The organism is Sellimonas sp., from assembly GCF_047234585.1.
GTDB lineage: Bacteria > Bacillota > Clostridia > Lachnospirales > Lachnospiraceae > Sellimonas > Sellimonas caecigallum.
The window spans coordinates 115,344-157,117 of the sequence record NZ_JBKSWG010000002.1; the positions used below are offsets into that span (position 1 = coordinate 115,344).

The 41,774-nt window shown below is 44.7% G+C and carries 42 protein-coding genes (1 of these 42 only partly in view); 37 read left to right on the forward strand and 5 right to left on the reverse strand.

Annotated elements, in window-relative coordinates; all coding sequences use genetic code 11:
* The 8 genes from cmk to ACLROL_RS01275 form a co-directional block, all read left to right on the forward strand.
* Positions 1-464 carry the 3' portion of a (d)CMP kinase gene (gene cmk, locus ACLROL_RS01240; protein WP_221919984.1) on the forward strand. It extends 190 nt beyond the left edge of the window, so the window shows 464 of its 654 coding nt (coding positions 191-654); its start codon lies beyond the left edge, outside the window; it ends in the stop codon at positions 462-464.
* Positions 465-494: 30 nt separating this feature from the next.
* Positions 495-1,940, forward strand: coding sequence for an LCP family protein (locus tag ACLROL_RS01245; RefSeq protein WP_413067181.1), 1,446 nt, complete (start codon positions 495-497; stop codon positions 1,938-1,940).
* A 48-nt stretch (positions 1,941-1,988) separates the two neighbouring features.
* Positions 1,989-2,684: a hypothetical protein gene (locus tag ACLROL_RS01250; RefSeq protein WP_413067182.1), complete on the forward strand. Its 696-nt coding sequence runs from the start codon at positions 1,989-1,991 to the stop codon at positions 2,682-2,684.
* 141 nt (positions 2,685-2,825) lie between these two features.
* Entirely contained in the window at positions 2,826-4,712 is a 1,887-nt protein-coding gene (locus tag ACLROL_RS01255) for a polysaccharide biosynthesis protein (RefSeq protein WP_413067183.1), read from the forward strand.
* A 22-nt stretch (positions 4,713-4,734) separates the two neighbouring features.
* On the forward strand, positions 4,735-4,884 hold the full coding sequence (locus ACLROL_RS01260; RefSeq protein WP_413067184.1) for a hypothetical protein: 150 nt from the start codon (positions 4,735-4,737) through the stop codon (positions 4,882-4,884).
* Positions 4,885-6,123: 1,239 nt separating this feature from the next.
* Positions 6,124-7,206 (forward strand): glycosyltransferase family 4 protein, encoded by a 1,083-nt coding sequence (locus tag ACLROL_RS01265; RefSeq protein WP_413067185.1) that lies wholly within the window; start codon positions 6,124-6,126, stop codon positions 7,204-7,206.
* A 96-nt stretch (positions 7,207-7,302) separates the two neighbouring features.
* Positions 7,303-8,403, forward strand: a complete 1,101-nt coding sequence (locus ACLROL_RS01270) for an EpsG family protein (RefSeq protein ID WP_413067186.1) — start codon at positions 7,303-7,305, stop codon at positions 8,401-8,403.
* A 12-nt stretch (positions 8,404-8,415) separates the two neighbouring features.
* Positions 8,416-9,510: a glycosyltransferase family 1 protein gene (locus ACLROL_RS01275; RefSeq protein WP_413067187.1), complete on the forward strand. Its 1,095-nt coding sequence runs from the start codon at positions 8,416-8,418 to the stop codon at positions 9,508-9,510.
* 100 nt (positions 9,511-9,610) lie between these two features.
* On the opposite strand, the gene ACLROL_RS01280 is transcribed toward ACLROL_RS01275, so the two are convergent.
* Positions 9,611-10,882 carry an IS110 family transposase gene (locus tag ACLROL_RS01280; protein ID WP_413067188.1) on the reverse strand — a complete coding sequence of 424 codons (1,272 nt, stop codon included), beginning with the start codon at positions 10,880-10,882 and terminating at the stop codon, positions 9,611-9,613.
* A gap of 349 nt (positions 10,883-11,231) precedes the next feature.
* Here ACLROL_RS01280 and ACLROL_RS01285 point away from each other — a divergent pair, with 349 nt between their 5' ends.
* The 17 genes from ACLROL_RS01285 (at position 11,232) to ACLROL_RS01365 (ending at position 24,385) form a co-directional block, all read left to right on the forward strand.
* The gene (locus ACLROL_RS01285; protein WP_318709221.1) at positions 11,232-11,648 is read left to right on the forward strand and encodes an AraC family transcriptional regulator; all 417 of its coding nucleotides are present in this window, start codon (positions 11,232-11,234) and stop codon (positions 11,646-11,648) included.
* Positions 11,645-12,235 carry an ATP-dependent Clp protease proteolytic subunit gene (locus ACLROL_RS01290; RefSeq protein WP_318709220.1) on the forward strand — a complete coding sequence of 197 codons (591 nt, stop codon included), beginning with the start codon at positions 11,645-11,647 and terminating at the stop codon, positions 12,233-12,235. Before ACLROL_RS01285 ends, ACLROL_RS01290 begins: the two co-directional genes overlap by 4 nt.
* Positions 12,236-12,462: 227 nt before the next feature.
* A complete protein-coding gene (locus ACLROL_RS01295; protein ID WP_413067189.1) occupies positions 12,463-12,882 on the forward strand; it encodes a sigma-70 family RNA polymerase sigma factor in 420 nt (139 codons plus the stop codon).
* Positions 12,875-13,072 carry a helix-turn-helix domain-containing protein gene (locus tag ACLROL_RS01300; RefSeq protein ID WP_117536057.1) on the forward strand — a complete coding sequence of 66 codons (198 nt, stop codon included), beginning with the start codon at positions 12,875-12,877 and terminating at the stop codon, positions 13,070-13,072. The genes ACLROL_RS01295 and ACLROL_RS01300 overlap by 8 nt, the downstream gene beginning before the upstream one ends.
* Positions 13,073-13,152: 80 nt before the next feature.
* On the forward strand, positions 13,153-13,350 hold the full coding sequence (locus ACLROL_RS01305; protein WP_413067190.1) for a hypothetical protein: 198 nt from the start codon (positions 13,153-13,155) through the stop codon (positions 13,348-13,350).
* A 658-nt stretch (positions 13,351-14,008) separates the two neighbouring features.
* On the forward strand, positions 14,009-14,407 hold the full coding sequence (locus tag ACLROL_RS01310; RefSeq protein WP_009259638.1) for a plasmid mobilization protein: 399 nt from the start codon (positions 14,009-14,011) through the stop codon (positions 14,405-14,407).
* Positions 14,379-15,980 carry a relaxase/mobilization nuclease domain-containing protein gene (locus ACLROL_RS01315; RefSeq protein WP_413067191.1) on the forward strand — a complete coding sequence of 534 codons (1,602 nt, stop codon included), beginning with the start codon at positions 14,379-14,381 and terminating at the stop codon, positions 15,978-15,980. Before ACLROL_RS01310 ends, ACLROL_RS01315 begins: the two co-directional genes overlap by 29 nt.
* Positions 15,970-16,356: a cysteine-rich VLP domain-containing protein gene (locus ACLROL_RS01320; protein WP_118570780.1), complete on the forward strand. Its 387-nt coding sequence runs from the start codon at positions 15,970-15,972 to the stop codon at positions 16,354-16,356. The genes ACLROL_RS01315 and ACLROL_RS01320 overlap by 11 nt, the downstream gene beginning before the upstream one ends.
* 136 nt (positions 16,357-16,492) lie before the next feature.
* Positions 16,493-17,224, forward strand: coding sequence for a replication initiator protein A (locus tag ACLROL_RS01325; protein ID WP_009259635.1), 732 nt, complete (start codon positions 16,493-16,495; stop codon positions 17,222-17,224).
* Positions 17,221-18,063, forward strand: a complete 843-nt coding sequence (locus tag ACLROL_RS01330) for an ATP-binding protein (protein ID WP_009259634.1) — start codon at positions 17,221-17,223, stop codon at positions 18,061-18,063. Before ACLROL_RS01325 ends, ACLROL_RS01330 begins: the two co-directional genes overlap by 4 nt.
* A 14-nt stretch (positions 18,064-18,077) precedes the next feature.
* Positions 18,078-18,266, forward strand: coding sequence for a transposon-encoded TnpW family protein (locus tag ACLROL_RS01335; protein ID WP_020995296.1), 189 nt, complete (start codon positions 18,078-18,080; stop codon positions 18,264-18,266).
* Positions 18,267-18,377: 111 nt separating this feature from the next.
* A complete protein-coding gene (locus ACLROL_RS01340; RefSeq protein ID WP_413067192.1) occupies positions 18,378-19,994 on the forward strand; it encodes a recombinase family protein in 1,617 nt (538 codons plus the stop codon).
* A 256-nt stretch (positions 19,995-20,250) separates the two neighbouring features.
* Positions 20,251-20,553 carry a GNAT family N-acetyltransferase gene (locus tag ACLROL_RS01345; protein WP_413067210.1) on the forward strand — a complete coding sequence of 101 codons (303 nt, stop codon included), beginning with the start codon at positions 20,251-20,253 and terminating at the stop codon, positions 20,551-20,553.
* Positions 20,554-20,801: 248 nt separating this feature from the next.
* On the forward strand, positions 20,802-22,232 hold the full coding sequence (locus ACLROL_RS01350; RefSeq protein ID WP_413067193.1) for an IS110 family transposase: 1,431 nt from the start codon (positions 20,802-20,804) through the stop codon (positions 22,230-22,232).
* A 551-nt stretch (positions 22,233-22,783) separates the two neighbouring features.
* Positions 22,784-23,206, forward strand: coding sequence for a DUF5301 domain-containing protein (locus ACLROL_RS01355; protein WP_413067194.1), 423 nt, complete (start codon positions 22,784-22,786; stop codon positions 23,204-23,206).
* Positions 23,207-23,246: 40 nt separating this feature from the next.
* Positions 23,247-23,924 (forward strand): HD domain-containing protein, encoded by a 678-nt coding sequence (locus ACLROL_RS01360; protein WP_413067195.1) that lies wholly within the window; start codon positions 23,247-23,249, stop codon positions 23,922-23,924.
* A 17-nt stretch (positions 23,925-23,941) separates the two neighbouring features.
* Positions 23,942-24,385, forward strand: coding sequence for a hypothetical protein (locus tag ACLROL_RS01365; RefSeq protein WP_413067196.1), 444 nt, complete (start codon positions 23,942-23,944; stop codon positions 24,383-24,385).
* Between the two features lie 38 nt (positions 24,386-24,423).
* On the opposite strand, the gene ACLROL_RS01370 is transcribed toward ACLROL_RS01365, so the two are convergent.
* On the reverse strand, positions 24,424-25,326 hold the full coding sequence (locus tag ACLROL_RS01370; protein ID WP_413067197.1) for a LysR family transcriptional regulator: 903 nt from the start codon (positions 25,324-25,326) through the stop codon (positions 24,424-24,426).
* A 290-nt stretch (positions 25,327-25,616) separates the two neighbouring features.
* Here ACLROL_RS01370 and ACLROL_RS01375 point away from each other — a divergent pair, with 290 nt between their 5' ends.
* Positions 25,617-26,612 carry an alpha/beta hydrolase gene (locus tag ACLROL_RS01375; protein ID WP_413067198.1) on the forward strand — a complete coding sequence of 332 codons (996 nt, stop codon included), beginning with the start codon at positions 25,617-25,619 and terminating at the stop codon, positions 26,610-26,612.
* 52 nt (positions 26,613-26,664) lie between these two features.
* Positions 26,665-27,531 (forward strand): S66 peptidase family protein, encoded by an 867-nt coding sequence (locus tag ACLROL_RS01380; RefSeq protein ID WP_413067199.1) that lies wholly within the window; start codon positions 26,665-26,667, stop codon positions 27,529-27,531.
* Between the two features lie 34 nt (positions 27,532-27,565).
* Here the strand turns inward: ACLROL_RS01380 and ACLROL_RS01385 are convergent, their stop codons facing one another.
* Positions 27,566-29,116, reverse strand: coding sequence for an L-glutamate gamma-semialdehyde dehydrogenase (locus ACLROL_RS01385; RefSeq protein ID WP_413067200.1), 1,551 nt, complete (start codon positions 29,114-29,116; stop codon positions 27,566-27,568).
* A gap of 215 nt (positions 29,117-29,331) precedes the next feature.
* On the opposite strand from ACLROL_RS01385, the gene ACLROL_RS01390 reads away from it, so the two are divergent.
* The 8 genes from ACLROL_RS01390 (at position 29,332) to ACLROL_RS01425 (ending at position 37,187) form a co-directional block, all read left to right on the forward strand.
* Positions 29,332-30,345 carry an aldo/keto reductase gene (locus ACLROL_RS01390; RefSeq protein WP_087200339.1) on the forward strand — a complete coding sequence of 338 codons (1,014 nt, stop codon included), beginning with the start codon at positions 29,332-29,334 and terminating at the stop codon, positions 30,343-30,345.
* 64 nt (positions 30,346-30,409) lie between these two features.
* Positions 30,410-31,279, forward strand: a complete 870-nt coding sequence (locus ACLROL_RS01395; RefSeq protein ID WP_413067201.1) for a hypothetical protein — start codon at positions 30,410-30,412, stop codon at positions 31,277-31,279.
* A 146-nt stretch (positions 31,280-31,425) separates the two neighbouring features.
* Entirely contained in the window at positions 31,426-31,791 is a 366-nt protein-coding gene (crcB, locus tag ACLROL_RS01400; protein ID WP_287447991.1) for a fluoride efflux transporter CrcB, read from the forward strand.
* A gap of 19 nt (positions 31,792-31,810) precedes the next feature.
* Positions 31,811-32,599, forward strand: coding sequence for an ROK family protein (locus tag ACLROL_RS01405; RefSeq protein WP_413067202.1), 789 nt, complete (start codon positions 31,811-31,813; stop codon positions 32,597-32,599).
* A gap of 35 nt (positions 32,600-32,634) precedes the next feature.
* Positions 32,635-35,289: a hypothetical protein gene (locus ACLROL_RS01410; RefSeq protein ID WP_413067203.1), complete on the forward strand. Its 2,655-nt coding sequence runs from the start codon at positions 32,635-32,637 to the stop codon at positions 35,287-35,289.
* Between the two features lie 86 nt (positions 35,290-35,375).
* A complete protein-coding gene (locus ACLROL_RS01415; RefSeq protein ID WP_413067204.1) occupies positions 35,376-35,882 on the forward strand; it encodes a DNA topology modulation protein FlaR in 507 nt (168 codons plus the stop codon).
* 17 nt (positions 35,883-35,899) lie between these two features.
* On the forward strand, positions 35,900-36,433 hold the full coding sequence (locus ACLROL_RS01420; RefSeq protein ID WP_158095383.1) for a putative ABC transporter permease: 534 nt from the start codon (positions 35,900-35,902) through the stop codon (positions 36,431-36,433).
* A 13-nt stretch (positions 36,434-36,446) separates the two neighbouring features.
* A complete protein-coding gene (locus ACLROL_RS01425; protein WP_413067205.1) occupies positions 36,447-37,187 on the forward strand; it encodes an HAD family hydrolase in 741 nt (246 codons plus the stop codon).
* 49 nt (positions 37,188-37,236) lie between these two features.
* Here the strand turns inward: ACLROL_RS01425 and ACLROL_RS01430 are convergent, their stop codons facing one another.
* Entirely contained in the window at positions 37,237-37,461 is a 225-nt protein-coding gene (locus tag ACLROL_RS01430) for a helix-turn-helix domain-containing protein (RefSeq protein WP_087200355.1), read from the reverse strand.
* 276 nt (positions 37,462-37,737) lie between these two features.
* Between ACLROL_RS01430 and ACLROL_RS01435 the strand changes: the two genes are divergently transcribed.
* Complete coding sequence (locus ACLROL_RS01435) at positions 37,738-39,954, forward strand: L,D-transpeptidase family protein (RefSeq protein ID WP_413067206.1); 2,217 nt, start codon at positions 37,738-37,740, stop codon at positions 39,952-39,954.
* 41 nt (positions 39,955-39,995) lie between these two features.
* A complete protein-coding gene (locus tag ACLROL_RS01440) occupies positions 39,996-40,598 on the forward strand; it encodes a flavin reductase (RefSeq protein WP_087212951.1) in 603 nt (200 codons plus the stop codon).
* A gap of 243 nt (positions 40,599-40,841) precedes the next feature.
* On the opposite strand, the gene ACLROL_RS01445 is transcribed toward ACLROL_RS01440, so the two are convergent.
* Positions 40,842-41,669 (reverse strand): polysaccharide deacetylase family protein, encoded by an 828-nt coding sequence (locus tag ACLROL_RS01445; protein WP_413067207.1) that lies wholly within the window; start codon positions 41,667-41,669, stop codon positions 40,842-40,844.
* Positions 41,670-41,774: the final 105 nt, after the last annotated feature.

The window sequence follows — 41,774 nt, forward strand, 5'->3', positions numbered from 1 at the left end:
CTGAAATTACCATCAAGTATCAGGACGGCAGGCAGCATATTTATCTGAACGGAGAAGATGTGACGAAAAAGCTGAGAGAAGAAGAGGTGGGAAATATGGCGTCCCTCACGTCAGGAATCCCGGCAGTAAGGGAAAAACTCCTCGATCTTCAGCGAGATTTGGCAGAAAAAGAGAATGTCGTCATGGATGGACGTGACATCGGAACGAATGTATTGCCTCACGCAAATGTCAAGATATTTCTAACCGCCAGTGTTGACACGAGAGCGAAACGCCGCTACAATGAATTGGTAGAAAATGGTAAAAAATGTAATTATGAGCAGATTGCTGCCGATATTGAAGAAAGAGACCGAAGAGATATGACAAGGGAAGTGTCTCCGCTGTGCAAAGCCGAAGACGCCTTATTGATTGACAGTTCGGACATGACCATCGAAGAAGTTGTAGAGGCAGTAGTCGGATTGATATAAGAAATACATGGCGTTATGGAGGAGATAGACGTGCCTGGAAGGAAGAAAAAACACAAAAGAAGAAGTCTGGTGGGGATTATTTTCGTACTGATTCAGCTTATCGCATCTGTCGTGGCAGCTGTCCTGATCGGAAACAGCAAGGTAATTCCTGCAAAATACTTTTTGGCAGGATGCTTTTTTCTTGCTGTACTGTTCTTGGTTGCGCTTTTGCTTCAGTTGATAAAAAGCAAAGTAGCACACGTGACGGGAATCATTTTCAGTATTTTGGTCTGCATTGCCATTTGCATTGGAGGATATTCCTTTTCCAAAGTGTACAGTGTTCTGACTGATATAGGAGGAGCCGAGTATAAAACCGACAATATGATCGTTGTTGTGCGAAAAGATGATCCGGCAGAGACGATTCTGGATGCGGCAGATTACATTTTTGCTACTCAGAGTATCTCAGATCAAGAGAACAATGAGAAAATGCTGAAGAAACTTCGCACCGTAACGGGCAAAGAACTGACGACAAGGAAGTTTGGCACCATATTTGAAGAAGCTCAGGCGCTTTTGGATGGAAAGATTGATGCGGCGATTTACAATGAAGCCTTTGATGAAGTCATTGAAGAGCAGATTTCCGGATACGGAGATCAGGTTCGCATCCTTTACCAGTACGGTGTGGATACAAAGCTGAAAACAGTCAATCAGAGTGTCAAAGAGCCATTCAATGTATACATCAGCGGTATCGATGTGTACGGACCTGTCTCAAAAACAAGCAGGAGCGACGTCAATATTATCGCAACGGTCAATCCAAATACAAAACAGGTTCTTTTGACGACGACCCCACGAGATTATTACGTGGAGATTCCAGGAGTGTCAAATGGACAGAAAGACAAGCTGACACATGCGGGTATCTACGGTGTGGATGCGTCCATGGCAACGCTTGCCAAGGTATACAACACGGAGATCAACTACTACGCGCGGGTCAACTTCACATCACTGATCAATATCGTCGACACAATAGGCGGAATTGATGTGAATTCGGAATATGCTTTTGAAGCAGGCGGATATTCTTTCGTACAAGGTGTAAATCACATGGATGGAGAGATGGCTCTGGCTTTTTCAAGAGAGCGTCACAGTTTTGCAGGCGGCGACAACCAGAGGGGGAAAAATCAGGAAGCGGTGCTGACTGCAATCATCAACAAGATGCTCGAACCGTCCATGCTCACAAAGGCGATGGATATTTTGGATACATTGGGCGAGAGTGTGCAGACGAATGTGCCGGACCGCCACCTTGCAAGCCTTGTGGAAATGCAGCTGAATTCCGGAGGAAACTGGAGTATCCTTACGATGAGCGCTGTAGGAACGGGCGATGAGCAGGCATGCTATTCTACCGGAAGCCAGCTTCTTTATGTGATGCAGCCAAATGAGGTTTCCGTAAGAAGTATTTCAGATAAAATAAACAGGATCCTCGGGGGAGAGATCCTGACACAGTAAAATACTTTTTGAACCAACGAGAAACGAAAGAAAAGGATGATGAGATTTATGAGGGATTTTGGGAAAACAATCAATTTTAATCTGGACAGCAGAAGTACAGTTCTGAACCGTGAGATGGAAGAAAAAGAGGAACGCACAGAGTCGTTTGGCGATTCCTTGCAGGATGAATTTGCAGGGGAAGATTATATGGACGATTTCAGTGAAAAACGTCAATACAATGAAAACAGAAAGAAGCTGATTGATGACAGTAATTATTTGCGCTATATTGCAGAAATGCGCAAAGCAGACAGCGATCTTGCGCTGGCAAAGGCGGAGTCTGCAGAACTGATTCTGCAGATGAATAATTTTAAAAAGCATTATGAAGAATTTGAGAAACTTACCCATAGGCTGATCCGAAAAAATCAGTCGATATTTTCCGGAGATATGAAAAATCTGATCGAATTGTCGGAAGATATCAAAAATGACAGCGAAACGTTATCGATGCGGATAGACGGAGAAATACAGAGACTTACAGATGAGCTTTCGCGTTCCATTGAAGGAAATGTCAAAGAGCTGTACACTGAGGAGTTGGAAAAGATTAACGAAGCGACAAGCGTTCTGTACGACTACAGTGAGAAAGTGAAAGGACAATATATCAGATTTCAGAAGCTGGAAAAATTGAAACTGGTTCTGTTTGTGCTGAGCAGTATTTCCTCGCCGATCGTATTGATACTGATGATTTTAGGCTATTTACATATAATTTAAAGCAAGAAGAAAGCCGGGCTGGAGTAGGGTATACTGTGAGATCGGCTTTCTTTTTCATTGCATGCATATGGCAGCACAGAAGAGATGCACTATGCAAAAGAGTAAAAGGGGAAGAATTTTCCCTGATTCGAGGTTATAAATATGAGCAGTTTCATTCAGAAGATTAATAAAAATAAAGAGGTCATTATAAGAGGAACAGGCCTTCTTTTGGTTGATGCATGTCTGATCGCTCTCTGCATGATCGGGGCTTTGTGGATCAGATTTGACTTCGACTACAAGAAGATCGAACCACTGTTTCTCCACTCTATAGAAAAGTACATGTGGATCAACATCGTATGTACGGTTATCATAAATTACATTTTCAAACTGTACGCGAGTCTGTGGAGATTTGCAAGTGTGGAGGAATTGAAGAACGTAGTCTGCGCCGTTCTGATTTCTTCTTTCCTTCAGCTTTGCGGGATGTCTATTTTCAAATACAAGACGCCAAGAAGCTACATTTTCATCTACACATTGCTGCTTGCGGTGTTTATGATCGCCCCGAGGTTTTCCTACCGGTTTCTGCGGATCTCCTACCGCAAAAAAACTGCCGAAAAAGAGAGAAAGCCCATCATCACGATGGTTGTGGGCGCAGGCGCGGCAGGGTATGTGCTTGTAAGGGAGATGAAAAACAGCAAACATCTGAGCAGGAAGATCCCTTGTATCATCGACGATGACCCGCAAAAACAGGGAACTTATCTTCAGGGGATCCCGATTGTAGGGAAAAAAGAAGATATCGAAAAAATGGCAAAAAAATACAATATCGAGGAGATCATCATAGCGATCCCGACAATCTCACAGGAGGAACGGAAAAAGCTTCTGGATATCTGCCAGAGGACGGCGTGCAAGATCAAAATGCTCCCTGGTATTTATCAGATGGTAAACGATGAGATCGACATGTCCATGCTTCAGGAAGTAAAGATCGAAGATCTGCTTGGCAGAGACTCCATCGACCTTCGCATGGACGAGATTCAGGAATACATCGAAGGCAAAGTCATCCTTGTAACCGGAGGGGGAGGTTCCATCGGAAGCGAGATTTGCCGTCAGGTAGCTCTGCACAATCCAAAACAGCTGATCATTGTAGATAATTATGAGAACAACGCATATGCGATCCAGCTTGAACTGAAAAAGAAATATCCGGACCTGAATCTGGTAACGCTGATCGCCACGGTGCGTGAACGAGGACGTGTGGAAGAAATATTTAAGCAGTACCATCCGGACATCGTCTACCATGCGGCAGCGCACAAGCATGTGCCGCTGATGGAAGACAGCCCGAACGAGGCTGTCAAAAACAATGTCCTTGGTACATACAATGTGGCCGCTGCGGCGGACAAATACCATGCCGGAAAAATGGTTCTCATCTCCACGGACAAGGCGGTGCGGCCGACCAATGTCATGGGGGCATCCAAACGGATCTGCGAACTGATCGTCGAGATGTTTTCACAGAAATCCCAGACAGAATATGCGGCGGTAAGGTTCGGAAATGTTCTTGGAAGCAACGGAAGTGTGATCCCTGTTTTCCAAAAACAAATCGAAGCAGGGGGGCCGGTTACTGTGACCCACCCGGAAATCATCCGCTATTTCATGACGATCCAGGAAGCGGTCAACCTGGTGCTGCAGTGCGGAGCCTATGCAAGCGGCGGAGAAATCTTCATACTTGACATGGGAGAACCGGTAAAAATCCTGGATATGGCAAGAAAGATGATCCGGCTTTCCGGATATGTCCCGGATCAGGACATCAAGATCGTCTTTACAGGACTTCGCCCTGGAGAAAAACTGTACGAAGAACTTCTGATCGACGAGAAAAATCTCGTGGGCACGAAAAACGACAGAATCTTCATTGCGCAGATGGATAAGACTGATCTGGAAAGTATGTCCGCGCGAATCAAGAAGATGATCGAACACGCTTACGAGGAGACAAAGGATATTCAGGCAGACATAAAAGAAATTGTCCCTGAATATAAGGAACAGAAGAAGAACACTACGACCTAGGCGGAGGGAAAAGAAGAGCAGCATGATGAAGAAGAATAAAGTGCGAAAAAGCAAAACAATTTATTATCCTGAATTTACCAGTTTTCAGAAACTCTATCTAAAACTGCAAAGAGGAGTAAGTTTTACAGCGGCGTTAGCCGGAAGTATTATCCTGATGCCGTTGTTTCCATAGATAATTTTGATTTTTAAAAGGGAAAAAACACATGTTCGTTGAACATATGTTAGATAAGCATGTGTTTGGGTATGACAATAAGACGGTGCTCCGATTAGAAGATATGAAAACTTTCTTCTCTGAAATGATCGTCAAACGGGTTATTTTCATTTAGGAAAACGGGACATGATATTCTCGTACATTTTTCCAGAGAAACACGTTTATGATTGAAATAGAGTTTTAAGAGCAGCTTTGTTGTGTCATATTTACATTTTAATGGATCATAACCAAAAGTAGAAAGGATAGCAGTACACTATTGGTTAAAATTCCTGTAATTTGATGCTTTTCCAAGATATGGAAGATTAGGCATTGGACAAATTCTATAATAGGGGCTGTTTCTTCTATATATTGATCATCCGCATGCCGGTTGTAATGCAAGGAAATAAGGTTACCGTCAAAATTGTTAATTCGCGAGGTCTTATTTATTATGGATTCTGGCTAAAATTTTGCCAATATTTAAAATGAAACTTTGGTATTGCTGATAATAGAATAGAGCTTTTTATGAATTTATTTTGTGCATAAAAATACAGCTTTTAGGGGATTTGGACGTTTGGATGGGACTTTAAAGTTGTTGCAGAAATTCGGGGTTATGATATAATTAGACATTGGATATTTCTAACTTTAGGCATAATCATTATAACTGAAAAGGTTCGGCATTTATTAGATAAACATGAAGCGCCCTTTTTACTACATCTTATGGAGAAGTAGGAAAGATTGCGTGGCCACACAAAAAACGAGGAACAAAGCGTTGGATTTTGTGAGTATGGCTTGCTGTTATTTTGACAGTAGAAAGATTTGTTATGTCTAAAATAGAACTGATTAATGGGAAGATTTTATAGGATTAAAATTTGTGATAGTTTTTATAGAAAAGATTTTAGTAAAAAGCCAAGTTTCTTCTAAATTTATGAGATACATAATGAAAAGATGAAAAATAGCTTTTAAAATATCCTCGGAAGAAAATACAATGTTCAGCAGGTAAAGCTAGGTCTTATCGATTTGGTTCAGAATTGTGGAAGAGATACTCTGGAAATTGAAGATAAAGCCAGAATGAATGCAAAATACCTGTGACATTTCGGATTTCTACAGGATATCTGGTGCTTCTTGGAAATCTTTGTAGCCGTGATCAAAGATAACAATGCGGTAGAAGAACGTACTGGGGTAATGAAAAAGAAAGAAAATGAATCGGTATAGGTGAAAAAGGTGAAGATACTAATAATAACCAATCATTCTTATATGCTCTATCAGTTCCGGAAGGAACTCATAGAGAATTTATTGAAAAAGCATGACGTGGTGCTGAGCATACCTTTTGTTGGCCACGAAGAAGACTTCCAGGCTATGGGCTGTAAATGTATCAATACAAAGATAGACCGGAGAGGAATCAATCCTTTAAAGGATTTTTACCTTGTAAAGTTTTATAGTAAACTGCTGAAAGAAGAAAAACCGGACAAGGTTATTACCTATTCCATTAAACCAAATATCTATACAGGACTTCTCTGTTCCTTGAAAAAAATCCCTTATTATGCCAATGTACAGGGATTGGGCACAGCCTTTCAGAAGCCAGTCCTGGCCCAATTTGTGACATTACTGTATAAAGTAGCTTTTATAAAAGTACAAAAGGTTTTCTTTGAAAACAAAGGCAATGCAGGTGAATTTATGAAACGCCGGATTGTGAGAAAAAAGAAAATCAAAGTACTGAACGGTGCTGGAGTCAACTTGGAGCATTACAGCTATACAGAGTATCCGGAGACAAATGTGATCCATTTCCTGTACCTGGGAAGAATTATGGAAGAAAAGGGAGTCAACGAACTTTTTTCAGCAATGAAGAAACTGAAAAAAGAGTTCGGGGACAAAGTGATCTTGGATATTGTGGGGTTCTTTGAAGAAGAATATAAAGAAATCATAGAGGATCTTGCTGAGAAAGGCATTGCCAAATTCCACGGATTCCAGAAAGACACCAGACCATGGTATAGAATGGCTCATTCTGTAGTACTTCCTTCCTATCATGAAGGAATGAGTAATGTGCTCCTGGAAGCATCAGCCATGGGACGTCCGGTAATTACCAGCAACATACCAGGCTGCAGAGAAGCTGTGGATGAAGGACAAACCGGCTTCTTATGCCAGGCAAAGAACGAAGAAAGCCTCTATGAGAAAATGAAAGAATTCCTGTTGCTGTCAGATGAAGACAAAAGGCAGATGGGATTCAACGCAAGGAAATATATGGAACTTTGCTTCGATAAGAAGAAAGTTGTAGAACAGACATTAAAGACATTAGAGTTAAAGTAGAAACTATTTTGAAATTTGATGTTTTTATAAAAGTTTTAAAGGGAAATAGCGCAATATACTATAAAAATAACTTGGATTTTATGGAGAGAATAAAGCATGATATTGACAAATTATTGGTGGTTATTAGTTTGGATATTTTTGGCTGGAGCATTTTTTTCCTTATTTCCCCGCGAGAAAATTGTGATATTTGAGAAAGAAGAATACAGGTGGAGGCTTATACCTGCTAGTTTTCTAGTGCTCCCTTATATTTTGTGGGCGGGATTTAGAACGAACTTTGGGGATTCTTTAGCATATAAAAAAATGTTTAATGATGTTCCCTCTTCATTGATGCAGATAGGAGAGTATTTTACACATAATTCTAAAGACCAAGGATTTTCAGTACTGATGGTTTTTCTCAAATCGATATTTGGAAATTCAACATTAGTGTTTTTTATGATAATTGCGATTTTCCAGATGTTATGCCTTGTTCTTACGTATAGAAAATATTCCTGTGATTATTGGATGAGTATTTTCCTATTTATTGCATCTACGGATTATTTATCATGGATGCATAATGGTATACGTCAATTTATTGCAGCAGCTGCCATTTTTGCTTGTTTTGGTATGATGGTAAGAAAAAAGTATACTCTCTTGATATGCATTATACTACTAATGGCAACAATTCATGGGTCTGCATTGATGATGATTCCTATTGCTTTTATCATTCAGGGAAAAGCATGGAATAAGAAGACGCTTATATTTATATTAGGAGTAATAGTTGCAATTTTGTTTATTGACCGACTGACTCCAATATTAAATGATGTGTTAGTTGATACACAATATAATGATTTGGTAACTAATGATTTGTGGGCAACTGATGATGGAACAAATATACTTAGAGTTCTCGTGTATTCAATGCCAGCAATTTTGTCATTAATAGGAAGAAAATATGTAAGAGAGGCAAATGATCCGGTTATAAACCTAAGCGTAAATTGTTCAATTATTACAGCAGCGATTTATGCATTATCAGCGGTGTCCTCTGGTATATATATTGGACGTTTGCCAATATATACTTCTTTAATGAATTATATTGCAATGCCTTGGTTAATTGAAAATATTTTTACAAAGGAATCTGCAAGAATTGTAAAATTGTTCTTGATTTTTGGCTATTTGGCATTTTTCTATTTTCAGATGCATTTTACATGGGCGCTATTATAATGGGAGAATACAATGATTAGAGTATTACACATTGTGACTTATATGGGAATAGGCGGTTTAGAAACTATGCTTATGAACTATTACCGTCATATAGATCGTAAAAAAATACAATTTGATTTTTTGGTACACAGAGATTTTGAGGCGGCATATGATCAGGAAATAATGGAACTTGGAGGTAGAATATACCGTCTTCCACGGTTAAATCCCATAAGCCCCTATTATAAAAAACAGCTAGATGAGTTTTTCGCTAAGCATACTGAATATAAAATAGTACATTCCCATTTGGACTGTATGTCTGCTATTCCTTTAAAATTTGCAAAAAAAAATGATATACTTGTCCGTATTGCTCATTCTCATAGTAGTAGTCAGACTAAAGATAAAAAATATTATCTCAAATTATACTATAAAAGTAAAATTAAAAAGTATGCAACTGAATTGTTTGCGTGCTCTGAGGCAGCTGGACAATGGATGTTCAATACAAATCGTTTTCATATTCTTAACAATGCGATTGACACAGATAAATATATATATGATCCAGTAGTGAGAGAATTTGAAAGAAAAAAATTAGATATATCTAAAGAAACAATAGTGATAGGACATGTGGGGCGTTTTGCACCACCAAAAAATCATAGATATCTTATTGAATTATTTGATTTAGTGAGAAAAAGAATACCGAATACAATCTTGTTGATGATAGGTAATGGAGAGCTCCGTAGTCAGGCGGAAAGTCAGGTAAAAGAATTGGGCTTAGAGGGAAAAGTAATTTTTACCGGACAACGTACAGATGTTTCGCAGTTACTCCAAGCAATGGATATATTTGTATTCCCATCTATTTATGAGGGCTTGCCTGTGTCTTTAATTGAAGCACAGGCAGCAGGACTTCCTTGTCTAATTTCAGATAAAGTGCCTATTGAATGTAAAAAGACAGACTTGGTAAAACAAATATCACTTGATGATATGAATAAATGGGTTGAACTGATTATTAGTGCGGAAAAAGTGATACGTCGAGACACCTCCGATGAAATTAGAAAAGCTGGATTTGATATAAATAGTAATGCGAAGAAACTGGAAGATTTCTATTTTAGTGCATATTTTCAAGTGATATGAAGGATAAATAAGAGTGAAAAATAAAGTAGATTTTTGGGCGCACCTATATAAGGGTTCATGAAAACCCTGATTTTAAGGCTATATAACAATAAAATAAAGATTAGTTATCGTTGCGCTTTACTAACTTGGAACTATCGTAACCAAGGCTTTCAAGGTAAGCAAAAACATTGTCCTCATTGAGGACGACTCGCTCCACATGATTACGAGGATCCATCAATTCCTCGTAGTCAGTAGGACTGAAAGGTTTCTTTTCAGATACCATGTGGTAAATACAGACCATCATCATTCTTGCAATGGCAATGATTGCTTTTTTGTGACCACGGCGTTTTTTGATCCGTCCATATTTGATTGCAAAATAAGGCTGCTTTTTGTTCTTGACCGCAGCAAGGGCACACTGTACCATCATTGGTTTCAGGTAATCGCCTGCTTTGGCAATCCGGACAGACTTTTTCTTCCCGGCAGATTCATTGTTGGCAGGCGAAAGCCCACACCAGGAACATAGATGTTTTGCATCATCAAAAATGTTCATATCAATACCTGTTTCGGCGAGAATAATGGTGGAGCTTAACTCGGTCATTCCGGGCATAGTACTGACAAATTCTACAAACTCATAATAAGGCTTGATGCGGACATAAAGTTCCACTTCGGTCTGGGTAATCATATCGTCAAGATATTCCAGATGCCCACGGGCAAGTTCAAGCTTTTTAGCCTGGTCTGTTTCAATATTGTAGCCTCTGATTGCTTCGATGATTTCATCCGACTTGGCTCTTGTCCCTTTTTTTATGAGTTTGCGGACAGCTTTTTCATCCATGGAATCAGCGGTATGTTCCAGCAGATAAGACATAATTTCAGTCGCTGTCCTGCCGAAAGGGTCAGAAAGCACACTGGCAATGCCGATATTGGAAACGGTCATACAGTTTTGGATGCGGTTCTTTTCAGAAGATTTCATGCAGACCAGTTTGAAGCGGTATCTGGCAAGTTCCCTGAGCTGGCGGAAATCCTTCGGAGGAATAAAAGAACATCTGACAAGGTCAAATTTGTAGAGGTCGGCGATCCATTTGGAATCCTTATTGTCCGTTTTCTTGCCTTTGATGGCTTTGACATATTTGGGATGTGTGAGGCAGACATCGATGTCATTTTCGAGATAATTAAAAATAGGAATCCAATACTTGCCAGTGGATTCCATACAAACATGAAAGCAATTATTCTCGATGAGCCAGTTGTGAAACTTTTGGATATCCGAGTTGATGGTTGAAAAAGATTTTTGTTTGTATTCGGATATTCCATCATTGTTAGTGATTACGATGGTTGCAACGATAACATTTTTGTGGACATCAAGTCCACAGCAGATGGAGTATTTTAACTTCATCATAAGTATCACCACCTTAAGAAAAAGGAATAGCAACAGTGACTGTCATCCTGCGACTGAATAAACATGGTTTATTACCAATGATAATGCTCATGTACGGTAAAGAAGCAAGCAACCGAAAACAACAGATAGACCGCCAGCACCACATTATTTCGAACCAAAGACCAAAAGACAAGCACCATGGGAATGTGTATAACTTGCTATTCCCACAATGCCGACGACTACGGAATCCCTTTCATTCCTCATGTCAAATAGCATAAATTTAAAAATTTGGTACCAAAATAGCATTTTTTATTAAGACAACGCATATTTAAACTTGCTATAATAAATAAGAGTGCAAGGAGGATATAGGATGAAACACCAAAAAGAAGTTGTTAAAAAAGTCATAGATTATATCGAGAAGAATTTAGAGAAAGAAATTGACTTAGATAATATATCAAAAAATGTTGGTTATTCCAAATTCTACCTTAATCGCATTTTTACAGAGTATACAGGAATTACCATGTATAAATATTTACAAAGCCGCAGGCTCACTGTCGCTGCTGAAAAACTGGTAAAAACAGATAAGCCAATAATGCAAATTGCGTATGAAGCTGGATATGATACACAACAATCATTTTCATTTGCTTTTAAACAAATATATTTATATCCACCTAAAATTTATAGGGACATGGGAATCTTTATACCAAAACAAAACAGAATTTCTTTGTGTTGTTCCTATATCTCTAGTTACAAATTTATTACACAAATTAAGGAGATTGCTGCATGAGTACGATACCTTATGTTATTGAACAGACAAGCCGTGGAGAAAGAAGTTACGATATTTTTTCACGATTACTATCCGACAGAATTGTTTTTTTGGGGGAAGAAGTAAGCGATATGTCAGCCAGTCTGATTATTGCTCAAATGTTGTTTTTAGAAGCACAAGACCCCGAAAAAGATATACAGTTATATATAAACAGTCCTGGAGGTTCTGTATCAGCCGGTTTTGCTATTTATGATACAATGCAATATATAAAATGTGATGTTTCAACTATTTGTATTGGTCTTGCCGCCAGCTTTGGAGCTTTTTTATTAGCTGGTGGAACGAAAGGAAAACGTATCGCTTTGCCAAACGCAGAAATAATGATACACCAACCAGCAATTCACGGAAATGGCATTCAGGGACAGGCAACAGATATAAAAATAACATCCGACCATATACAAAAAAGCAAAGAACGCCTAAACTCTATTTTAGCAGAGAATACTGGAAAAAGCATTGAGGAAATTGCCCTTGCAACAGAACGTGATAATTATATGTCAGCAACCGAGGCAATGGATTTTGGGTTAATTGATAAAATCATAGATAAGCGTTGAAATGTTTCATGTGAATACTTAAAAATCCAATCGCACATATGCTCAAGCTATACAAGAGCGTTGGCGCGAATTGGGGCTATTAGCAAAGCCAGCCGAGCCAGTCAACGGCAAGTAAATGGGCTACGCCCACCATTGACCGCCCCGCCTGTCTTTGCTGGTAGGCAGCTAAGGGGCGACAGCAAAAAGTGCTGCCGCCCTTTCTCATCATTCAGAAAGGGGGAACTTCCATGACCGAGTTAGAATATCAAGAATATATCCGGCATACGCACAACGCCTTTTGCAAGATTGTCATTCGTCATGCAGCCATAGATAAAATCTTGAAGCTGCGCCGGAGGTGGGAACGGGAAGTTTCCCTTGACTATCTGATGAATGAGAAGTTTGTCCAGCTTGCCGAGCCGGAGCAGCTTGAAGAATATCTTTTTACCGCCTGCGGCCAGACCGCCGTTCTGTACCATGCGGAACTTGCCGCCGCCCTTGCCCTTTTGCCGGAGCAGACACAGGAAGAAATTTTCCGTTACTATTTCCTGCGCCAGCCGCAGCGAGTGATCGGCGTACATATTGGCCGGACACGCAGCACAGCGGGGCGGCATATCCAGCTTGCCTTGCAGCGGTTACGGCGGCTCATGGAGGGAAAAGGCCATGAGTAAACTTCTTCCCTATGAAACAATCGTTAAAGCCCATGAGGGCGACCCGGACGCAATCGACACCGTTCTTTCCCACTACGCCGGATATATCCGTTACTTTTCCAAAGTACATGGGCAGGTCAACGCCGAGGTTGAGGAATATGTGAAGCAGCAGCTAATTGCCGCGCTATTCAAATTCAGATTTGACCGATAAGCATAGACCTTGCACCGTAGATATGGTAAAATCAGAGTAACCGCAAATTTGTCAGTTGCTATCTTGAAAGGAGCCACACTATGGAAGAATTAAAATCTATTATGCAAAAATTTGTTGCATCCGGTTGGGACTTAATAGCTATTCCCGCGCAACAATGGTTAGACGGAAACTCTGATAAAGAATCTTTAATATCCGCAATTAAGCAGGCTGATGAGGAATGTGGAAGTTGCGGGTGTGAATTAGACCCATTGTATAAAAGAGCGTTGGAACTGCTTTAAGACACCGCAAAATCATTTTATCACTTTCAACATCATTTGCCTGATAGCCTTTTACTAAACTGAATACCAACCGCCACCGGCGGCCAACAGAAGCAGTAAGTCTGAAAAAGATTTGCTGCTTTTTTTGTTGTCCATTTGGCAAAATCGCAAAGTCACCCGTAGTAGGTAGGTGAAGCCAGAAAAAAGCTGCCTGCCCCGTTTGGCAAATTTCAAAACGCGGTGTTGTAGGGAGTGAAGGGAAAAATTCTCTGCCCCGCCGGTTGCCAAAACCCCCGTTCCCGGATTACTAAGGCAAAAGAAATTTTGAAAAATCCCCGTTCAGCGGGTAGCTGGCGGCCTTTCAAATGTATCTTTGGCGAAAGAAAAAGGACGCGCACAGCGGGCTGAAAGCCCCGCCCTGTTCGCTCTATGTACGGAAAAACCCGGACAGGGGCAGTCTGCGGCAGTTACAGAGCAAGTTTCTACCACGGTGCCAAAATCCGCAATTCTGCGGTTTTGCCCCTCGCGGGAAACTTGTTGGGGAGTGCCTTCCCCAAACCCTGCTATGCGGCTTGCGCCGCAAAAATATTTCCGCAACGGCTACCCCAAAATTTTTAATGTGACCCCTGTTTTTTGCCCCTAAAATGTCCGTTGTAAAGTGAAGGGAGGTTTACAGACCATGCGAAAGAAATACAACACACCCCACCGCAGCCGCGTTGTGAAAACCCGGCTGTCCGAAGATGAATACGCCGACTTCACAGCGCGGCTTGCGCCCTATGGTATCAGCCAGTCGGAATTTCTCCGGCAGGCGATACGGCGCACGACCATACGCCCCGTTATCCATGTGTCGGCGGTCAATGACGAACTGCTCTCCGCTGTCGGAAAGTTGGCCGCCGAGTACGGCAGGATCGGCGGCAACCTCAATCAGATAGCCCGGTATCTGAACGAGTACGGCGCACCCTACAATGCGCTGTCCGGCGAGGTACGCGCCGCCATAGCCGACCTTGCCGCCCTCAAGTATGAAGTCCTCAAGAAAGTAGGTGACGCGGTTGGCAACACTCAAGCATATCAACTCTAAAAACGCCGACTACGGAGCCGCCGAACAATACCTGCTTTTTGAGCATGACGAGTTTACCATGAAGCCCGTCCTTGATGAAACCGGCAGGCTTATCCCCCGCGAGGACTACCGGCTGTCCACGCTGAACTGCGGCGGGGAGGATTTTGCCGTTGCGTGTATGCGGGCAAATCTCCGCTATGAGAAAAACCAGCGGCGGGAAGATGTGAAAAGCCACCACTATATCATCAGCTTTGACCCACGGGACGGGCCGGACAACGGCTTGACCGTAGACCGGGCGCAGGCATTGGGCGAGAAGTTTTGCGCAGAGCATTTCCCCGGCCACCAAGCCCTTGTATGCACCCACCCGGACGGGCATAACCACAGCGGCAACATTCATGTGCATATCGTCATTAACAGCCTGCGGATAGAGGAAGTGCCGTTCCTGCCCTACATGGACAGGCCAGCCGACACGAAAGCCGGTTGCAAGCACCGCTGTACCGACGCGGCCTTGCGCTACTTCAAGTCCGAAGTCATGGAGATGTGCCACCGGGAGGGGCTTTACCAAATCGACCTCTTGAACGGCAGCAAGAACCGCGTCACCGACCGGGAGTATTGGGCGCAGAAAAAGGGACAGGCCGCGCTGGACAAGCAGAACGCCCCCATGATTGCAGGCGGTATCACGCCCCGGCAGACCAAGTTTGAAACGAACAAGGAGAAGCTGCGGCAGACCATACGGAAAGCCCTTGCCACCGCCGCCAGCTTTGACGAGTTTTCCTCTCTGCTGCTGCGGGAGGGCGTGGCCGTCAAGGAGAGCCGGGGGCGGCTTTCCTACCTCACGCCGGACAGGACAAAGCCCATTACCGCCCGCAAGCTGGGCGACGATTTTGACCGCGCCGCTGTCCTTGCCGTTTTGGAGCAGAACGCCGCCAGAGCCGCAGAAAAGGCCGCAGCCCTGTCTATCAAAGACCAACTGCGGGCAGACAGAGCCGCCCGAACCGCCCCGAATGTGCAGCGGCTTGTGGACATTGAGCAGAAGAAAGCCGAGGGCAAAGGCCGGGGCTATGAACGCTGGGCGACCATGCACAACCTCAAACAAATGGCCGCGACGCTGAATGTGTATCAGGAATACGGCTTCACTTCCCCGGAGCAGTTAGAAGCTGCCGTTGATACCGCCTATCAGGAAATGCGCCAGACCAGCGGCGAACTGAAAACGCTGGAAACGAAGCTGCAAGGGAAAAAGGAGTTGCAGCAACAGGTACTTGCCTACGCCAAGACCAAGCCTGCCCGCGACGGGCTGAAAGCGCAGAAATCCCCCAAAGCCCGCGAAGCATACCGGCAGGCGCATGAGAGCGACTTTATCATAGCCGACGCAGCCGCCCGGTATTTCAAGGCGCATGGCATTACCAAGCTGCCCGCCCGGAAAGCGTTGCAGGACGAGATCGAGCAGCTTGTTTCCAAGAAATCCGGCCTGTATAACACCTACCACGAACAGAAGCAGCGGTATGTGGAGTTGCAGACCGTCAAGCGGAATATCGACCAGATTTTGCGCCGGAGCGAGCCGCACCGCAGAAAGGAGCAGAGCCATGAGCGATAAGCTGCCCCGCATGGACTACCGCCAGCACCGGCGGGCGCGGCGGCTGGTGCATGAGTGCTGTAACTACGACGAGGGGAACTGCCTGCTGTTAGACGACGGGGAGCCTTGCGTGTGCGTCCAGAGCATTTCCCTTTCCCTCATGTGCCGCTGGTTCCGTGTGGCTGTCCTGCCCCTTGACGGGGAACTGGCCGCAGCCCTCTTGTACCGGGGGAGCCGGAAACGGTGCGCCGTCTGCGGGGCGGCCTTTGTCCCCAAATCCAACCGGGGAAAATACTGCCCCGACTGCGCCGGACGCATGAAGAAAATCAAAGCCGCCGAGCGAAAGCGGAAACAAAGGCAGAAATGTCACGCTTTAGAGCCTTTCAAACCCGCATAAATCAAGGCTTTTTTCGTGGGTGTCAAAGGGTACGCGATACATTTATCCTTTTCCACCGGAAACGCCGTTCTAAGGCGTGACAAAACGCCAAAATCAACCCGAAACACAGGGAGGTGATACTATCGCTGATTATATCATGGCAGACACGCCGCTGCCTATCTATCTGCCCTACCCCCGTTTCCTGCTGAAAATGGAGATTTCCCAGACCGCCAAGCTGCTGTATTCGCTGCTGTTAGACCGTTCCACACTTTCCCAGAAGAACAAGTGGCAGGACGACGAGGGCAGGATATATATTATCTATCCCATCGCGGAGATAGCCGAAATACTGGATAAGGGCAGCACCACCATAAAGGGGGCGCTTAATGAACTGGACATGGCGGGGCTGCTGGAACGGGAACGGGGCGGCTTCTCCGCACCGAACCGCCTATATGTGAAAGTGCCGCGTGTGCCACAGGTACAGTTTTCCGACCAACTGATGGCCGGAAATCCGACCCTCATAGAGCCGGAAAACCGTCCTACTGATGGTCAGAAAACCGACCTTATGATGGTCGGAAAACCGTCCCCTAACCAAACTACTATAAACAACCTTACAGAGAGCCAAACAATGGGAGTGAGTGGGGAGCCGCCCGCGCCCTATGGCCGATACCAGAATATTTTTCTGTCGCAGACCGAATACGACGAGTTGCAGGCAGAGTACCCCGACAGGTTGGAACGGTTCATCGAGGAAATGAGCCGCTACCTTGCCGCCAACGGGAAAAGTTATCAGAACTATGCCGCCGCCCTGCGGATATGGGCGGGGAACGACAAAAAGAAAGCCCCGAAAAAGGGCATACCAGACTACTCATGCAAGGAGGGCGAGAGTTTATGAAGAACGAAATCAACGCTGTTTTGGAGAATATGACGGCCACCACCCCGGAGCCGGAGGACTACACCGGCGAGGACGGTTTACTGTACTGCGGCAAGTGCCGCAAGCCGAAAGAAGCCTATTTTGCGCCGGATAAGGCCGCTATCTTTGGCCGTGACCGCCACCCGGCAGAGTGCGACTGCCAGAGAGCCGCCCGCGAGGAACGGGAGGCCGCCGAGAAGCGGCGCAGGCACCTTGACACCGTGGAAGAACTGAAACGCCGGGGCTTTACCGACCCCACCATGCGGGACTGGACTTTTGAGAACGACAACGGCAGGAACCCGCAGGCCGGGATTGCCCGCCGGTATGTGGAACACTGGGAGGATATGCGAGCCGACAATATCGGCTGCCTGTTCTGGGGCGGCGTGGGAACCGGGAAAAGCTACCTTGCGGGCTGTATCGCAAACGCCCTCATGGAGAAAGAAATCCCCGTCCACATGACGAACTTTGCCCTTATCCTCAACGACCTTGCCGCCAGCTTTGAGAACCGCAACGAGTACATTTCCCGCCTTTGCCGCTATCCGCTGCTTATCCTTGACGACTTCGGCATGGAGCGCGGGACGGAATACGGGCTGGAACAGGTTTTCAATGTGATTGACAGCCGTTACCGCAGCGGCAAGCCGCTGATCGTCACGACCAACCTCACGCTGGACGACCTGCGAAACCCGGAGGACACCGCCCATTCCCGGATTTATGACCGGCTGCTTTCCATGTGCGTCCCGGTACGCTTTACCGGCGACAACTTCCGGCAGGAAACCGCGCAGCGGAAAATGGAGAGCATGAAGAAACTGATTACCGACTGAAAGGAGTATTGCCTATGGCAGATAACAAGCAGCACGACACCCGCACCGCCCGCCGCCCCGACTGCGTGACGGAAATCCGCATGGGCAATTCCGTCCTTGTCGTGTCCGGCTATTTCAAGAAAGACACCACGACCACCGCCGCCGACAAAATGGCGCGGGTACTGGAAGCGGAAGCCGCTGCTACACAAAAACCGGCGATTTGACAAGCTATAAAGAAGCAGATTTGACACTTTTGCCGCTATACAACCAGCCCTGTTCCGTGGTACAATGAAACCACGGAATAGTGGGGCTGGCTGTCGGAAACGGAGGATTTTATGTTAAGACAAGCCACCCAAAACCTCATTACCGCCCTTTATCCGAGATTGTCCCATGAGGACGAATTGCAAGGCGAGAGTAATTCCATATCGAACCAAAAAAGGATACTCGAAACCTTCGCAAAACAGAATGGCTTTACCAACCTGCGCTGGTACACCGACGACGGCTATTCCGGCGCGAACTTTCAAAGACCCGGTTTTCAAGCCATGCTTGCAGACATTGAAGCCGGGAAAGTGGGTACGGTCATAGTCAAGGACATGAGCCGGTTAGGGCGAAACTACTTGCAGGTAGGGTTTTACACGGAAATGCTGTTCCCTCAAAAGGGAGTGCGTTTTATCGCTGTCAACGACAATGTGGACAGCGCAAACGGCGGCATGGACAACGATTTTACCCCTCTGCGAAATCTGTTCAACGAATGGCTGGTGAGAGATACGAGCAAGAAAATCAAGGCAGTAAAACGAGCAAAAGGCATGAGCGGCAAGCCTGTTACCAGCAAGCCGGTCTATGGCTACCTCATGGACGAGGACGAGAACTATATCGTTGACGAGGAAACCGCGCCGGTTGTCCAGCAGATATACCAGCTTTGCCTTGCCGGGAATGGCCCGACCAAGATTGCCCGTATGCTTACGGAGCAGCAAATCCCCACGCCGGGGACGCTGGAATACCGCAGGACAGGCAGCACCCGCCGCTACCACCCCGGCTATGAGTGCAAATGGGCGACGAACACCGTCGTTCATATCCTCGAAAACCGGGAGTACACCGGCTGTCTGGTAAACTTCAAGACGGAGAAGCCCTCTTACAAGGTCAAGCACAGTGTAGAGAACCCCGTGGAGAAGCAGGCTGTTTTTGAGAACCACCATGAGCCGATTATCGACACGGAAACATGGGAGCGTGTGCAGGAGTTACGCAAGCAGCGCAAACGCCCGAACCGCTATGATGAAGTGGGGCTGTTCTCCGGTATGCTGTTCTGCGCCGACTGCGGCCATGTGATGTACCAGCAGCGGTATCAGAACAAGAACCGCAAGCAGGACTGTTACATCTGCGGCAGCTACAAGAAGCGCACCCGCGACTGTACGGCGCACTTTATCCGCACCGACCTGTTGACCGCCGGTGTCCTCTCCAATCTCCGGCAAGTAACGGAATATGCCGCCAAGCATGAGAGCCGCTTTGTGAAGCTGCTTATCCAGCAGAACGAGATCGGCGGCAAGAGAAAGACCGCCGCAGCCACCAAGCAGCTTGAACAGGCGCAGGAGCGCATTGCCGAAGTGAGCCGCATTATCAAGCGGCTGTATGAGGACAATGTAAACGGCAAAATCAGCGACGAGCGTTTCATGGAACTGTCGGCAGACTATGAGCAGGAGCAGCGGGAACTGAAAGACCGCGCCGCCGCTTTGCAGGCCGAACTGGACAAGTCGCAGGCCGCCACCGTCAACGCGGAAAAGTTTATGGGTATCGTCCGAAAGCACCTTGCCTTTGAGGAACTTACCCCCACCCTCTTGCGGGAAATGATTGAGAAAATCGTCGTGCATGAGTGCAGCTATGACGAGAACGGCACCCGCAGGCAGGACATTGAGATTTATTACAGCTTTGTCGGCAAGATTGACTTGCCCGAATAACCGCCCGACCTATCCGACACAATGGCCAAGTGCCGGATAGGAACGGCAAAATTTTTTACACTTCTATTGCTTCTTTATCGCACATCAATAAAGAGTCCGGGCTCAAAGTCCCACTTGTTTGTGCTTGAAAGGATGACGGCACATATAAATATACGGGGTCGAAATAAATTCGCCACTCCTCCTTCCGTGCTCTGTAGTATATTGCTATTCCTTATAAGAATTATAAATCAAAGAGTGGAGGGGCACAACTTTTTTCATAACTTGTTTGTGCCTTGAGCGAAGCGAAAGGAATGATAAAAAATATGAAATAGGCTTTCATTTACGTCCGAAGTTTTGGGGACAGGGATATGCAGTGGAAGCGGCAAAAGCCGTTATTGACTATGCATTTAAAATTCTGCAGGCAGAAGCATTGTTTGCGGGCCACAATCCCAACAATACGGCTTCTAAAAAGGTTTTGAGCAAATTGGGATTTCAATATATCGGAGATGAATTTTATGCACCAACAGGTCTGTACCACCCATCATATGAATTGAAGAGAAAAGTGCAAAGTACTCGGTAAGATGGAGCCGCTTCCGCATTTTTACAGTTTATTCCTGCAATCAATGATGTATAAACAATAAAACTCAAAAAACATTAAGAATTCCATAAAGACGCTTAAAGAATTTTCTTTTATCCTTTTATAAAAAAATAGAAAGCTTCCTGTATACTTTAAATCAAGGAGTTGACCAAAGAAAATACCTCAAGTAAATTTAGATTATTACTGACCTGGCGAGTTGGTAAAATCTAAAAACACAAGAGGTATCTGAAATGAATAGTAAAACAAAAAGAGCAAACAATCAAGTCAATTCTGTGATGAATATACAGGAACAGAGGGAGATGGTAGAAAAAGCAAACCGTATACTCAATGAGATGAAATCCTATACCTGGAGAGATTTTGAGACTCAGGGAAAATTCAGCAAAAATGATAAGCTCTCCTTCATCAGCGATGATATGCTGATCGTTGGATGTGATATCGGCAGCGAGACACATTATGTCAGGGCAATCGATGCAAGAGGCAGGGAGCTGAGTAAGAAGGTGCTTGCGTTTGAAAATGATGCTGAGGGATTTCGGAAAGCCCATGACTGGGCAGTACAGCTTGCAGCCGCAAACGATAAAAAACAGATTGTCTTAGGACTTGAGCCTACCGGACATTACTGGTTTTGCCTTGCGGCATGGATGGTCTCAAACGGGATCAGTGTCGTTCAGGTAAATCCTTATGCTGTGAAACAAACGAAGGAGTTGGAAGATAACAGCCAGCAGAAGGATGACAGGAAAGACCCAAAGCTGATTGCAAACCTTGTGAAGGATGGAAACTATGGTATGCCATACCTCCCGGAGAAAGTGTACGCAGAACTGCGCAGGCTATCGATGTTCCGGGAACAGCTGACAGAGGACCGGAACCGGAACATGAACCGGCTGCACAGGGAGATGAAGATCTATTTTCCGGAATATAAGGACGCATTCGGGAAGGTAGACGGGACATTCTGTATGGAAGTACTGAAAGAAGCGCCATTCCCGGAAGACATACTCCGGCTGGGGATAGAAGGGATCCGTGAGATCTGGCATAAGGCAAAGCTGAGGGGGCGCGGCTATAGCAGGGCTGCAGAAATCGTAAAGTATGCAGAAACGAGCATAGGGCTGAAAGATGGCACAGCAGCCGGGAAGGAAGCCGTACGATGGTTTGCAGAGAAGATCATGGAACTGGACGAAGAACTTGCAGGAATAGAAAATAGACTGAATGAGAAATGTAAGGAGATCCCGCATGCAGAAAACATACTGGAGATACCGGGGATCGGCGGGAAGATCCTTTCCGGGATCCTTGCGGAAATGGGAGATATTTCCCGTTTTGACGATGCAAAAGAGTTGCAGAAACTGAGCGGACTGGGGCTGGTTTCATGCAGTTCCGGAAAGCATAAAGGAGAGACCAGGATCAGCCATAGAGGACGCAAAAGGCTGAGGTACTGGCTGTTCCAGGCAGCCCGGTCAGCGGTGGCACATGGAGAAGAATATAAATGGATCCATGCCCACTATACAACGCGGGCGGGAAATGCGCTCCAGAAGATGCAGTCACTGATCGTGATCGCATGTAAGCTCCTTCGTGTGATCTATACGATGCTGAAGACAGGAAAACCGTATGATCCTGAGAAACTGTTGAAGGATATCCGGTATCCAGAGAATGTACAGACAGCAGCAGCGTAATCGAACAGATCAGAAAAGAAGAATTCCAGGATCCTGCTGAGTTGCAGAAACGTCTGGTGCTGAGTAGGGTTCTGGAAAGGGACCCGAAGGAGACGGGGAAAAGGAATCCCTGTCATCAGAAGACCGACTAAGGGGAGGCACAGCGTAGCGTCCACTGAATGAGTGCTGTACGGAACCGGTCAGGTCAGTAAATAATCAAACACAAACAAGAGCTGTAGCCGGCAGGAGTATCCTCCATAGGGCATAGACCCTGTTAGAAAGCTTAGCTGGCACTCAGTGTATGAACAGGTGGGACGAAGGAAGTTGGGACACGATCCCTGTAGACACGGAAGGTTCACCATCATAGCAAAACAGAGGGGAAATAGCCTTTATAATCGTCAATCAAAGGATGCTTTATGAAGTTTACCCATCTATAGCTATTCAGTACAAGATACTATGACTGTTCATCACTTTTGGCTCTGTTTATATGAGGTAACAAGTTAGAAAAAGCCTGAAAAATCAATGTTTTTAGGCTTGACATTATAGGAAGGAAAATTTGAAGGTTAAAATTTATGGATAGACAAAAAAGTATAAGAATAATTGCTATCATTATATTTTTGACGGTAATTGCAATGGTATTTTTTCTCTTGATGAATAAAGAAACATATTCATTAAACCTTCCGAAAACAGAAGAGGTAACACGCATAATGATCAGCACTGATACTGTGAAGAAAGAAGTCACAAGTATCGAGGAGATCAAGGATATTATTTATGTTTTGGAGGGCAACGAGAGAACAACAAAGAAGGAAAGTATAAATGATTCTCCTGTAAATGCAGAAACTCCAATAAAGATAGAGTTTCATTTTCAGCAAAGTGGAGGATCGATTTTATATATTTATACACAAAGAAATCAATATTATTTAGAACAACCATATAATGGGATTTATCGAATCAGCGGAGATGAGTATAATTCCATAGCAAAATATGTTTTATAATCACAGCTTACAATTGAATGGTACAGGAGGAAACAAATTGATGAACAAAGAGACATATTGTTTACTTGAAAAATTTATGATCTGTTGTATAGAAGATGCTGCTCATGATAAAGAGCATATATATCGTGTGTTGTATAATGCGTTAGAAATTACAAAGGAAGAGAATAATGTAAATTATGATGTCTTGATTGCAGCATGTTTATTACATGATATTGGGAGAAAAGAAGAATCGGAAAACCCTTCTTTGTGCCATGCGATTGTAGGAGGAGAAAAATCTTACAAATTTCTTTTGAGTCATGGGTTTGAGAAAGAGTATGCAGAACAAGTGAAACATTGCATTCAAACACACAGCTATAGAAAAAGCAATCCTCCTGTAAGTTTAGAAGCAAAAATCCTATTTGATGCAGATAAATTAGATGTAGCAGGAGCAATAGGGATTGCAAGAACATTACTTTACAAAGGCAGTGTTTCAGAACCATTGTATTCTGTGTTGCCAGATGGAATGATTTCGAATGGCGAAAACGATATTCTGCCATCTTTTTTTCAAGAGTATAAGCTTAAATTGGAGAATTTGTGCTCCGTTTTTTATACTGAAAAAGCAAGAGAGCTTGCAAAAGAAAGGCAACATATTGCCAGAGAATTTTATAATAGTCTGTATCAAGAGGCAAATTTATCGTATCAAAATGGGAAAAAGCAATTGGATAAAATCATTCAATAGCATAGGAGGAAACTGATATGCAGAAAAGAAAATTTGATCTGCCGGACATGTATCTGGAACTAGCTGAGGGCACGGCAGAATGGTATATGGAAACTCATTTTTTCGAAGAGGCCTGTGATCTTTATGATGCAGAAGAAATCGTAAAGCAGGGCAAAAAATTTGCTGGGAATCAGATTTACTTTATTCATTATCCGGATGGAAGTGTATATAAACCATTTGAAGGAAGAGAAAATGTTTATTACGAACGACCAGTGTGGGATAAAGACTGTTTCGGAATACTTTCCGTTGACTTTTCAGAGGGCAGGATTGATATTTACACGTACTGTCCGGGGAATGCGGCTGAAATTTTAGCAACACTGCCTCTTACGTCTGTAAAAGATTGTTACAATCTGAAAGTAGAGATGTCCCCGTGGACACTTTTTGCTGTCATTATAACGGTCGGATTCAAGGTTTTCAATTGACCTTTTTTTAAGAAAAACAGAAAAAAATTAACCGGCTGTCAATCTATAGGATGCAAGACGGCTATTTCAGATAAATTATGTTTCAGTTCTTCGATGAACCGTTCTGCAATCGGGGTAAATATCTGTCTTTTTTTCCAGATGATATACATTTTTGTTTCCAAAGCAGGAAAAAGTGGCCGGAAGACAAGACCGCTTTCTGAACTTGTATTTATCAGATGGTCAAAGGTTAAAAGATATCCAAGTCCCTCGCGGGCGAACACGGAGCCATTATAAGAGAGACGGAAAGAACCTTCTAAGTGCAGTTCATCTATACGGTTTCCACACCATCTGGGCAGATCGTATTTCCAGCCTTGTTCGGAACAAAAAAGAGGGAGACCTTGCAGATCTTCAAATTGGATCTGGTTCTTTTCAGCCAAAGCGCTGCCTGCGGGCATGATGACGCCCCAGTTGTCTCCGCCTGGCATCTGCAGAACATTATATTTTTCGTAATCTGGTGGCTGCACGATAACTGCAAAGTCCAGAATTCCCTTGTCCAGTTTTTCAGTAACCTGTTCTGTGTCGCCGCTTGTGATATGGTAGTGGAAGTCTGGGTACTGCTGCTTGAACTGTTTGATCACACGCGCCAGATGTCGTATTTGGTAAGACTCGGCACATCCGAAATAGATATTACCGCCGATGATATCATCCATTGCGGCAAACTCTTCCGAAATTTTATCTGCCATTGAAAGCAAGTCTTCCGCCCGCTTTCGCAGAAGCATACCTTCCTCTGTTAATTCAATGGAAAAACTGTGTCGGCGAAATAGTTTTTTCCCTAATTCACTTTCCAGGGCCTGCATTTGCCTGGAAAGAGTCGGTTGTGTGACATGAAGGATCTCTGCAGCGCGGGTCATATTTTCTTCTCTGGCGATCGTCATAAAATAGCGGAGTGTACGTATTTCCATTTAGATTCCTCTTTGATGATGAATAGATTTTCTATAAATTATAGCATATGAAATACGAAAAAGGAATAACACGAAATAGATGATAACCATTGGCGGGAATCAAAATCCAGACTTATAATAATTGCAGAACATCTGGAAAGTAGCTTTCTGTACTGCCAAAGGATTCCTTTGTCGTCATAGAACTGTTTACTTGAGAATCTGCATGAAAAACAGTAGCAGAGAGGTTGTCTGGATTTTATTGTGTATCAGATGGGAAAAGTGAAAAAAAGAAAAATGAAAGGATGTATGTAATGATGGAAAAACTGAAATTGACACAGGAATGGGATAAAATATTTCAGAAAAGCGACAAAGTCGATCACAGCAAGGTAACGTTTCATAATCGTTATGGTATTACCCTGGCAGGAGATCTTTATGTCCCGAAAAACACATCGGGAAAACTTGCTGCTATTGCGGTGTGCGGACCTTTTGGAGCGGTAAAAGAACAGGCGTCCGGATTTTATGCACAGACGATGGCCGAACATGGATTCCTGACCCTCGCTTTTGATCCGTCTTTTACGGGAGAGAGTGGGGGAGAACCTCGCTATATGGCGTCCCCGGACATTAACACAGAAGATTTTCAGGCAGCAGTAGACTTTTTGTGCCTGCATGAAAAAACAGATCCGGAAAAGATTGGCATTATTGGGATTTGCGGATGGGGCGGTATGGCACTGAACGCAGCTGCGCTTGATACCAGGATCAAGGCAACAGTGTCTTCCACCATGTATGATATGACAAGGGTAAATGCAAAGGGATATTTTGATGCTGAAGATTCTGCCGATGTTCGATATGCCAAAAAGCAGGCACTGAACGCCCACCGTCTGACAGACTATAGCAGTGGAAACTATACCCTGGCCGGAGGTGTCGTGGATCCTCTGCCAGATGATGCGCCTTTCTTTGTCAAGGATTATCATGACTATTATAAAACGAAACGAGGGTATCACGCACGTTCTTTGAATTCCAATGGAGGATGGAATGTGATTGGATGTATGTCTTTTATGAACCAGCCAATTTTGCAGTACAGTAACGAGATTCGTAGTGCAGTACTTATTGTGCACGGAGAAAAGGCACATTCCTGTTACTTTAGCCGGGACGCCTACGCGAAGATGATAAACGGCAACCCTTGTGTGGATAACAAAGAACTGCTTATTATCCCAGATGCAGTACACACCGATCTGTATGACGGCGGAAAAAAGAATGCGATTCCATTTGATAAACTGGACACCTTTTTTACAGAAAACTTGAAGTAGGTAAAAAACATGTCTATAATATAGATACTTGATACCTATTGGAGGGATATGTGTGAAAAAAGGGGATAAAGTGGCGATCGTAGGATGCTCCAATGGTCAATCCGTTTCTTACAAAGAGAAACTGATCCGCTTGGACAAAACGATCCGTCAAATTGGTCTTATACCGGTCTGGGGGGATTACATCTATGAGAAGGAGTCTGTATTCAGCGGGTCGGCAAATGAGCGGGCGGACAGTCTGATGAAGTTCTTCAGAGATGATGAAATCAAAGCAGTTTTTGATATTTCAGGCGGAGATATTGCCAACGAAATACTGCCTTACCTGGAATATGACGAGATCGCCCAAAGCGAGAAACTTTTTTGGGGATACAGTGATCTTACGACCGTCATAAATGCTATTTTTGCAAAGAGCGGGAAAAAATCGGTTCTTTATCAGATACGGAATCTGATCTACGACGATGCACAAAATCAGATACAGAATTTTACCAACACGGTAATGAACGGAGCGTCAGATCTGTTTGATTTTTCTTACTCTCTGATACAGGGAAAGGAACTAAAGGGGATTGTGGTCGGCGGAAATATACGATGCCTTTTAAAATTAGCAGGGACAAAGTACTGGCCAGATATGGACGGGAAAGTCTTGCTGCTTGAGGCATATGGAGGCGATGTCCCTAAAATGGTCACATACTTGAACCAGTTGAAGCAGATGGAGGTTTTCGAAAAAATTTCAGGCATTTTGCTCGGAACATTTACTTATATGGAAAAAGAGAAATGCAGACCTCAGATCATCGATCTCGTAAGAAAATATGCGGGTAATGAGATCGCAATTGCGTATACTTCCGAAATCGGACATGGCACAAATTCCAAGGGTATTATCATCGGGGAAGAGATATCGAAAAAAGGGGCAGGATACCGGAAATGATCCGGCGTCCTGCCTTGTGTTATACATATCGAAATCAATAGGTAAGATCCTCGCAGATTGACTTCAGATTCAGGAAGTTAGTAAGATAATCCCTTGTTCCGGTCTTGGCGTCTGTACCGGACATGTTAAAACCACCGAATGGATGCTGAAGCACGACTGCTCCGGTAGACTTTCTGTTGAAATAGAGGTTGCCCACATGGAATTCTTCTTTTGCTTTCTGGATGTGTGCTCTGTCTTCTGTATAGACAGAGCCGGTCAGTCCGTATTCAGTGTTGTTTGCAATTTCCAGTGCCTCGTCAAATGATTCTGCCCGGATGACAGCGAGAACCGGCCCGAAAATTTCTTCTTTTGCAATGACGGCATTCTTTGCTACATCGCGGACAACCGTTGGTTCGATGTAAAATCCTTTGGAGTCGTCAAAGCCGCCGCCGCAGACGATAGTCCCTTCGTTCCGCGCAATTTCAATATAGCGGGAAATACGGTCAAAAGCGCTCTTGTTGATGACCGGTCCCATTGGAAGATCCTCACGGCCGCTGCCTTGATGAGCCTGAAGATCTTTTGCGCATGCAGCGATTTCTTCCACAAACGCGTCATAAACATCGCTTAACACAACTGCACGGGAGCACGCAGAGCATTTTTGTCCCTGGAAGGAAAATGCAGAATTTGCAATCCCGGCAGCAGCGCGTTTCAAATCTGCGGAAGAATCGACGATGATGGCATTTTTGCCGCCCATCTCAGCCACTACACGTTTGATCCATTTCTGACCTTCGGAGACTTCAGAAGCCATACGGCTTATGCGAAGTCCTACTTCTTTGGATCCTGTGAAGTTGACAAAACGTGTCAGAGGATGTTTTACGATATAGTCTCCAATGACAGAACCGGAACCAGGGATAAAGTTGATCACTCCGGCAGGAAATCCAGCTTTTTCACAAAGTTCGATAAATTTGTACGCTACGATCGGAGTGTCGGAAGATGGCTTGCAGACAATCGTATTACCTGTGATGACTGCGGATACGACCATCCCGGCAAGAAGAGAGAGCGGGAAATTCCACGGCGGGACGGCGACACCAACACCGATCGGGATATATATACATTTTACAGCCTCATCTGTATCCATTAACTCCAGTCCTTTGTCAAGCTCACGCATGTGCATGATATAGGAGTTGAAAAAGTCAAGCGCTTCGCAGAGTTCTCCGTCTGCTTCGCCCCAATTCTTTCCGCTTTCCTCAATGCTCCATGCATCGAGAAGGAAACGGTTTTGCTTCATCAGTTCAACCAGTCTGCGGACACAGCAGATACGCTCTTCGACAGGAGTTGTGCGCCATGAAAGAAAAGCATTGTGTGCGGTGCGGATAGCCCGATCGGCAAGCTCCTGGCTGCAGGAACTGACTGCTCCAAGCTGTTCTTTTGTGGACGGGGAAAAAGAAAAGATTTTTTCTTCTGTCATGATTCGTTCTCCCCCGATGATCAGAGGATAATCGTTCCCTTTTTCTTTGTCAACCTGTTCAAATGCCTTCAGCATCGCTTCTTTGTTTTCCGGAATTGTGAAATCCAATTCAGATGAGTTGTAGAACCCTTTTAACATGGTGCATACCTCCTACTATGTATATTTTTTCATTTCTTTTAATATATTATCATTTGAGTTTTCCTACGTCAATGGCTTGATGGATGAAATAATTGTTAATTTATAAACAAATAAAAAAATGACAGACAATTTATATTCTTTTCTTGTTCTGTACGTTGGAATCAAAATCAGGTATAATGGTAAGAAAAGTATATCTAATATCAGGAGGCGGTATGATGGAGAGTGTAATTTTAGGCAAAACAGGATTAAAAGTGAATAAAAACGGGTTCGGGGCACTTCCGATCCAGAGAATTTCCAAAAAAGAGGCAGTCTATCTGCTGCAAAAGGCATTCCGAAGTGGGATTAATTATTATGATACGGCAAGGGCCTATTCGGACAGCGAGGAAAAGCTCGGAGAAGCTTTTCTGGGAATGCGTGAGCAGATCATTATCAGTACGAAGACTGCCGCACAGTGTGCGGAAGATTTGCGGAAAGACCTGGAGGAGAGTCTTGCCAGGCTTCAGACTGACTATATCGATCTTTACCAGTTCCACAATCCGGCATTTTGTCCAAAACCTGGCGATGGAACGGGACTTTATGAGGCGGCCTTGGAGGCAAAAGAACAGGGGAAGATCAGGCACATCGGGATCACAAACCATCGTATTGCAGTGGCAAGGGAAGCAGTTTTATCCGGGCTTTATGAGACACTTCAGTTTCCGTTTTCCTATCTTGCATCCGAGGAGGAAAAAGAGCTGGTCGAACTGTGCAGAAAAACGGATACTGGTTTTATAGCTATGAAAGGACTGGCAGGGGGGCTGATTCACAATGCGGCGTGCGCTTATGCATTTATGTGTCAGCCGCAGTACGCACATGTGGAGCCAATATGGGGGATTCAAAGAGAGCGGGAGCTGGATGAATTTTTATCATACCAGGACCACATGCCGGAACTGAATGAAGAACGTATGAAGGAGATACAAAGAGATCAGGAACAGCTTGCCGGAGAGTTTTGCAGAGGGTGCGGCTATTGTATGCCATGTCCTGCAGGGATTGAGATCAATAACTGTGCACGTATGAGCCTGATGCTCAGAAGAGCGCCGCAGGAGGCGTGGCTTTCCGAGGAGTGGCAGGACAAGATGAAGAAAATAGAGAACTGTCTGCACTGTGGCAACTGCCGGAAAAAGTGCCCGTACGGACTTGACACACCGGAACTCCTTCGGAAAAACTACGAAGATTATAAGACCTTTCTGTAAGACATAAGGGATCAAAAAAAGAAGATCGGGAATACTGAATAGAAAAACGGATGGAGGAAGAAGGATGCACATTCAAAGAAGACCATTTTTCTATGGCTGGTATTTCCGGTGCCAGTCTGAGACCGATACGATAGCTGTGATACCGGCAGTTCACATATCGGGGGAGAAAAGTAGCAGTTCGATTCAGATTTTAACAGAACGAGGGGTATGGAATATGGAATTCCCCATTTCCGAATTCAAGCTCAGCCGGAAGCAGATGAAAATGCAGATCGAAAAGAACTGTTTTTCCGAGAAAGGGATTCGGCTGGATATTGAGAGAGCCGGGATAAAAATCAAAGGAAGACTTGACTTTGGGCCTTTTGCAAAACCGGCTTTTGATATCATGGGACCGTTTTGCTGTATTCCAGGGATGGAGTGCAGACATTCTGTCTACAGTATGGAGCACAGTGTGAATGGGACGATACAGATCCAGGGGAAAGATATACGATTTTCGGATGCACGCGGTTATATGGAAGGAGACAGCGGAACCTCCTTTCCGGAGACATATGTATGGACACAACATTTCTTTCGGGATGGTTCACTTGTCTTTGCAGCGGCAGACATTCCTATTTTGGGAGTGCACTTTAAAGGAACGATCGGTATCGTAAGACAAAAAGACAAAGAATGCCGCTTTGCGACCTATCTTGGAGCTTCTGTCGTGAAAATGGGAGAAAACGTGCTTAAGATCCGTCAGGGGAGAAAGACAGTTCTCATTCGTCTGCGGGAAAAGGAAGGGAGTATGCTACATGCACCATGCAGCGGAAAGATGACCCGGAAGATCTGTGAGTATCCATCCTGTCAGGCAGACTATATTTTTTTCTGCGGCAAAAAGAAGGAAAAGGAAATTTTGGCTGCGCGTGCAGCGGTAGAATATGAGGTAAAAAAAGAAGCATAATCCGGCGTGACTGTAAACGCCGGATTTTACTTTCAGGCAGACCTCTCTGAGTCGGTGTGCCAATAGGAAGAAGAACAGCTTGTCCTCGGGCGCTGAAAGAGATATAATGATTGGGAAATCAGAATATCGAAGAGGAGTGGAATAAAATGGGGGGTTTATATGTGGCGGCCGGAGGGGCAATCGGAGCTTCGCTCCGCTATGGGATCAGCCTGATCCCATATAAAGGGAGTTTTCCTTTACTGACTTTGATCACAAATATATTGGGAGCAATTGTCATCGGGTATATTGCCGGGACAGCAGCACAAAGAAAAGTATCGCCGAATCTGATTCTGTTTTTGAAAACGGGAGTGTGCGGCGGATTTACGACTTTTTCTACCTTTTCTCTTGAGGCATACAGCTTATTTGAAAAAGGCCGACAGGGAACTGCCTGTGTTTACACAGCTCTCAGCATACTCTTGTGCATAGTGGGGGTAGGGCTGGGGATGTATGCCGCCAATCGGATGGCACGGTAAAAGTCAAAATAAACCAAAAATGAAAGAAAAATACCAGATCGACGGGATGGGGGTAAGTGCGCCTGGCGCAGTGGACGTCCAAACAGGTATCATCGGAGGCATGAGTGCACTTCCATGTATTCATGGACCATCCTGGACAGAGAAACTGGAGGAGCGCTTTGGGGTGCCGGCATCAATCGAGAACGATGCCAACTGTGCAGCACTTGCCGAATTGGCATTAGGAAGTGCAAAAGGAATGAAAGATATGGTATTTGTCGTGTGCGGAACCGGAATCGGAGGGGCAGTTGTCATCAACGGGGAAATACAGCACGGGACCAATCTTTACGGAGGAGAATTCGGCTGTATGGTCATGCGCAATGAAAATGGGGAGCTCAGCACATTTTCATCAGAGGCCTCTACGATGTCTTTTGTGAGAAAGATCCAGAAAAAATATCCACAGGAGGAGTGGAATGGCGTGAAAGTATTTGCCGAGGCGGAAAAAGGAAACGAGGAATGCAGGAAGGCAATAGATACCTTTTTCTATAATCTGGCGGAAGGGATCTACAATATACAGCATGTCATTGATCCACAGATTATTCTTCTTGGAGGAGGCATCAGCCGGAGAGAAGGATTTGCAGAGACGCTTCGCAAAAAACTGGAAGAGATTGTGGGAAAAGTGGAGGAATGTGCAAAGACAAAAGTAGTTGTCCCAAACATCGATGTGTGTACTTTTCGGGAAGATGCCAATCTGATCGGTGCTGCAGTGAATCTTTCCAGAAGAAAAAGAGAAGTTTGTTTGTCTGTACATGGAGAAGACCATACGTTATAATGAAGGCATAACATCGAAATGATCAGGAGGAAAAAATGAAAAAGAAACCAATAAAACAGATTTTGGCGTTTGTGCTGGCAGCTGCGATGCTGTTTGGTGCAGTGCCGGCAAGCGCAGCAGATGCGTCTGAAAAGGATGCGCAGAGGCGGACGGGAAAAGCGCATGTTTCTTATCGCACGCATGTGCAGACATACGGCTGGCAGGAAAATGTGACGGATGGAAAGACAAGCGGGACGATCGGGCAGTCGAAACGCCTGGAAGCCATCGAAATCCAGCTTGACAAGCCGGAGGGTATTTCCGGAGGAGTGGAGTACCGCACACACATCCAGGGCTTCGGATGGGAAGGAGAATGGAAGAAAGACGGTTCTTCAAGCGGCACATCCAATCAGTCGAAGCGTCTGGAGGCGATCCAGATCCGGCTGACAGGGGAAATGAGCAGACAGTACGATATATATTATCGTGTCCATGCTCAGACATACGGTTGGCTTGACTGGGCGAAGAACGGAGAAAAAGCAGGAACATCCGGACAGTCGAAGCGTCTGGAGGCGATTCAGATCGTTCTGACAGAAAAAGGAGCGGAGGCTCCAGGAAGCACAAATGAACCATACAAAGCTATGAAAATTCAGTATGCGACCCATATTCAGGATCATGGCTGGCAGAATTATGTAAGCGACGGTGCGGTAAGCGGGACGATAGGGGAATCCCGGCGCCTGGAAGGGATCCGTATCCAGTTGAATCAGTCAGAGATCAGCGGAAGTGTGGAATACCGCACACATATACAGACATACGGCTGGGAAGATGGATGGAAACGAAATGGCGAGATGAGTGGGACACAAGGAGAGCACAAACGCCTGGAGGCTATCGAGATACGACTGACCGGGGAGGCGGCAGAACAATACGATATCTATTACCGTGTCCATGCTCAGACATACGGCTGGCTTGGATGGGCAAAAAACGGAGAGAGTGCAGGGACATCCAGACTTTCGAGACGTTTGGAAGCCATAGAGATCCAGCTTGTGAAAAAGGGAGAGGCGGCGCCAGGATCCACAGACAATGCCTACATTTCATCCGAATGGAATACGACGCTCACACAGCAGGGCGAGACAACGCTTGTAAGCATCAAGCCGGGTGGAGCGGAAGAAATCATACAGAATAATGCAGATACGACAGTCAAGGTAACCGCGGCCATCAAATATAAAAGCAAAGTCATTCGCCAACAGCAAAAGGAAATGCGGTTTTCCGATATACCGGCAGAAGGGTTCGATATGGACTTTGGGACATACGGAAAGTTTTATGTGACAATTGAGTACAAGATTGCAGGAACCACGGTAGAGACACAGCAGCAAGTATTCGGTGTGACTGCAAGCGAATACAATCTGGCCCCGCTTTCCGCAACATTCCCGGTACTTTATTTTTCACTTTCGCTTTGGGACATCAATGTTTCCCAGGAAACAGGCAAACAGATCCCGACGATAGTGATGCTCTCGAGGGCGTCCGCATATGACTGGGATCAGCTCCCGGAAGGAGTATACGGAGTACCATACCTTTCTGATGAAGATCTTCGTACGAAATCAGATCACATTGTATATGCACAGTACATAAAAGATCTGTATGAGGTAAGTCCGGATTCCAAGTTCCATCTGTTTATTAATGACATTGACTGCAGTTTCATCCACTGGGGGATCTACGCGAATCGTATACCACAAGATCAGTATACGATTACGATGCTCTCAGATGGTTCCGCCACATTCAGTATCATGAATGAAACATACGGCGTGGAAAATCCGGAAGCGAAGCACCAGGAACTGATCAAACTTTGGAATGACGCTAAAGAGGAAGCATATAGGACAGGAACATTTGGAGAGGACTGGGGATGGCATGCACATTGGGAGTGCATGTATGCTGTTTTATCATGTGAACCTGGTACACAATGGTGGGTTTCCAGGGATAATCTCTTTACAAGCGGAGATGACAATGCGTTTGCAGAAAAGATCAAGAGCGATGTTACAGTAAAAAATATAAATACAATGCTGCAGGATCTGACGGCAAAAGGAGAAGAGACGGTAAATGAATTCAAGGCTCTTTACAATTTCAACGATGAGTATTTTGCAGATGCCGAAGAGCAGAATAAAAAGGTTATGCTTCTTCTTGGAACATATGTCTATAATGAAAAATCCTTTGAGGATTATGCGGGTATGACAAAAATGTATTACGGGGAAGATTACCTGTACTACTACAAAGGACATCCGAATACACCTACAGGCCTGTATCCGGAGAAACAGGAGGAATTGAACAGACTTGGAATAACAGATGTAGATTCCTCTGTGGCAGCGGAACTGATATTGTTTTTCAATCCGGAGATCCGGATGTCTGGGTATGGATCCAGCACCTTCAATTCCGCGTCTGAAGAAATGGCGTGCGGACTTTTTGAAATGCGCAAGTCGGATGCTCTGAGTCCGGAAAGCAGTGTGGATTATTCAGGGATTGACTGGTTTGCATCCTATATCGACAAAGCGACGGCAAGCAGTGAGATCGCTTCACTCGCGCAAAATGACAGATGTTATCTGATGGAATTTTCAGACGCCATCATCGCGGAAAAAGGATATGACATTGCTGTTTATGACGCTGAAAACAACACGATATCCTATTATAGAGGAAATGAAGAAAGCGGCTATGAGCTTGTTTCATAGCAGAAAAAGAGACCGGGATTTGCGTCCCGGTTTCTGTTTCCGACAGTACAGAAGATGGATGCAGATGAAAAAGAGAGGATAACAAAATGAAGATTGCTGTGATAGGATACAGTGGATGTGGAAAGTCGACACTGACCGAATATATCGGGAAGAAGAGACAACTGCCGATATTGTTTCTTGACAAAGTCCACTGGCTTCCAGGATGGAAGGAGAGGCCGGCAGAAGAAGAAAGGAAGATCGTATCAGATTTTCTGGATCAGCATGACAGCTGGGTCATTGACGGAAATTATAGCAAGATATGCTGGGACAGAAGAATGAAAGATGCTGACAGGATCGTGTTTCTTGCTTTTGGAAGGGGAACCTGTCTGCTGCGGGCACTGAAAAGATATGTAACCTGGCGAGGAAAGACGAGAAAGTCCATGACGAAAGGGTGCCCGGAAAAGATAGATATAGAATTTGTAAAATGGATTCTGTGGGATGGAAGAGTCCGTAGGCGACGCCGGATATTTGAAACCGTTAAAAGAAAATATCCGGATAAAATGGTCTGTATCAAGTGTCAGAGACAGATGAAACAATTTTTGATAAAAGATTAGAAAGTATGAGAAGTGAGATGAATAAAGCGAAAGAATATTTTTTGTATTTTATATTTTACTCCGTCATTGGATGGTGTTATGAAGTGTTTTTGGAAGTGGTCGTATACAGGTGGGGATTTTCCAATCGGGGTGTCCTTTTTGGACCTTATTGTGTCATCTACGGATTCGGGGCACTGCTTTTGATTTTTGCACTGGACGGTCTGAAGAAAAAGAAAATCCGGCTTGCAGGGATCAATGTGACTCCGGTACTTGTATTTGTCGGTATCGTTGTGATCACAACGGCAGTCGAGCTGGCAGCCAGCTATATCATGGAATTTACAAGAGGAGAATGGCTGTGGGACTACACACGGTTTGCGTTTAATTTTGAAGGAAGGATCGCTTTAAATCCAAGCATCCGTTTTGGGATTGGGGGCATGGTTTTTCTGTATTTGCTGCAGCCATTGTTTGAAAAGGCAGTACGTGCCATGGGAGCAAAAGTGCGAAATATATGTTTCTACACGTTGGCGGTCTTGCTTGCAGCAGACGCAATCTATGTGTTTTTGATTCGGTAAAGGGAGGAAGAACATGTGCGAGACATGTATATTTGATTTGTACGGGACACTGATCGATATTCACACAGAGGAAGAAAAGGAAGAAATATGGGAGTCCCTTTCTTTGTTTTTGGGGTATCAAGGGGCGGTATATACATCCAAAGAGCTGCATGACCTGTATTGCAAAATAGTCAAAGAGCTGCAGATGCCAGGGAAATCTCTCAGACAAGACAGCCATGAGGCATTTCCGGAAATTCAGATCGAAGAAGTCTTCGCACGATGCTACCAGGAAAAAGGTATTGTCCCTGGCAGTGATCTGGTTATTCATACAGCACAGTTTTTCCGTGCCATGTCAACAGAGTATATCCGGCTTTACGAAGGAACAAAAGAAATGCTGCAAAGCCTTAGAAAAGAAGGAAAAAAGCTATATCTTTTGTCAAACGCGCAGAAGATTTTTGTCGAGCCGGAGATGAAGGCGCTGGGTATTTATGACTGTTTTGACGGGATATTAATTTCTTCAGAAGCAGGAATAAAAAAACCGGAAGCTGGATTTTTTCAGATGCTTTTGGACAGATATTCCATTTCGAAAGATACGGCTGTCATGATCGGGAATGACGGGATCTGTGATATTGCAGGGGCGAAGAAAGCCGGTTTTGACACAGTGTATATCCACTCCAACCTTTCTCCGGAAGAAGATGATCCAAAAGCGGATATGACTTTAAAAATGGTAGATATGAAAGCTCTGGAAAATTATCTTTTGGATAGAAAAGTATAGGAGCGCATATCATCTTACAAAAAAACCATACCTCAGATACAAAGCAAAACTACTTGTTTCTGGGGTATGGTTTTTTCTGATCTGTAATACCGACCAGATAGTCGATACTTACGTGATATAATTCCGAAAGACGGATTAAAAAATCGATAGGGATCTGCCTGACACCTTTTTCATATCTGCGGTAAACTTCCCTATGACATCCCAGGTAGCGTGCAATATCCGCCTGGGTCTTATCATTGTCAATTCGTAAATGTTCCAATCGTTGAAATTGCATAAAGTCACCTCTTTATTATGCTATCAAATAATTGCATTTCAATTCTTGAATTGCTACCATATAGCGGTATATTAAATGGAGTAATGTGGTAAATAATGGAAAACTAAGAAAAATGAAAAATAAAATCAGAAAATTTCACTGAAATTATGTTCCGAAATGGAACGAAAATCAGATTTTTGTCGGGAAATTGTAAGATTGGATTGGAAATAAAGGGTAATCTACGATATAATTAAAATAGAAAAGCAATTTTTAACAAAATTGAGAAGGGAGGAAGCTATGAAAAAAGTAAAATTTCTGAAAAAAGTTGCTGCGGCTCTTTTGGGGATAATGCTGGTAAGTACATCTGTTCCTGTCTATGCGGCAGACACAGCGGAAAATACGGCAGCAAATGAAACCCAGACCGGTAACATAATCTCGGAGACACCGGAAGTACCGGAAGAGACGCCGGAAGTACCGGAGGAGACGCCGGAAGTACCGGAAGAGACACCGGAAGTACCGGAGGAGACGCCGGAAGTACCGGAAGAGAGTCCGGAAACGCCGGAGACACCAGAAGAAACGCCAGAAGTGCCTGAGGAGACAGAGACACATGTGGAGTATCAGGTACATGTACAAACATATGGATGGCAGGATTGGGTACAAGACGGTGTAACAAGCGGAACAACAGAACAGTCCAAACGTTTAGAAGCAATCCGTATCAAGCTGAATGACACTGGAATATCAGGAGATGTGGAATACCGTACTCATGTACAGACGTATGGATGGCAAAATTGGGTAAAAAACGGAGCAATCAGCGGGACGATGCAAGAGAGCAAACGTCTGGAGGCTATTGAAATCCGTTTGACAGGCGACCTGGAACAGCAATATGATATTTATTACCGTGCGCACGTGCAGAATTTCGGCTGGCTTGACTGGGCCAAGAACGGACAGACAGCAGGGTCAGAACAGTATTCTTACCGAATGGAAGCGTTGGAAATCTGTCTGGTAGAGAAAAATCAGGAAGCACCTGGAGAGACTACAGAACCGTGCAAATATCCGCCGCTGCTATACAGAACCCACGTTCAGGGAATTGGCTGGCAGCCTGTTGTAAAAGATGGGGATACAAGCGGAACGCTCGGGCAAAGCAGAAGGCTGGAGGCATTTTCTCTTTCTCTGAATCATCAGAAATATGAAGGATCTGTCGAGTACCGATCTCATGTCCAGGGAATCGGCTGGCAGTCCTGGGTACAGAATGGTGCGACAAGCGGAACAGTCGGAGAAAATAAACGTCTGGAAGCTATAGAGATCCGTTTGACGGGTGCGATGGCAGAGTATTACGATATTTATTATCGCGCCCATGTCCAGCAGTTCGGCTGGCTTGGCTGGGCAAAAAACGGGGAACCTGCGGGAACTCAGGAATATTCATATCGGATGGAAGCATTGGAAATCCGTCTTGTGGAAAAAGGCGGGGCAGCACCGGGGACAGGCGGGGAGGCATGTAAGTATCCTCCGACACTCTATCGTGCTCATGTTCAGAAATATGGCTGGCTTGGTTGGTCTGCTGATGGAGCCGCAAGCGGAACGTTCGGAGAGAGCAAGAGAATGGAAGCTCTTGAAATCCGGCTTAACAGACAGAAGTATGCAGGGGATATCGAGTACCGATCCCATGTCCAGGGGATCGGCTGGCAGTCCTGGGTAAAAAATGGAGCCACGAGCGGCACTACAGGAGAGAATAAGCGCCTGGAAGCTATCGAGATTCGTCTGACAGGAGAAATGGCAAAGTATTACGATATTTATTACCGCGACCATGTCCAGCAGTTCGGCTGGCTTGGCTGGGCAAAAAACGGGGAGTCAGCTGGGACGTCTCAGTATGGATATCGCATGGAAGCTTTTGAGATCCGTTTGCTTCCAAAAGGTTCCCATGCACCAGGTTCCACATCAAATGCATTCCGTAAAGGAAAAGCGGGATGGTACTATGAGAATGGATACAAATTTTATTATGTGAACAATGTGAAACAGACTGATATCAGAAATGTGATCGGGGCCCAGTCTTCCTATGTCATCAAGATCAACAAAGCGCAAAGTTGTGTGACAGTTTACGCAAACGACGGCAGCAATGGCTATATCATTCCGGTTGTGGCATTTGCTTGCTCCCCTGGATCCGGTACACCGACCGGCACTTTCAGTACATCAGACAAATATCGGTGGCATACACTCTATGGAGCAAAAGGACAGTGGTGTACAAGGATTACAGGACATATCCTGTTCCACTCACTTCCGTATACAGATTTCAACAATCGGACTATGATGCCAAATCAGTACAACAAGCTTGGAACATGGGCGTCCAGCGGCTGTATCCGCCTGAGGGCAGGAGACGCAAAATGGATTTACGATTACTGCAAATCCGGAACAAAGGTCATTATCTATAATGAATCCAGCCCAGGTCCGCTTGGGAAACCAGTCTATGCAAAGATTCCGGCAAATCAGAATTGGGATCCGACAGATCCAACGATCTGATCCATGCAAACGGCAGCATCTGTTTTAGGAGGAAAAAAAGAATGGATAAGAAAGCAATGTATAAATTAACTTACGGTTTATTTGTAGTGACAGCAAAGGAAGGAGAAAAGGACAACGGCTGCATAACAAACACAGCAGGGCAGGTCACTTCCACACCAAACAGAATTTCCCTCACAGTACATAAAGAGAATTACACACACGGGATGATCATGAGGACAGGTGTATTCAATGTGTCTGTGATATCAGAGAAGGCATCTTTCGGCCTGTTCCGGCATTTTGGGTTCCAGAGTGGAAAAACAGTAGATAAGTTTGCTGATTTTCAGGCGGCCAAGAGGACAGAAAACGGACTTTTGGCTGTCACAGAAGGGACGAATGCATGGCTTTCAGCAAAGGTTGTACAGACTGTGGATCTAGGAACTCACACGATGTTTATCGCAGATGTGACGGACGCAGAGGTGCTTTCCGATGAGCCGTCAGCCACATACGCCTACTATCAGTCCAATATCAAAAATGCTCCAATGCCGGAGAAAAAAGCGGGGTGGAGATGTAAGATTTGTGGATATATTTATGAAGGAGAAGTGCTTCCGGATGACTTTATCTGTCCAATATGCAAACATGGAGCGGCAGATTTTGAGAAAATCTGATATTAGAATACTGATGCGGGGGATGACGTAAGCGCACCCCCGCGTTTTGTGTCTTGAACAGCGATTGTAGGGGGGAGACTGTACAAATGCAGGAAAAAACAGTTGGAATCGAGGAACAAAAAGGGTATAATAGTCCTCGCCAAGAAATGATATGAAAAGTATGATGTCAGTATAACACAGGGACAGAGGACGGGCAACAGAGAAAGCAGAGAAGAGTTCTGTTTTTCCAAAACAGGACACCGATTAGGCATCCTGTTTTTTGGAAAGCAGATCTTCCAGGGAAGCAAAGCGGTATCCCATTTCCTCCCATTTTGTCAGAAGTTCATCTAAAATCTGGGCGTTCGTGCTGGAAGTATTGTGGAGAAGCACGATAGCCCCCGGGTGAATCCGTCCGAGGAGCTTTTCAAATGCTTCCTCTTTTGAAGGTTGTTGATCCTGATACCAGTCTACGTAGGCAAGACTCCAGAAAAAGGTATAGTAGCCAAGACTGTCAGCCATTTTCAGATTTTGCAGGCTGTACTTCCCCTGAGGCGGTCGGTAGTAATGGGGCATCTCTTGCCCCGTCGTCTCTTTAAAAAAGTTTTCGACGCTTTTTAATTCTTTCAGGAAATCTTCCTTTGAGGAAATGGAAGACATATTTGGATGATGATATGTATGGTTGGCTACAATATGACCTTCGTCGACCATGCGTTTTACCATATCGGGAGCGCTTTCCAGGTAGGTCCCCACAATAAAGAAAGCAGCCGGTGCTTCGTGTTTTTTCAAAGCATCCAGAATAGCTTTTGTGTTTCCATTTTCAAATCCGCAGTCGAAAGTAAGATAAATGACTTTTTCATCTGTATCGTCAAGAAAAGATGCATGATAGTTCCAGAGTTCGTCTGAAGAAGCATTCCCCACAGGAGGAGAGCCCTTTTCCTGGAACCCAAGTCCCCAGTTTTCTGAAGCGGAAGAGGCAGTTTCCCTGGCGTTCATCTGCTCCGTGAGTTTTCCTGCTCCGATGCCGACGAAGTAAGAGACAACGAGAAACAGAGCGGTCAGGAAAAGTTTCCGATAACATCGGATATGTTTCATATACGTTTACCTGCAAATTGTCTTGTTGATTGATAGTATGCGGAAAACTGTAAAAATAGTCTGCAAATAAAAAGTCAAGCAGAAACAAGCAGAAATTAATGAACT

Excerpts from the sequence above, each read along its gene's own strand:
- ACLROL_RS01405 (WP_413067202.1), top strand. The coding sequence starts at position 31,811 with ATGAAAGAAAAATACCAGATCGACGGGATGGGGGTAAGTGCGCCTGGC.
- ACLROL_RS01340 (WP_413067192.1), top strand. The coding sequence starts at position 18,378 with ATGTTAAGACAAGCCACCCAAAACCTCATTACCGCCCTTTATCCGAGA.
- ACLROL_RS01285 (WP_318709221.1), top strand. The coding sequence starts at position 11,232 with ATGAAACACCAAAAAGAAGTTGTTAAAAAAGTCATAGATTATATCGAG.
- crcB (WP_287447991.1), top strand. The coding sequence starts at position 31,426 with ATGGGGGGTTTATATGTGGCGGCCGGAGGGGCAATCGGAGCTTCGCTC.
- ACLROL_RS01375 (WP_413067198.1), top strand. The coding sequence starts at position 25,617 with ATGATGGAAAAACTGAAATTGACACAGGAATGGGATAAAATATTTCAG.
- ACLROL_RS01425 (WP_413067205.1), top strand. The coding sequence starts at position 36,447 with ATGTGCGAGACATGTATATTTGATTTGTACGGGACACTGATCGATATT.
- ACLROL_RS01320 (WP_118570780.1), top strand. The coding sequence starts at position 15,970 with ATGAGCGATAAGCTGCCCCGCATGGACTACCGCCAGCACCGGCGGGCG.
- ACLROL_RS01395 (WP_413067201.1), top strand. The coding sequence starts at position 30,410 with ATGCACATTCAAAGAAGACCATTTTTCTATGGCTGGTATTTCCGGTGC.
- ACLROL_RS01310 (WP_009259638.1), top strand. The coding sequence starts at position 14,009 with ATGCGAAAGAAATACAACACACCCCACCGCAGCCGCGTTGTGAAAACC.
- ACLROL_RS01295 (WP_413067189.1), top strand. The coding sequence starts at position 12,463 with ATGACCGAGTTAGAATATCAAGAATATATCCGGCATACGCACAACGCC.
- ACLROL_RS01325 (WP_009259635.1), top strand. The coding sequence starts at position 16,493 with ATGGCAGACACGCCGCTGCCTATCTATCTGCCCTACCCCCGTTTCCTG.
- ACLROL_RS01410 (WP_413067203.1), top strand. The coding sequence starts at position 32,635 with ATGAAAAAGAAACCAATAAAACAGATTTTGGCGTTTGTGCTGGCAGCT.
- ACLROL_RS01335 (WP_020995296.1), top strand. The coding sequence starts at position 18,078 with ATGGCAGATAACAAGCAGCACGACACCCGCACCGCCCGCCGCCCCGAC.
- ACLROL_RS01365 (WP_413067196.1), top strand. The coding sequence starts at position 23,942 with ATGCAGAAAAGAAAATTTGATCTGCCGGACATGTATCTGGAACTAGCT.
- ACLROL_RS01390 (WP_087200339.1), top strand. The coding sequence starts at position 29,332 with ATGGAGAGTGTAATTTTAGGCAAAACAGGATTAAAAGTGAATAAAAAC.
- ACLROL_RS01420 (WP_158095383.1), top strand. The coding sequence starts at position 35,900 with ATGAATAAAGCGAAAGAATATTTTTTGTATTTTATATTTTACTCCGTC.
- ACLROL_RS01270 (WP_413067186.1), top strand. The coding sequence starts at position 7,303 with ATGATATTGACAAATTATTGGTGGTTATTAGTTTGGATATTTTTGGCT.
- ACLROL_RS01260 (WP_413067184.1), top strand. The coding sequence starts at position 4,735 with ATGATGAAGAAGAATAAAGTGCGAAAAAGCAAAACAATTTATTATCCT.
- ACLROL_RS01330 (WP_009259634.1), top strand. The coding sequence starts at position 17,221 with ATGAAGAACGAAATCAACGCTGTTTTGGAGAATATGACGGCCACCACC.
- ACLROL_RS01355 (WP_413067194.1), top strand. The coding sequence starts at position 22,784 with ATGGATAGACAAAAAAGTATAAGAATAATTGCTATCATTATATTTTTG.
- ACLROL_RS01360 (WP_413067195.1), top strand. The coding sequence starts at position 23,247 with ATGAACAAAGAGACATATTGTTTACTTGAAAAATTTATGATCTGTTGT.
- ACLROL_RS01385 (WP_413067200.1), bottom strand. The coding sequence starts at position 29,116 with ATGTTAAAAGGGTTCTACAACTCATCTGAATTGGATTTCACAATTCCG.
- ACLROL_RS01415 (WP_413067204.1), top strand. The coding sequence starts at position 35,376 with ATGAAGATTGCTGTGATAGGATACAGTGGATGTGGAAAGTCGACACTG.
- ACLROL_RS01255 (WP_413067183.1), top strand. The coding sequence starts at position 2,826 with ATGAGCAGTTTCATTCAGAAGATTAATAAAAATAAAGAGGTCATTATA.
- ACLROL_RS01250 (WP_413067182.1), top strand. The coding sequence starts at position 1,989 with ATGAGGGATTTTGGGAAAACAATCAATTTTAATCTGGACAGCAGAAGT.
- ACLROL_RS01350 (WP_413067193.1), top strand. The coding sequence starts at position 20,802 with ATGAATAGTAAAACAAAAAGAGCAAACAATCAAGTCAATTCTGTGATG.
- ACLROL_RS01435 (WP_413067206.1), top strand. The coding sequence starts at position 37,738 with ATGAAAAAAGTAAAATTTCTGAAAAAAGTTGCTGCGGCTCTTTTGGGG.
- ACLROL_RS01305 (WP_413067190.1), top strand. The coding sequence starts at position 13,153 with ATGGAAGAATTAAAATCTATTATGCAAAAATTTGTTGCATCCGGTTGG.
- ACLROL_RS01440 (WP_087212951.1), top strand. The coding sequence starts at position 39,996 with ATGGATAAGAAAGCAATGTATAAATTAACTTACGGTTTATTTGTAGTG.
- ACLROL_RS01300 (WP_117536057.1), top strand. The coding sequence starts at position 12,875 with ATGAGTAAACTTCTTCCCTATGAAACAATCGTTAAAGCCCATGAGGGC.
- ACLROL_RS01275 (WP_413067187.1), top strand. The coding sequence starts at position 8,416 with ATGATTAGAGTATTACACATTGTGACTTATATGGGAATAGGCGGTTTA.
- ACLROL_RS01445 (WP_413067207.1), bottom strand. The coding sequence starts at position 41,669 with ATGAAACATATCCGATGTTATCGGAAACTTTTCCTGACCGCTCTGTTT.
- ACLROL_RS01280 (WP_413067188.1), bottom strand. The coding sequence starts at position 10,882 with ATGATGAAGTTAAAATACTCCATCTGCTGTGGACTTGATGTCCACAAA.
- ACLROL_RS01370 (WP_413067197.1), bottom strand. The coding sequence starts at position 25,326 with ATGGAAATACGTACACTCCGCTATTTTATGACGATCGCCAGAGAAGAA.
- ACLROL_RS01430 (WP_087200355.1), bottom strand. The coding sequence starts at position 37,461 with ATGCAATTTCAACGATTGGAACATTTACGAATTGACAATGATAAGACC.
- ACLROL_RS01290 (WP_318709220.1), top strand. The coding sequence starts at position 11,645 with ATGAGTACGATACCTTATGTTATTGAACAGACAAGCCGTGGAGAAAGA.